The following is a 45,968-nucleotide window of genomic DNA, read 5'->3' as shown; positions in this document are numbered from 1 at the left end:
CCCCTTTGGGGAGGTCGGAATTGCCTTTTCGCAATTCCGGGAGGGGCAAAATATAATCCCGAAAGCTTTCGGGACGGCGAAATACCTCTATGTCCCGATAGCTATCGGGACTGCCTCGAGGACAGTCGGTTTCAAGAATTTTTTTAATGTTCTTGTAAATAATTCTTCATTTATTTCACATTTCCCAAACAAATCGATATCAATTGAAAAGTGTGTCCATTTTGTAATGCCAATAAGATTCCTCCAACCAATAAAAAATCGTCAAATTGAGATAATTTCATTATTTTTTCCAAGAGTTCCAAGAGTTCCAAGAGTTCTGGACTAACTGTCTGTTTTTGTAGCCTCTAAATTCTTTTTTATCAACTGAAAACAAAGCTGCCAAATATGAAAGTGTTATAGCGTCTAAACTTCTTAAATTAAGCGATATTTCTTTAATTGTTTCTAAACCATATAGCTTTTTTATTAAATTCCAATCACTCCAATTTCCATATTCCAATACTTTTGCAATCATTCGAACTTTATTTCAGTACATGACAAAAATGAAAATGAAAAGTTCAAAACATTAAAAATAAGCCACTTAATAATTCCTCCCCTTTTTTCAAGGGGTAGAGCCTGTACCGATTTTTCGATATGCCGAATGGCGGAGGGGTCAATGATATTGCTTTTTAAATTATATGAGATATTTTTGTCATGTACTGAAAAACTTTATATTTATCCAAATCGAAAGTGGTTTTATCAACATCCCAAAAAAGATGTTGCGAAAAATTGTTTATTGTAATTTCTTTATTCATATGTAGATAATATTTGTTTTTTTAATGACCATATGGAATCGCTTTATCTTCATCGGTGTTTGCTTGCGCAAACTTGTTGTTAATGGCGATTTCATAATAACAAAGACAACTATATTGAAAATGTTTTACCCTATTGTTTTCACCCTAACATTCAGTACGTTTAACCGTTCACATACTCCGAGGGTGTCATGTTAAACTGTTTTTGAAAATTGCGACCAAAACTGGTTGCGGATTTGTAGCCAACCATTTCAGCAATCTCATAGATTTTATAATCGCCCGATTTTAGGAGTTCCGCAGCTTTTTTCAGTCTGGCAATGTTTACAAGTTCATTCGGGTTTAAATTCGACATATCTTTTATTTTTCTGTAAAAAGTAGAACGGCTCATGTTCATGGCTTCAGCAAGAGCTTCAACGTTTAAGTCGGGGTCCGAAATATTCGAATATATAAATTCATCCAATTTCTTGATAAAGGTTTCATCTGTTTTGGTATGTGCAATGCTCCTGATGTGTGCCAACGGAGAACTGGAATAGTATGCCATGATATGCTTTCTGTTGTCAATTAAATTGGCAACCTGAACTTTTAGGTACTCCATGGAAAAGGGTTTCTCAATATAGGCATCGGCGCCAACTTCCAATCCCTCAATTTTTGCTGTCAAAGCTGTTTGTGCCGTTAAAAGTATAATGGGCAAATGGCTCGACTCCAAATCGGTCTTTATTTTTTCACATAAAGTAAAGCCGTCCATGCCGGGCATCATCACATCGCTAATAACCAACTGTATGTTCTCGTCTTTAATAAGTTTCAAAGCAGCTTCCGCATGGGTCGCTTTTAGCACCAAGTAATCTTCCATTAAATCTTTTGCAACAAAATCCAATAAGTCCTCATTATCTTCCACCAATAAAATCACAGGTTTATAGTCGTCCGTTTTTGGATAGATTGATGGTTGGTCGTCATGTTTTGCTTTTTGCCGTTCTTTGGAATCGTATAAATCAAATTCCTTTTCTTGGTGTATAGGTAGGTTAAACACAAATACGTTCATGCTGGCATCGCCTACATCCAATCTTAAATTTCCATTATGGAGTTCTGTTAAGGAGTATGCCAAAGAAAGCCCTATGCCCGTACCTGGCAGCCCTTGGTTTTTAGTGCCTGACATTCTGAAAAACGGTTCAAATATTTTATTTTTTAAATGGGAAGGGATAAGGGTTCCATCGTTTTTTACTTTTAGTTCGAGAAAATCCTCTTTTTGTTCCAAAGTCACTATTACCTGTTTTTCGGCATATTTTATAGCATTGTTAAAAAGGTTACTGAGTATTTTCTTGATGGCCTCGGTATCTACATAAGCGAATACATCTTCTGTTTCCAATATAAGCTTAAAGTCAATGCTTTTATCCTTAATGGCATGACTGAAACGTGCATAGGTGTCTCTTAAAAGACCAGAAATATTGGTTTCAACAAAAGTAAGGGTCATGTAGTCCAATTCTGTTTTTCTAAAATCAAGCAATTGGTTGGTCAAATCCAACAGGCGAGACGTATTTTTATCCATAATGGACAGGTTCTCCACCATTTCCAGATCTTTGTTCTCTTTTTTAAGCAATTTTTCCAAGGGGCTTTTAATAAGGGTCAATGGTGTACGGATTTCATGCGAAATGTTAGTAAAAAACTCTATTCGGGCCTTATATATCTCTTTTTCCTTTTTATTGTTCAATTTTTCAATCAATTGATGGTTTTTTGCTTTGATTCTTGAATGGTAAAATCTGAACCCGAAAAAAACCGTTAATGCCGTCAATAGGGTATAAAGGGCATAGGCCATGTTGCTTTTCCAAAACGTAGGTAACACTGCAATTTTTAAAGTAGAAGCTTCCTCGCTCCAGATGCCGTTGCTGTTAAGCGATTTTACCTTAAAACTGTAATTGCCCGAGGGCAACTTGTTGAAGTTGACCCTGCGGTTTTTCTTCAAATAAACCCAATCATTGTTAAGCCCTTCCAATTTGTACCAATAGTTAGTGATGCGCGGCGCGGTATAGCTTAAGGCAGCAAAGTCTATACTGAACGACGATTGATTTGGTTTTAATTGTAATTTGTCGGTAAAGGTGATTGATTTTTTAAGAGGAGAATCCCCATTGTTAACCGGCACTTCCTTATTGTTTATTTGCAGTCCCGTAATTAAAATAGGAGGCCGGTAATTATTCTTGGTAAATTCGGACGGGTTAAAGCTGATTAAGCCATCCACACTTCCAAAATACATAGTGCCCGCTTTATTTTTATAGGCCGAATTATAATTGAACTGATCGCTCAACAGCCCATTTTCCGTGGTGTAAACAGTCATATCATTCGTCAATGGGTCAAAAGTGACCAACCCTTTGGAGGTACTTATCCAAAGCTGTTTTTTATCGTCTTCAATAATGGAATAGAACACATTGCTTGGGAAACCATCTTTTTTGCTGTAGGTTTTAAAATCATGGGTATGGTCCCGATATAAATTAAGCCCGTTTTCGGTAGTTATCCATAGATTTTTTTTACTGTCCTGGAAAATCCCGTTTATAGCGTTGCTGCTAATGCTATTAGGGTTCGTGTTGTCGTGTTTAAAAACGCCTTTAATTTTTGTTTTAGGGTCAAAATACAATAACCCGTCCCAATAGGAGCCTGCCCATAATAAACCGTTATGGTCTTGAAGTAGGGCAGTAAAAAAAATACCTTCCGGAAAAGCTTCTACCGTTGAGAACCGATCGTTTTCGGCATGGTATGATTGTATGCCCGATTTTGATATGGCAAAAACCTGTTTGGCTTTGTCTTCGTACAGACCGTAGATGAAATTGCTCGAAAGTCCATTGCCTTCACCCGTTTTGTATTTTTTTATAATTCTTCCGGTTTGGGTATCCAAAATATCCAAACCGTGCTCAAAAGTGCCTATCCAAAGTTTATCGCCCCTGGGCAAAATAGCATGGATGTTGTAATGCGATAAGGTATGGCGCTCTCCCGATGGTTTGTAGTTGGTAAAAATACCTGTGCTGGGGTTGAATTTATTTAGGCCGGCATCTTCTGTGCCTATCCATAAATTTCCATAAGCATCTTCACGTATTTCTCGCACGGCGTTTCCGCTGATGGAGTTTTCTCCAATTTTTGGGAAATATTTATTAAAATAGGCATATTGTTTTGGGTAATAATTAACGCCACCAAAATAAGTTCCTATCCAAATGCCTCCTTCCTTATCCTTGGAGAGCGCATAAACAGCATTATCAGATAATGCATAGGGATTATTATAGCTTTTTTTTAGGGCATTATAAGTTTTGCTCTTTAAATTATAGATGTAAATACCCGATTCCGTTGCAATCCACAACTCATCATTTCCATTTATAATAAAGTCCCTTACATATAAGGGCTCTTCTGTTTTTGGCAATAATTCCTTGGCCTTCTCTTCTTTAATGTTAAAAGATAGTGCCCCATGATTTTCCGTGCCAATAAGCAAGGTATGGTTATCTATGGCGAATAATTTATTCACCCTGTATGGGAGCTTGGGCTTTAGTGCCGTGGTTATTTCTATTCTTTTAAAAGAATCGGTGCCCTTTTCGTAATGATAGAGATAATTCCCATAGCTGGTCCAAATGTTGCCGTCCGGTGTGCTGGTTAAATCTTCGTTATGAAAAAAAGTTTCGGCATCAAAAACAGTTGTTTTTTGTGTGCTAACCTGGTATTTAAATAAAGAGGTGCCCGCAATGTACCACAGGTTGCCGTCATGATCATGATCAATATCTAAAATAGGGAGGTTTAAGGTGGTTTCCAACAGTTCAAATTCTTCATTTTTTTCATTATAACGAAATAATCCGTCACCTGTGCCAATCCATAAACTATCATTATATTCGTGTAGGCACTCTATAAAGTTGCTCCCTAAACTTTTTGGGTCGTCAGGGTTATTCTGAAAAATTTTAAAATTATAACCATCGAACCGGTTTAGGCCGTCTTTAGTGCCAAACCAAATAAAGCCTGTTTTGTCCTGGAGAATGCAATGTACCGTATTGTGCGACAAACCATCTTCTGCCCTGTAGTGTTTAAAAAAATATTCTTGGCAAAACAACATCTGTGCCGATGGCAAGGACAGTATTAAAAATGATATAATTACTTTTAGCATTGCTGATTGTTGATTTTTGAAAAAACTTAAACGAGTTCATAAAGATACATTACAAATTTAACCATACCGATACCCTCTACCTCAAAATATACCCTTTATTCAATGTTGATAACAAATTTGAACAGTATTATGGTATAATGGGACAAAATGAAGGTTTTGTCACAATTATTTTCTTTTATTAAGTACATGACAAAAATTGATAATGTATTGGTTGTCAGTCTGAGCGCTCCCGATCTATGGGGACGAAGACATTGGGATGGCCTATATACTGCCCCAACCGACGAAGCCTTGTAATATGACATTGTTAAAACCAAAGAATTAGGCTTTAGCATGATACGAAAACATGTTAAGGTAGAACCTGCCCGTTGGTACACCCATTGCGATGAATTGGGTATTTTGGTTTGGCAAGATATGCCCAGTGGCGGCCCTGAAAAACAATGGGAACGCAAAAACTATTTTTAAGGAAATGAATCAAAAAGAACATTAGCCTCTAAAAGTACCTAGTAAAAAGAGTTTAATTAATCAGTACGATTTCTACAGGGCGAACTATACATCAAGCTCATATTGATATGCAATTTATAGTCATTGAACTATGGTTCTCCGGTTGTTATTAATCCAGAAGCGTAAATTTTATGGCAGTGCCTCCACCGGGCGCCAAGTTTAAATTTAATACCGTTTTACTGGTTACAACTTGTTCAGAAACAGTAACAGGATAGGGGTTTGTTTTGTAATGGGCATCCTCTCCATCGGTATAAATTTTGGCAGTATAATTTTTGTCTTTGTCCAAAAATGATAACGATACTTTTAGGTTACGGGCTTCTCTATTGGTAATGCTTCCCAAATACCAATTTTGTTCCTCCCAATCCTTGCGCACCATGGTGGTGTATTCGCCTATTTTTGAGTCTAAAACTTTTGTTTCAGACCAAATTGAAGGCACTTCTTTTACAAATTCAAATTCAGGTTTGCCTTGGTAGTTTTCTGGCAGATCGGAAGCCATTTGCAAAGGGCTGAAAATAACCACATACAAGGCCAATTGTTTTGCTAAAGTGGTTTGAACCATGGCTTTGTTGGGCGTCTCATAATCAAAATTAAAGGTTCCAGGAGTAAAGTCAAAAGGCCCGGACAGCATTCTGGTAAAAGGCATAATGGTGGTGTGCTCTGGTGTATTTCCACCATCGGCAGACCACGCATCGTATTCTTGTCCGCGGCCGCCTTCTTGGGTCATTAAATTGGGATAGGTACGTTGTAGCCCCGTGCCTTTTACAGGCTCATGGTTATCAATCATGATATGGTATTTAACAGCGGTTTCAATCACTTTTCTGTAATGCCTAACCCCATATTGGCTATCATGCCATTCTTTTTTGTCTAAATATTTATTGACGTACCCTGTTTTTACGGCATTAATGCCCATTTTATTATACAGCGCAAAGGCATCTTCCAACTGGTTTTCATAATTTTTAGCTGCGCCAGCCGTTTCATGATGCCCTATTAAGCGTACATTGTTTTTAGCGGCGTATTTACTTATTTCTTCCAAATCAAAATCCGGATAAGGTTCTGTAAAACTAAAAGCCGAACCATCAGCAGTCCATTCGCCATCCCAACCTATGTTCCAGCCTTCTACAAGAACACCGTCCAATCCATTTTGGGCTGCAAAATCGATGTATCGTTTTGTGTTTTCAGTAGTGGCACCGTGTTTTTCGCCTTGCCCCCACGTGTATTTTTCTAAATGCATGCCCCACCAAATGCCTATGTATTTTGAAGGTCCAATCCAAGAAACATCGTCAATTTTTGAAGGCTCATTTAGGTTTAGCATGAGTGTTGAAGTAACCAAATCGCCAGGCGTATCACCTACGATAATGGTTCTCCAAGGGGTGTTGAAAGGTGTTTCTGCATATACTTTTACGCCATCTGCCCAAGGCACTAAATCGCTTTTATATTGATTGCCATTGGTTTTTAACAAGGTCATGGAAGCAAAGTCTGTTAAATTGGCTTCGTGTATCGCCACATATAAACTGTCTTTTGTTTCAAAAGTAGCAGGCGTGTTGATAGTGTCCGTTTTGCTGATGGGCGTTTTTCTGTAAAAACTTTCATAATAACTGTTTTCCGAATGCACAGGAATCCACCAAACATCATGATCAAACGGAAACGTAAACTGGGTTATTTCATTTGAAATTTCTACCTTGTTGAGGTTTGCCTGCTTTGGAAATTCATATCTAAAACCCAATCCGTCATTAAAAACCCTAAAAACAATATCAACAAAGCGTTCATTGCCTTTAGATTCTTTTAAGTGAACAGTGAGTCCACTATGGTTATCCGTCATTTTTTTAAACTCTCCCCAAGGTTGCTCCCAAATATTGTTAACTGTATTTTCTTCAATAGTTACCACTTCAAATCCTGAAGTCATCTTTTCAAGAGTTTCAAATTCAAAACCCAGCAATGAAGGTTCAACAACCGCTTTGTTGTTATGTGATAAGGCATATTGTGGTTCGCCTTTTTCAGTTAAACTAAAAGTTAAAACGTTGTTGTGGTTAGGAGATGCTATTTGATATGTTTTTTTTACCGAATGGCATGAAAGCAAGGCAATACTTATTAAAAAGGCAATATAGATTTTGAAAGGTGAATTTTTCATTATGCTGTTGTAATGATAAGGTTTATGTTTTATAAGGTTTCCAATATAGCGGTCGCTTTATGGGTTTGTAAAGACACGAAATAATAGAATGCTTGGTCTAGTTTTTTCTGAACAGTGGCATTGCCGCTAAATTCTTTTCTTAAATTATAGAGGGAACTAATGCTGCTAAACACATTGCCAGTATTTTGTACGCCTGCAAATGTTTTTACTTTTTCTATGTATGAATAGCCAAACTCTTTAGTGGGCTCGAACATGGTGCCTTCTCCAAAGTCATTCCAAGTGATGAGTTGTAAATATTTTAGGTTGGCATTTTTTGCCATGGCAAGGGTTTCATCCAAGGTTGCTCCGTTATTGTGCTCGATGGTCCAACCGATGGCCGTTGAGGTGCCTCCTTCTTTATAAAAATCCTTAAACCCAGGATATGCACTTCCTATGCCCACTTGAAGGTTTGGAAGCGTATTGGTATAAAAATTAGAAAGATAGGTGCTGTTTTTATACACCCAAGCATATTCGCCTTGGGCATTGTCTGCAGCTTCTGAAGATTTATTCCATAGGGTTAAAAATGTGGGTTTCGGACTTAAAGCACTAAATACTTGAGTCCATTCTTCTGGTGTGCTTAATGTAATGGGCCCAAAATTTAAGAGTAAAGGTTTGTTGTTTGTTTTTATATAATTGGCATCTTTAAAATAAGTGTTTTGCATGTATGCCATATCCTTTTTTGCGGCGCTCACAACGGTTGGAGCCAATTGCGCATTCACAATATCGTTTAAAAACCAGTCTTCATATACAATGGCATATTCTAAGCCCGCATCGTCTAACATGGCAATGAGCTGTTCTGAGTTTTCCTTTACTATTTTATAATCATTCAGATCAAAGGTGCCATACCAATCAATTAAAATGCCATCAATTCCGGCATATTTCATCAATAATAAATGGTTTTCAATAACATCTTTATCGCCGGAATGGTAAGGCCCTATTAACGGATAGTAATGGGAGGCGATTTCTCTTTTCCCTGAGGCATCCTTATTATCTGGATTTTTATTGTTCATGGTCCAGTGATAGCCCCATTGGTTATTTGGGCTGCTCTCTTTGGTTTCAAACCAAGGCATATAATGCACGAAAACTTTAGTACTGTTTGTTTTGCTTATTGCAACGGCACCAAAAACCTCCAGTTTAAATGGTGGTTGGTTTTCATCTTTAGGAGTGTCGGAACTGGAATCGCAACTTCCCAGTAGCAAACAAAACAGCATGATATTGATATTCAAAGTAAACTTAGTCATTGGTTTTAAGGTATATTGATGATTATTGTTGTTCGGTAAAGAATCAAGACCGCTACGCTGATAGTCCCGATAGCTATCGGGAAAAGAATAAAGATTTGATTGTAACTAACTGATGAACAGTTTGATTTTTTTTATAAATTTTTATAAATATTTAAAGCTAGCCTAAAGTAAAATAAAAAGAGCGAAATGCTCTAAAAATCGATTCTTCGACAGTGAACTCATCTTGACTTTTTCTGTTTCCTAAAAAACGGCTAAAATTCGTCCATATTTCGTTACCTTTTTTATGCGTAGCGATGCTATGCCTTTCAAAAAGTGCCTCATCTGAACAAATTTTATCCCGTTTTCGGTCAAAAACAAAAAGTCAAGATGAGTTCAGTCTATAAAATTTTAATCGGACAATAATGATTAATAATTATGATTTAAAAAAATGTTAGCCCTCTAAAAACTAACTCAAAAAAATTAGAAGGCTAACACAAAACAAACTAAATTAATTAGTGTACCCCGGATTCTGTTTAAGGTTGGTGTTGGTACTTAACACCGATGTTGGGATTGGGAATATGGCTCTGTAAGCTGCTGTGGTTCCTTTTTCCCACCAAGGTTGAAAAAATATTCCGAACCGGATATTGTCCGTCCTGCGTCGCCCTTCAAAAATAAATTCATGAAGTAGTTCTTTGTTAATGTAGGCCAAATCAATGGTAGCAGGCGTTTCTATACCGGCCCTTTTATTAATTTGGTCCAGGAATGGCCGTGCTAAGTCTGGAGCATTTAATCGTACATAACATTCGGCCTGCATCATTAAAATTTCGGCATATCTTATCAATACAAAATCGTTATCGCGTTCCCATTTGTCTCCGGCATTAATTTGGTATTTGTTTAAGCGCACCCCTTCATTTTGTTTGGCGTCTTCAAAATTAGAGATGTCCTCTGTATAAGTTAATGGTTGTCCGCTATCCATAATGATTACCGAACCGGTGGCCAAGTTTATTTGATCACCTTCTAGCAGAGCTCCTTTACGACGGTCTAAATCATCAAAAGATGAATACACCCCTGGTTGTGCGCACATACCATTTGCAGACCATTGGTAATTACCTGTTGGCGACACGGCAAATTTTTGTAAGTAATGATAGGACATGGAACTCATATAGTTGCCTACGGTACCCGCATCGGAATCATAAGGGATGGCGAATATGGTTTCGGTCGATTTTTCATTTTGGGTTGCAAAATTCGCAAAATAATCAGGTTCCAAGGTATATCCAGAAATATTTTGGCACATATCAATACAATCTTGCCAACGTGGTTTGCTTACAAAAGCTTCCGAATTTAAATACAATCTTGCTAATAATGAATACGCCACATTTTTGGTGAATTTTGAATAAGCAATGTTTGACGGCAAGTAGGGTAATGCATCCAACAATTCGCTTTCTACAAAATTATATACTTGTTGTCTAGATGAGTTGGCAGGCAAACCCAAATCTTCAAAATTCGTTACAATAGGCACATTGCCAAATAGATCTAAAAGCATGTAATAGTAATAGGCCCGTACCGATTTCAGTTCGGCGAAGATGGGTTTTTTATCGGTTTCAGATAAACCGGACTTATTGATTTGATAAATAATGGAATTTATTTTGGCAATGCCCGCATAACAATATCTCCAAGCGGATAATATCATGCCATTTTGTGCGGTCCAAGTATGACGTTGTGCATTTTGATATTGCCCACCATCATACCAATCGGTGCCCCGGGTTGGGATGGTAGCTTCATCTGAAACCACTTCATTTAAGAAAAACACATATTCCGAAGCGGGAAAGGAATTGGAGATCCCATCCTTAAAGCCTCTTAACGAGGAATAGGCACCGCCTGCTAGGGCTTCAATTTCTTTGGGCGTTTTACCAAAATTCTCATCTTTAACGCGATCAAATAACTCTTCATCCAAATTTGTACATGCAAATACCGATAGTGCCGTACATACTATTAAGGTTATATTTTTTAGTTTCATTATAATTCGTTTTATCGTTATTATTTATTAATACCCTAAATTTAGATTCAGCCCTAAAGACACCGTGGTTGGCCTTGGGTAATTGTTAAATCTATCCATACCAGGGTTTGACAAACCTGTTAAGTTTACTTCAGGATCTACACCTTTATAATTTGTAAATACCGCTAAATTTTCTCCTAAAACATACAATCTAAGTTTTGAGGTTGAATTTTTAAACGGAATGGTATAACCGAAAGACACGGTTTGCAATCTTAAAAAAGAAGCATCTTCTATCCAATAGCTTGAGAAAGTTGGTGCTGATGTTATGCCACTTTTTAGAAAGTCGTCAGGTACATTATTAGCCGGCAACCTGTTGGGGTCGTAAAGCATCATGTTGGTGGCGTTCAATACCTGTTGCCCAAAGCTTCCGTAGGTTGTAAACCCTAAATCAAAATTATTATAGGTAAAATCCATGCCAAAACCGAGAGTGAAATCGGGTTGCACGTTGCCAATGGCCGTTTTCTCATCACTTAATATAAAGGCGCCGTTTTCATCCAAACCAGAGCTTTCATAGCCCCAAAAGGTGCCTACGGGATACCCTTCCTTAATGATTTGTGAAAACTGGTTGGACATGCCCGACAAACCATGCAATGAACCACTATAAATAATATCCGTTTCGTAAACCTGATTGGATAACTTTTCAATTTTCTGGGTGTTTTTCGCAAAGGTAAGATTGGCGTTCCAGTTGATTTTATCATTTTGAATGATATTGGCGTTTAAGGTTACTTCCAATCCTTTATTGGTCAATTCGCCCACATTTGCAAGAATGGTTCCTACTAAATAGGGTGGTTGTGGCACTTCATAGGTATATAATAAATCGTTGGTTCTTTTGTTGTACCATTCCACCGATCCTGTTATTTTATTGAATAAACTGAAATCGACACCAATATTTAGTTGCGCCGTGGATTCCCATTTTAAATCGGGATTCGGGTTTTGTGCCGGAGAATATGCCAAACTCCAAGTGCCAGTTGCTGGGTCGTAATAACTATCACCGCCAACACCTAAAATAGAGAGCGATTTATACTCACCAATACCATCTTGATTACCGGTAACACCATAACCTGCACGGAATTTTAAATTTGTAAGCCAATTTTCGGTGGATTGCATAAAGTCTTCTCCGGTAACTTTCCAAGCTACGGAAGCCGATGGGAATACGCCCCATTTATTGTTGGCTCCAAAACGACTGGAACCATCTTTTCTTATGGTGGCGGTAACCATATATTTACTGACATAAGCGTAGTTTGCTCTAGCAAAAAGGGACGCTAAGGTAGATTTCCCTTTATACGAATACACATCGCCCAAACGGTAATCTTGCCCTGCCGCCAAATTGTTGTATTCAAATAAATCGGTAACAAAACCACTGCGTTGCGCACCAAAACCTTCGTAGCTATTATCTAAATACGAATAACCCACCATGCCATTCACATTACTTTTTCCTAAAGATTTTGTGTAATTTACATAAGCTTCAACCTGCATGGTAGTGTATTCGCCATAGGTTTTTTGTCCGTAGCCATTTTCACTTCTACCTTCCAAAACAGCATACGTGGGCTTATAAGTGTTTCCTGTGGTGGCATTATGTTCTAAAGATAGATTTAAAACCGCTTGAAAATCATTTAAGAAATTGGCCTCCGTTTTAAAATAGCCTAAAAGTCTGTTGCGTTTGTTGTCGGCATTTCTATTGGTCAATATTTCAACAGGGTTTTCATAAAGCGTGCCCCCAACCGATGTAAATTCACCATTAGCGTTATACACAGGAATGGTTGGGTTTAAGTTAAAGGAACGTTCAAAAATCCGATAGTCCAAGGGGTGCCATTTGTCAATATTGGCAAATAAACCGGCATCAATTTTAACAGCTTTATCCAACACATATTGGTAGGTGTTTAAACTGGCACTTAGGCGTTCCAACTGCGTGGTTTTAACTGTGCCTTCATTCTTTAGATAAGAAATAGATGCGCGCAACCCGCCGTTTTCACTTCCAGATGCCATGTTAATGGTGTGCGATTGGGTTAAGGCGGTGGTTAGTTCCAATTCTTTTTGCCAGTTGGTATTGGTGCCAAAATCAATGGCATCGGTTAAATTATTCTCCCTAACATAGCCTCTCCATTGGTTTGCGGAAAGCATATCCAAATGATTGGAAGCATAACTGATCCCCGTAAAACCATTATAATTGAATGATGCGCCTTTTTTGGTACTTTTTGTGGTAATGATGATAACCCCATTGGCACCACGAGAACCATATATGGCGGTAGCGGAAGCATCTTTTAAAATATCTATGGATTTAATGTCTGCCGGTTGCACCACATTAATGTCAACCCCAGCAATACCGTCCACTACAATCAATGGGCTGTTGCTTGCTGTAAGCGACGTGCCTCCCCTTAATCGTAAAGAGGAACCACTACTTGGGTCGCCCGTATCTTGGGTAACCACTAAACCTGCAATTTTTCCTTGTAGTACTTGCTCGGTTGAGGTTATGGTGCCTTTTACCAAATCTTCAGAAGAAATGGATGAAATGGCGCCTGTTAAATCGGATTTTCGCATCGTGCCATATCCAATGGCAACAATTTCCACGGCATCAAGCGCAAAAGTATCTTCCTGCAAAGTGATTTCCAGGGGCGATTTTGTTGATGCGGTTATCTGTAATTTTTCAGAAGTAAAACCAATATAGGAAACTTCAATGGTGCTACCTAAAGCAGCATCTATTTTAAATTTACCATCAAAATCGGTTGTAGTGCCATTATTTGTTTTAGCTTCCAGAATGGTGGCTCCTACTAATGCAACACCCGTATTGTCCACTACGGTACCGCTAACTGTTCTTTTCTCTTGCGCATGTATTGTTAATGTTAGAAAAAACAACACAACAATTAAAACAAAATACGTCCTTGTCTTTCCTTTCGGAAAGTTTATTTGTGAATACTTATTATCCATTAGATTTGATTTTTTTGGTTATATGTTAGTCTAAAGTTTTTAGAGGCATGGTAGTGTCTGAAATGGTTCTATCCGTATTATCTTTTACCAATACATGAATTTCATTGATGTTACTGATGTCTTGAAGTGCGGTAGGCAAATCAATAAACCCTTTAATTTCACTTACGTTTCCACTAAATTCTCCAGTTAATACCGTATTTCCAGCATTAATGGTATAAATCAATTTGTTAATTCCAACTTCGTTATTGATTCTTGTGATTCCTAAAAAGTCTTTTTTGCTTATTTGCAATGGAAAAAACCGAAATACTGGTGGTGGTGGCGGAATAAATTCGGCGGCATTAATGACCTGGTCGCCAGAATTGACAAACCAATCTTTGGCAACCATTAAAAACGTGATGTTTTCCATAACAAAACCATCGGGGATGTTGTTGTAATATTTTGACGGAATCAAGTCCATTTTATAAATACCGTTCCCCAAATTTTTAAGTTTTGTTTTTTCTGAAATTTCAGGGAGCCAAGCTTGGTATTCCTGCAAAATGGCCCAATTGTTCATGCCGCTATGAAAATGCACACTTTCTACGTTTTCAAATCCAGGTACCAAATTGGAGTTGAACAGAATACTTAAACCACCGTTTAACGTTGGTGCTTCTGGGTAAGCTCGTATTAATTCGTTGGCTGTGTAAAAGGAAGAAAATGCGGTGTAAGGTACATTGGTAACATCGCTTTGTTTAGATCCGGTCTTGTCTTTAAGGCGAAACCAAAAACCTGCACTAGCTGCAATTTCCGCCACGGTTTTGGAAAAATAGGTGGTTGGCGTTAAAGTAAAACTCCATATCATATTGCCTTCATTGGTTAAACGGGCAAATTCCGATGAGTTTCCCCAATTTCCGGCATCGGGTTCTGAAGGTGACCAAATCCATAGATAAACCTCTTCATCCGCAGCAAATGTGGTGGTGGATAAATCAAAATACCAAGTAACTTGCTCATCATAATTGTAAACTACTGGGTAAGACCAAATTTTATTTGGGCCTCCAACTTCTTGTTGTGCATGTACGAAGTTGGCGGCTACAAATAACGCTATTAAAATAGTATATAAAATTTTTTTCATGAGTTTGAATTTATTGTTTTTTATTGGACACATGTCGCTTCCATATAATCATTTCCGCGAGAATCGAAGACGCGTTGTGGAAGGTTCATCTTGTGCTTTTTTACTTATTTGAAGTTAGACTAAATACATAAGAAACAAATGGCGTGCCTCCAGAGGTTCTTACCAATTGTACTTCCATTTCTTCATTGCTTCCAGGAACCGATGTTAACAGTAACGTATCTGTTCTATTGGTTTTTTGCGCATCACTGTATAGATTAATTTGAATAGCTCCAGAGTTTGTTGGCTGGAAACCGGTATTCAAACCCCAATAACCACTCAATTGGAATATGGGAGGCACATTTCCAGAAACCTGATAACTTGTTGGCAGCATGTTTGCATCCACATTAAATGCTATTTTAAAAACATCATAATTGAATAAGGCGCTTAAATTCTGTTCGCTGGGTTGAATACCGTTGGTCTTGGCAAATTGGTCAACCATTCTCAGGTTCATTAAATTCCAATTACCTTGCATTTTTTCATAAACAGTTATGGGTTCTACATAAGAACCATCGTCTGTTTTGCTACAGCCTAAGACGAGTAAACAAAAAAAAACGAACACGAGTACTTTAATGGATTTCATAGATTAAATTAGTTTAGTTAAAAATTATTTTTTCCTTGAGTTGATAGGATTTAGCCAAATTATAAATTAGAAATCCCTTAAAAAAATCATGGAGTAAAAATCGAGATGTTTTTACAGTGCATTTTATTTTAAAATACTGATAATAAGCTGTTTATTGTTTTTTTTAGGAATTAAGAATCGAGAAATAATTTAGAAAATTGGCAGGTAATTTTTAACGTTTTCATAACATTTTGCTAATTAAATACTGCGGTTTTTGCCTAAACCGCATATTGTGTTGTTGTTTTTTGCGTATTAAGTAGTATTTTGCTTTTATTTTATAAGATTCTTAAATTTGGATAAAAAAATATGTTTTCATAATTATGGGTAAGCTATTACCGTAATTTGTTAAATTTGAAACACACTATTTATATTAAAAAAGAATGCGTAACCTATTAAGTATACTGTTTGTTTTTTCTTCCTTATTTATTTCTGCTCAAAATATAAACCGCATTCTTGACAGTTTGGACAGAGAGTTGGGGAACAAAAAACGTTACCTATCGATTAAATATGACTCCATAAAGGAACTAAAAAATAATGTCCAGAAGTTTACTTTAAGCAAAGATGATAAGAACCTTTATAACCATTATTTGTTGCTATTTGATGCCTATAGATCGTTTAAATATGATTCTGCTTATTATTATTTAGAATTGGCAAAGAAAAAAACGAATGTGCTAAAAGACCCTGATTTGCTTTCCAGAACAAAAACCAAGGAAGGGTTTGTATTGCTTTCATCAGGATTGTTCAAAGAAGCACTCGATACCTTAAACAGTATAAATATTGATGCCCTAAACAGTAAAACAAAATTTGAATATTATACCATACTGGCCAGAACCTATTATGATTTGGCCGATTATAATAAGGACCAACGCTTTAATATCCAATACATCCAAAAAGGAACTGTTTATCTTGAAAAAGCTTTGGAATTTGTTGCCCCGGATTCCAATGAATATTGGGCAACCGAAAGTTTAAAAAGAATGAAACAGCAAGACTGGAAGGGTGCAGAGTTTGCTTTTAGGTATTGGATCAACAATTATGATTTGCCCCAAGAATATTATGGTATTGCCACATCAAGTCTTGGCTATTTGTACTCACAAAGAGGATTTGACGAAAAAGCGATTGAATACCTTGCCTATGCCGCCATTGCAGACGTAAGAAACGCTACCAAGGAAACGGTGGCATTGCGCAATCTTGCCAATGAAATATATAAATTGGGCTATTTGGATAAAGCGAACACATACGTAGGTTTGGCCATGGACGATGCCACATTTTATAATGCACGCCATAGGAAAATAGAAATATCGTCCATATTGCCCATTATAGAACAAGCACAGCTAAAAAAAGTAGAAAGCCAAAATAACCGATTGGAAAAAATTATCATCCTTTTGGGGTTCTTAGCCGTGGTTTTTATCGTTTTCCTTGTCATTATTTTCAAACAGTTAAAAACGAGAAATGCTGCAAGAAAGGAAATGGCAGTTTCTTATTTAAAGCTTCAGGAGATGAATAAAAAATTAAGTGAGGCTGATACCATAAAGCAAGAGTACATCACCTATTTTATCAAAGCAACCTCTGAATTAATCAATAAAATGGACCAATTCCAAAAAAATGCCATCCAGAAAACGGTAGCCAAAAGATATGATGATCTCATCACAAATTTAAAACGCTATAACGTTAAAAAAGAACGTGAAGAATTATTCTTGCAGTTTGATACCATATTTTTACGATTGTTTCCAACGTTCATCAAGGAATTCAATGCGCTTTTTCCTGAAGACCAACAAACAGATTTGAAAAAAGGAGAACTGTTAAATACAGAATTAAGGCTTTTTGCTTTATATCGCCTAGGAATTCAGGACAGCAATCAAATTGCCGCTTTTTTAGAACTTTCTGTGGCCACTGTTTATACTTATAAGACAAAAGCAAAGAGCAAATCAAATTTCAAAGATTCCTTTGAAGAAAAAATAATGGACATTCAATCTATTTAATAGTCTATAGGTATTGGGTGATTTTTGTTTATGGAATTGTATTCTTCAACAGTCAATTTTAAGTTAAGATGGCCACAAAAGCGTTTTTGACCTACTTCATGTTATCAAGTACATTACCAAGTTTATAACCAATTTGGGGCAATTTCGTATTTAAATAAGCAACACGGTGGTATGTAAGATCTTCATTTGCTGTGATCAGTTTCGGTTTTCCAAACCTGAAATCTCCATCAACTGAATTTTGGACACCTTCCATTTCCTAAACAGGCATTCCAATAGTTTTTTGATGGGTTTTAATTGCAAACCCTTTAAAATTCTATATTATAATTAGGCATAAGGTTGTAAAATCCTATTATTAGCCTTATATTATAAAAAAATCAGCAAGTTTAAAAAATGACAGAAAAATTGACTAAATCACAGGAACTCCTAAATCGAAGAAAAGAGGCTGTGGCGAACGGAGTTGGTGTGTTCAATACCGCTACGGTAAAGGAAGCAAAAGGAGCGATAATTATAGATGCTGATGGGCGGGAACTTATTGATTTTGCTGGGGGCATTGGGGTTGTAAACGCAGGACACTGCCCAGAACCCGTAGTTGAAGCCATAAGGGAGCAAGCGGGAAAGTATCTGCATACCAGTTTTAATGTGGTTACTTACGAGCCCTATATTGAATTATGTGAGGAATTAGCTGAAATTTTGCCACACGGAGAAAAAACCAAGGCCATGTTGGTAAGTACAGGGGCTGAAGCAGTGGAGAATGCCATAAAAATAGCCAGACAAGCAACCAAAAGACCTGCCGTTATATGTTACACAGGTGCCTATCATGGGCGTACCATGATGGCGATGACATTGACAAGTAAAATAAGCTATAAATATGATTGTGGTCCTTTTGCTCCAGAAGTGTATCGGCTTCCTTTTCCAAACGTTTACCGTTATAGAGGTACTAGGGGAGAAGCCGGTTTTGTAAAGGATGAACTTAAAAGATTGCGTGAAAGCGCTCTAAATTTGGTCGATGTAAAAAACGTCGCAGCTATTATTTTAGAACCCATACAAGGTGAAGGTGGGTTTAACCCCATGCCACAAAAATATTTGGAAGGTCTCCGAGCCTTTTGTGACGAGCATGGTATCATGCTAATTATGGATGAGGTACAAAGTGGTTTTTGTAGAACCGGGCATTGGGCTAGTTGGCAACATTATGGTGTGCAGCCGGATATAAGTACTTATGCTAAATCCATGGGGTCGGGTCTTCCCATTGCGGCAGTCGTAGGTCGTGCGGAGATAATGGATGCTGCCGCTCCAGGCTCTATTGGTGGCACTTATATTGGGAGCCCTGTTTGTTGTGCTGCCGCTTTGGCAACCATCAAATACATGAAGAAGATTAATCTGAATCAAAAAGCCAAAGTTTTAGGGTCTGTTATCAAGAAGCGTTTGAAAAATTTGAAAAAAGTCTGTCCCGAAATTGGCGATGTTAGAGGTATTGGCGCCATGATTGGAATAGAGTTTGTAAAAAATAATGACCCTCATCAACCAGACGCTGATTTATGCTCAAAAATCGTGCAGGGATGTTCAGAAAATGGCTTAATCATGTTAAGTGCTGGAACCCACAGAAATATTATCAGAATACTTTCACCTTTAGTAATAACCCAAGAAGAGTTGGAAAAGGGGATGTCGATTTTGGAAAACGAAATTAAAAAAGCAACAAAAAAATAATCACGAAACGAGTATGCTAAAAGTATTATCGCCCAAGGGAATGATTAATAGCAAACACGTGACAATTAAAAAACAATATATATAAATACATGAGACCATTCGCAATTGCAGGAATACAAATGAAAGTATCGGCCGTCGCTTCCAACATGGAAATGATGAAGCTGAAAATTGATATTACCATGAATCTCTATCCATGGATTGAGATGATTATGTTTAGTGAACTTTGTGCATTCGGGCCATTGACCCACACCGCACAACCAATTCCTAACAACTTTGAAGCAGAAATGCAGGCCAAAGCCAAACAATATGGAATATGGTTACTCCCTGGCTCCATATTCGAAAAAAGTGAAGGTAAAATTTTCAATACGGCAACCGTTATCAATCCCAAAGGAGAAATAGTAACCCGATACCGAAAAATGTTTCCTTTTTATCCTTATGAAACAGGAGTAACACCCGGACAGGATTTTTGTGTATTCGATGTGCCTAAAGTTGCAAGATTTGGGGTATCGATTTGTTACGATATGTGGTTTCCTGAAACCATTCGAACTTTAACCACTATGGGCGCCGAAGTTATTATGCACCCTACCATGTCTGGAACCATTGATCGCGATATTGAACTGTCTATTGTTAGAGCCATGGCATCTGTAAACCAATGCTATTTTTTTGATGTGAATGGTTTGGATACCGGGGGCTGTGGGCGTTCCATAGTCTGTGGTCCAGATGGTCGTATCTTGCACCAATCAGAAGGCACCGAAGAAATCATACCGCTTGAATTGAATATTGAAAGAGCAAAAAGAAGTCGCGAATTGGGCATTCTTCGCCTTGGCCAACCTCTTAAAAGTTTTCGAGACCATATACACACCAATCAATTTGGTATTTACCAACCCAATATACCTACACCCTATCTGGACTCCTTAGGGCCACTAATCAAACCTTCACGACTTGATAAAATCACGGAATTAAAAATCAAAGAAAATACTTTAGAGCAACAAAGCTCGCCCGTTCACTATAAAGGGGATGGTATCATTTAAAATAAAAAAAGATGGGTGGAATTCCAATGAATAAAAAGAATAAAGCAATAGCTATAAAGGATTATGTGAGCTGGTTTGAAATCCCTGCGATTGATTTTCAACAAGCGGTTCATTTCTATAACCACATATTTGGTATTGAAATGGTACAAAACATTACGGATGTAAATGCCATGGCCTTTTTTCCTGTAACATCGGGCATTGGTGGTGCGGTAATAGCGGGCCCTAATTCAATACCCTCAGATAAAGGCCCATTGATATATTTAAATGGAGGAAACAATCTCAGCAATGTACTAAACAAAGTGGAAGCCGCAGGCGGACGCATTGTAATGCCAAAGACCCTTATTAGTGAGGATTCTGGTTATTTTGCCATTTTTATCGATTCACAAGGAAACAAATTAGCATTACATTCAAAAAACTAAAACGTGATTAAAAATAAAACAAAAAGTGCACCTTATTATAATATCGGACAGCTTCGGGTTGATTTTTGGAACCGACTGAAAATCCAAACATCCGAATTGAGACGTTGCCATAAAGGCTCTGAAAATGAAAAAACACATAAACAGCATGTCAAGGAGTTGATCAAAGACCTCATGGTTGTGGAATGCTTTTTCGCATTCCCGGGAAAAGAGCGCTTACAAAAATTTGAAAACGCTTTTTCCAGTCATGAATTTACCTCGCTATCCCATTTGGTTGCTGAAACTGCAAGGCAATTGTTAGGCGATAGTTATAAAAGCAATCTGGACTTCATTAATTTTGATGAACACAGCATGGAGTCTGCCGAGGAACATGACCAAAATAGCAGTATCAGAAAAAATCATTTCGAGGTGTTGTTTGTTGATAATATTTCTGAACTGGAAGAAAATAAATTGAAGCATAGTTTAAGAATCCTTCAGACTCCAAATGATAAGTTCAGTTATGGTGTTGTGGTGCAACGCTCCTTTCAAGATGCCATGATTACGTTGCTTTTCAATCATAACATACAAGCTGTTGTAGTACGTTATGCCCCGCCTTATCACTCCAAGTTGGTCACGCCTCTTATAAAACCATATATTGAAGAAGCTGTAAAACATGATTTTTCATCCAAACCAGAAACCGATCTTGGCCCTATCATTGGAGATTTAATTAAACAACTAAGGCCAGAGTTGGACACCTATTATGTAACCGATTCTTCGCTTGGGCATTTAAAAGACAATACCATTAAAGGTTTCAAACGTATCTTTTACCAATCAGAAGATATACAGGAAATGCATCTAACTATCATGCGTGGTATCGAAGAGCGTTATAACACGCCTTTCTTTTCTGCCTTAGTAGAATATAGCCAAAAGCCAACAGGAGTATTTCATGCCATGCCAATTTCCCGTGGTAATTCAGTGTTCAAATCAAGATGGATCCATGATTTTGGCGATTTTTACGGGCGTAATATGTTTTTGGCTGAAACATCGGCAACAACAGGTGGCCTTGATTCCCTGTTACAGCCAACAGGCCCCATTAAAAAAGCCCAAGAGATGGCACGGGATGCCTATGGTTCACAATACACCTATTTCGTGACCAATGGAACATCCACCGCAAATAAAATAGTGATGCAGGGCTTGGTTAAGCCCCAAGATGTGGTGCTTATTGATAGGGATTGCCACAAGTCGCACCATTACGGATTGGTTTTGGCGGGTGCTTATCCCGTTTATTTGGATTCCTACCCCATTGAAGAATACTCTATGTACGGAGCGGTGCCTTTGGAACAAATTAAAACCAAATTGTTGCAGTTAAAGGAAGCAGGAAGACTGGACAATGTTAAAATGTTACTATTGACCAATTGTACTTTTGATGGGCTTGTGTATAATGTAGAACGCGTTATGGAGGAAGTGCTTGCCATTAAACCCGATATGGTTTTTTTATGGGATGAAGCTTGGTTTGCCTTTGCGGGTTTTGCCTATAACTACAAGCAGCGTACTGGCATGTTCACAGCAAAAAAGCTTTATGAAAAATATAATAGCCCAAATTACAGGAAAGAGTACAATGAGCATATAAAAGGATTGAAAAATGGCGACCAATCATTATTGCCCAATCCTGATACCGTTAAAATCCGTGTTTATGCCACACAAAGTACCCACAAAACGTTGAGTAGCTTCAGACAAGGCTCTATGATCCATATTTGGGATGAGGATTTCCGTAGAAAAACGGAAAACACCTTTTTGGAAGCCTACATGACGCATACTTCTACCTCGCCAAACTATCAAATGTTGGCATCACTGGATGTGGGCAGACGGCAAGTGCAATTGGAAGGATTTGAATTGGTTGAAAAGAGTATTGAAATGGCTATGGTACTTCGTGCCAAGATAAACGATAACCCCCAATTGAGTAAATACTTTGATGTTTTGACTGTGAAAGATTTTATTCCAGATAAATTTCGTCAAACGGGCCTCAAGGAATATTATACCAAAAATGAAGGTTGGAATCGGATGGACAAGGCATGGGCAAATGATGAATTTGTACTGGATCCAACAAAAATAACCTTATATATTGGGAAGACCGGGGTTGATGGCGACACGTTCAAAAACAAATATTTAATGGATAAATTTAATATCCAAATTAATAAAACGTCTCGAAATACGGTGCTGTTCATGACGAATATAGGAACTACTAGAGGTAGTGTAACCTATCTTATCAATGCGCTTTTAAAAATTGCGGATGAATTGGATGATGAACTAAAAGCACTGAACGACAAGGAAAGGGAAATACGGGATAAAAGAATACACTCGTTAACAAAAGAAGTGCCACCCTTACCGGATTTTAGCTATTTCCATCATTCCTTTCAGGCAGTTCCTGGAATTCCTGGAGGTAATTTAAGAGAGGCTTATTTCTTGGCTTATGATGAGGAAAATTATGAATATGTACCCTTAAATGACTGTTTGTCGGTTATGGGCACCGGAAGAAAATTGGTTGCTTCCACCTTCGTAATTCCGTATCCACCTGGCTTTCCAGTATTAGTGCCGGGGCAAGTGGTGAGCGAAGAAATCATTAATTTCATGACGGTGTTGGATGTAAGTGAAATACACGGCTACCGTTCCGATCTGGGTCTTAGGGTATTCAAGGAAAAGATACTGGACAGACATAAAATTACGACTTCAATGGGCGGTATGTCCATTGGAAAAACGAAAAAACAATTAATTTAATCATTGAAAAACAGTTATATGACTACTAAAAAAATAACAGACACAAAAAAACTAGCCAAACCAATTAGAAAAAAAACAATACCCGTAAAGAAGGAATCTAAAGCCGAAGTGCTTAATGGCGTAGCCGATATAAGACGCTTCTTTTATAAAAACGAAATACCTCTTTATTTTATAAGTGCTACTAATTTCAATATGCTTGGTGCCGATGAATGGATAAAGGGTTTTAAATTTATTTGCCATATCGAGTGCTTTGATGGCCTGCATCCCAATGTGTTTTCCCCAAAAGAGGAAATTCCGCATAACGAATTCACCAGTATTGAAGACATCAACAATTATCTTTTACAACATCCAGAAGTCCAGGCTTATTTAAACCATAGAAAAAAAGGAAAATCGGCTGGAAAAGCTATGTTTTTAATGTTTGATGAAACGACTGAGAAACTCGCCAAAAAATTAGGACTGGAAATCATGTTCCCGCCTGCAAAGATGCGGACTTTAATGGACAACAAAGTAAACACCAATCGCATTGCCGAAAAAGCAGGTGTGCCTTGTGTGCCCTATGTACTTTCCCCGGTTTCGGATTATCCACATTTGAATAAAGTTTCAAAGGTTCTTGGTACAGATTTGGTAATCCAAACACCATTTGGTGATTCGGGCCATACGACGTTTTTTATTACCAATGAAGAAGAATTCAAAAAGTATGAAGAGGAGATTGTTAAGGAAAAAGAAGTGAAAATAATGAAACGCATCAATTGTAAAGGGTCGGCAATTGAAGCCTGTGTTACTAGACACGGCACTATTGTTGCGCCTTTAATGACCGAACTTGTTGGGTTCAAGGAATTGACCCCTTACAAAGGTGGTTGGTGTGGAAACGAAATTTATCCAAATGCGTTTACTCCAGAAATTCGTGAAAAAGCAACAAAATACACGCAGTTATTTGGAAATCAATTGAGAAAGGAAGGCTACAAAGGCTATTTTGAACTCGATTTTTTGATTGATCAGGACAATGGAGAGGTTTACCTAGGTGAATTAAACCCAAGGGTTACGGGTGCAAGTTCCATTACAAACCATGCCGTTTTTGCATTGGCTGATGCGCCGCTTTTTGTATTCCATATTTTGGAATGGATGGATGTGGAATATAAGTTAAACATCAACGAGATGAATGAACGATGGGCACGACAAGAAAACATAGACGGTTGGAGCCAATTGATCATCAAGCATACCGAGGACACTATCGAGTATGTTTCTGAAGCCCCGAAATCAGGGATTTATAAAATGTTCGATAATGGCCATATCCAATTTGACAGGATGGATACCCACAGAAGAGCGGTAGAAACTGAAAGCGAAGCGTTTTTCCTCCATATTTCCAAAGAAGGGGATTATTTGTATGAAGGGGCCGATATGGGCATTTTAGTATCAAGAGGCCGTATGATGACCGATGATTTTAAAATCAACGCACGTGCAAAAAATTGGATAAAAGCCATCCGAGGAAAATATGTTTCCCAGGTTATTGAAGACAAACGAGAAAATGTAGTACTTAGTGGCAGTCTAACAAAATAATATGGAATTTAAAAGTATTAACCCTTATAATGGAGAGCAAGTGGGATTACATACTGCTCTTACTGAGGAGGCTTTAGTTGAAAAACTGAACAGAAGTCAAGTGGCTTTTGAATCTTGGCGAAAAGTACCTCTTGCGGAACGCTGCAGGTTACTAAAAAAAGCAGGACAAGTGTTGCGCGATCATGTAGAGGCCTATGCCAAAATGATTACCTTGGAAATGGGGAAACCCATTTTGGAGTCGAGGTCAGAAGTAAATAAATGTGCTTGGGTGTGCGATTATTATGCGGAAAATGCTCCAGGATTCCTTGCAGACGAATCCATTACTACCGATGCCGACAAAAGTTTTGTACGGCATGATCCCATTGGAAGTGTTTTGGCAATCATGCCTTGGAATTTTCCTTTTTGGCAAGTTTTTAGATATGCTGCACCGACCTTAACAGCGGGTAATACGGGTTTATTGAAACACGCCGCGAACGTATTCGGTTGTGCCCAACAAATTGAGGATGTATTTGCCAAAGCAGGGTATCCACCCTATGTTTTTCAAAATTTGATTGTCGATCACGATCAAACCGAAGTCATCATTTCGCACAATGCAGTTAAAGCAATCACGCTAACAGGCAGTGAAAGGGCAGGTTCTTCGGTTGCTGAAATTGCAGGACGTCATATAAAAAAATCAGTTTTAGAACTCGGAGGAAACAATGCTTTTATTGTTTGGGAAGACGCAGATATTGATAAAAGCGTTAAAATAGCACTGACTGCCAGAATGCTCAATGGTGGGCAAAGTTGCATTGCAGCAAAGCGCTTTATTTTAATGGAAGGTATCTATGATGAATTTGTTCAGAAATTCACGAAAGCAGTAAAGGACTTGAAACCGGGAGATCCATTGGATGAAAACACAACTATAGGCCCACTCGCAAGACTTGATCTTGCCAACCAATTGAACAAACAAGTACAAGAGTCTGTTGCAAAAGGCGCAAAATTATTGCTAGGAGGGGATCAAAAAGGGTGTTACCACGAACCTACCATTTTGGGTGATGTAAAACCTGGTATGGCGGCATTCTATCAGGAAACTTTTGGGCCCTTAGCAGCTATGGTTAAAGCCAAGGATATAGACCATGCTTTTCAACTCTCGGAAAATTCCAATTATGGCCTTGGGATAACGGTATGTACCAAAAATACGGAGAAGGCACTAAAATATGCAAGCAGCCTTAGCGATGGTGCCTATTTTATTAACGAATTGGTCAAATCCGATCCAAGGTTACCTTTTGGAGGCACCAAGAATTCGGGATACGGACGTGAATTGGCAAAAGATGGGATGATGGAGTTCGTAAATCGAAAAGCGGTGTATGTGAAGCATTGATTGGAAACATAAAAAAAAACGACTTTGCTTAATGGGTGTTAATTCACTATTGCAAACCTATTGCTCTCAAAACAAAATCAAAATATGATATTTACTGTACAATAATCAAAATTGGAATGGAAGAATTGAATCAAATTTTAGAATCTGAAATCGTCACTTTTGGCACTTATACATTAAGGATATCTCAAATAGTCACCATTTTAATTGTTGTTTTGATTGCCAAAATAGTATTATGGCTCATCAAGAAAGCCCTTTTCCGCAATTATAAATTCAGCACCATCGATACAGGAACCACCTACGCCTTATTCCAAATTATTAAATATGTGATTTGGGTTATGGTGATAGCATTGGTGTTGGAATCTCTAGGCATCAAAGTAACATTATTATTAGCAGGTTCGGCAGCATTGTTGGTGGGTATCGGTTTAGGATTGCAGCAAACATTTAACGATGTGATATCTGGTCTCATCTTGCTTTCAGAGCGTTCTATAAAAATTGGAGATGTTTTAGAGATTGATGATGACGTGGTAAAAATTGAAAGTATAGGTTTAAGGACTTCAAAAGCATTGAATAGGGATGACATTTCCATTATCATTCCAAATTCCTTGATAACTACTAGTAAGGTAATTAATTGGAGTCACCAATCGCAACAAACCCGGTTTAAAATTGATGTTGGTGTAGCCTATGGCAGTGATGTTGATCTTGTAATTAAAATTTTAGAAGAAAGTGCGTTTGAACATTCTGAAATACATGACAGGAAATTAATTGAAGCTAGATTGTTGAACTTTGGTAGTTCATCTTTGGATTTTCAGCTTTTATTCTTTAGTGCTAATATTTTTAGAATTGGAAAAGTAAAAAGTGATATTCGAAGACTAATCAATAAAAATTTTACAGGCAACAATATAGTCATTGCCTTTCCTCAAATGGATCTGCATCTTAAGACCGGTAACATGGAAAAACCAAACAGATTTAATGTTTAAATTTGGCTGAATAATAATTTTTTATTGGTTCCTGTTTGGTTGCCAAACATACAAATAAACTGTAACTTTTTTGATTTTTAAAAATATACAGGGTTTGGCGAACCAAGTTTTAAAAAGAATCAAAACACTGTTAATTGTATGGTTATCAGTGTTTTTTTTATATGGTTTTCAATTGAAATCAACTAATAATGCGAATCAAGTGTTTAAAAGATTAAACCCCATTACGTTTTATAAGACAATATTAGGGGCGTTAGCCCTAAAATCGTCGTAGATACAAACGTTAATTAAATAAAAAGGGGCGTAGCCCTGTTATCTTCGTAAAATAACACGATAATGAACAAAAAAGATATAGCCCTGAAATTTAATAAACATTGGCAAACACGTACACAATTATTTTATCAAAGATGTCAGGGCTAAAGCCCCTAATCCATCATCATGGCTCATTTTGCTGCTAAGACTACAGGGCTAACGCCCCTAATGCGCACTCCAATTTTCACTCGGCTGAATGGTTACGATATTTTAACCCTTGATTCGCATTAATAACTACTAATAAGTTTAAACAAAAAACCTCGCAATTTGCGAGGTTTTTTGTTTTTATAGACTTCCAAAATTCAGCTATAAAATTAATGATAAACTCAAAATAAGCTGTTCGGGTCTGGTATCCAATCTGCTAGAGCCTCCTAAAAAAGTAGCTTCATTATTGTTAAAACCTCTTTCGTACCTAAGGTCTATACCAAATCTGTTCATGTTAAGGCCAATACCAAAATTAAGTCCTACCGAAACATCGTTCTCAACATCATTTATAGTAATGCCATCAAATTCCGTATCCAAAATATATTGAAGCGAAGGGCCTCCAAAAACACTGAGAGGACCAAGAACTTTGATGCCAACCAATAAAGGTAAATCCAGTTTTTGCATTTTAAAACTATCGTCGTTGTAATCGCTTTTTGTGCTTGAATAAACGAGCTCTGGTCTAAAATAAACTTTGTTTCCAATTTTGCCAAACACCCCAACATGGTACCCAACGTTTCTGTCCGGATGTTGTGCATTGGCACCAATCGATTCAAAGTAATCGCCATTGCCGTTGTAATTCAATCCTCCTTTCAAACCAAAGCCAGTAGCGGTTTGAGCCATGAGTGCAGTAGGGATCAGGGCCATTAATAATAAAGTGAAGAATACGTTTTTGTGCTTGTTTTTAGAACTTTTCATAATAGTCGTTTTAAGATTTGGATTAATAATATCAAAAACGTTGCCAAAAAAGATTTATTATCATTGTTACAAAAAAGAATCACGGTTGCTCTATAAAATATGTGTAGTCCGTCAATATGCACATTTTTAGGCGTTTCTTATTATTATCAGACTTTTGTGCCGGCTTTTTAAACCACTACAAAAAATAGAGTTATAAAAGATTTAAAAAAAATCAAATTGTTTATCAATGAGTTACAATCTAATCTATCTTCTTTTCCCGATAGCTATCGGGACTATCAGCGAAGCGGTCTTGATTCTCAGGGCAAACGCCTTTAAAAAATGTTCTTATATGACCCATGATAAACTCCTTTATGTAATGGTTTTTTGCTTTGTGCATCTCAGTGCAATAGCTGTAACACAAAGGCATACAAAATATTACACGTTCCGATGGCTCCTATCGGGACCACAAAGATTATTAAGTCCATAAAAGCGTTTGCCCTGTCCCGTTAGGGACTTCATTTGGGTAGTGGCATGTTAATACGCTGGTTTTCTGTGTCTTTAGGTACAGGATGGGAAAGCGGATTTTAAAACAATGCCATACATGAAACCAGATTGCAAATATCCTTCTTTAAATGCTGCCCTATGTCGTACCTAAAGGCACGAATCCACTCCTCGATATAATTGCCGCTACCCAAATGAAGTCCCTAAAGGGACATGGATGATGGAAAAAGCAACATAGTTATGGTTTTAATGTAAAAATAAGTTCCTTTCCAGATGCCAAAGTTGTTTTTCAGTTTTCTTTCACTGAACAACCTGAATTTGACATAAAACAACCGAATATCAACTACATGCGTTATTGTGGGGAGGCTCTTCCGATGGATCTATCGGGCCCACAAAGATTATTAAGTTCCTAAAAGCATTTGCCCTGTCTTGACTCTTTAGCGGACAATAATGAAAAAAAATACCATTTTTTATATGTACTTAAATAACAATATTAGCCTTATAAAATACTATTAAATCCATTTTAAAATTAAAAAAATATGTAGGTTTGCCAACTGAAACTTTTTTAGTTAAATGATCCTTCCATAACTAAATTTAGAGGCTAGAGGAAATGTTTATATGGAAGTCCCCATAGCTATCGGGATGAGCATTAAAAACAATAGAAACAACACATGACATTTGAATTAAACGCCAAAGACCCTCAAAGTAAGGCAAGAGCGGGTAAAATAACGACCGATCATGGAGTGATAGAAACGCCCATTTTTATGCCAGTAGGTACTGTGGGCACCATAAAAGGGGTGCATCAACGGGAGTTGAAAAACGATATAAACCCAGATATTATTCTTGGGAATACCTATCATTTATATTTGCGCCCTCAAACTGGTATTATAGAACAAGCGGGAGGACTCCACAAATTCATGAATTGGGATCGGAATATTTTAACCGATTCTGGTGGGTATCAAGTATATTCTTTGTCTGCTAACCGAAAAATTAAGGAAGAAGGGGTTAAATTTAAATCGCATATAGATGGAAGCTACCATACATTCACTCCCGAAAATGTGATGGAAATTCAGCGCAGCATTGGTGCCGATATTATTATGGCGTTCGATGAATGTACACCCTATCCTTGTGATTATAAATATGCTAAACGCTCCATGCACATGACGCATCGTTGGCTGGATAGGTGCATCAACCATTTAGAGAAAACACCCTTAAAATACAATTACAACCAAGCTTTTTTTCCTATAGTCCAGGGGAGTACTTATAAAGATTTAAGACAGCAATCCGCAGAATACATTGCCAATGCTGGAGCCGTTGGAAATGCCATTGGCGGCCTTTCGGTAGGTGAACCCGCCGAGGAAATGTATGCCATGACAGAAGTGGTAACCGAAATTTTACCCGAAGATAAACCTCGTTATTTAATGGGCGTTGGTACCCCAATCAATATTTTGGAAAACATAGCGTTAGGTATTGATATGTTCGATTGTGTGATGCCCACGCGAAATGCCCGAAATGGCATGCTGTTTACCGCACATGGCACCATTAATATTAAGAATTTAAAATGGGCCAATGATTTTTCGCCTGTGGACGACATGGGAATTACCTTTGTGGACACCGAATATACCAAAGCCTATTTGCGGCATTTGTTTACTGTAAATGAATTGTTGGGAAAACAAATTGCAACCATCCATAACCTGGGTTTTTATTTGTGGTTGGTTCGCGAAGCAAGAAAACATATATTAGCAGGAGATTTTAGGACTTGGAAGGATATGATGGTGAAGCAGATGGATAATCGGCTTTAAAGAACAAAGAAAATTTTGATATCAGAAGTTAGATATTAAAAGTTACAGTTAGGATATCGAGAATATTCTCAATTTTACCAATAACCAATAACCAAAACTCCTCTCCTTTGGAGAGGTTGGGAGAGGATGAAAATACTAGACTGGTACATATTAAAACGTTATTTGTTTACATTTTTTATGATGTTGCTTCTGTTTATTCCCATAGGGATAACGGTGCATCTTGCCGAAAAAATTGGTAGGATTCTTGAAAATGAAGTGCCTATGGGCGAGGTGCTTATCTATTTTTATAATTTTACCATCTATTTTGCGCACTTACTGTTTCCGCTGTTTTTGTTTTTATCGGTCATCTGGTTTACCTCTAAATTGGCGAATAATACTGAAGTAATTGCCTTTTTAAGTTCCGGGGTTTCGTTTACCAGATTTTTAAGACCGTACCTGATTGGTGCAACCATAGTTGGCATATTAGCCATTATATTAGGATTGTTTTTAGCGCCAAAAGCAAGCGAGGGCTTTAATGATTTTACCTATAAATATTTGAAAAAGGGAAAAACGGCCTTTGAGGAAACGGACCAAAATGTTTTTAGACAGATCAACGACAAGGAAATTATTTATGTAAGCAGTTTTGATGTTGCCAAAAAAAACGGAAACAATTTTACTTTAGAACATTTTGATGGCAATAAACTTAAATACAAAATTACGGCAACCAATATCCGATATATTGAGGAAGATACCACGTATAGGTTAACAAACTATGTAAAACGCACCATCGGTAAAGCTGAAGATTCCTTACAAATTGAATCCACCAAAGACACACTTTTCGCTTTCGATGCCGATGATTTGATTCCCGTTATTTATGCTGCCGAGACTAAAATGTATGGCGATTTAAAACGGTTTATTGCTAAGGAAGAAGCGCGTGGATCTTCAAATGTGGGACGTTTTAAATTGGTTTTGTACCGAAAATGGAGCTTGCCGGTATCGGTATTTATTCTAACAATCATTGCGGTGGCTGTGTCCTCTAAAAAGCGTCGTGGTGGCATGGGAGTCAATTTGGCTGTAGGTATTTGCATTGCCATGATATTCGTTTTTTTCGATAAAATTTTTGGGGTTATGGCAGAGCAATCTGATTTTTCACCGTTAATTGCGGTTTGGTTTCCTAATGTCATTTTTGGTATATTGGCCATTTTCCTTCTCCGCAATGCTAAACGTTAAGCTAAAAAACCATCTGCACCTTCATTTTTTGGTTTTTATAGCTGGATTTACGGCTATTTTGGGCGAACTAATAACCATAACGGCCATTCCCTTGGTGTGGTTCAGAATGGTCATGGCTTCTATTTTAATATTTGTGTATGTTAAAGTAGCGAAGGTCAATATGAGCATCAAACCCAAATCTTTACTGAGGCTCTCTATAGCAGGCATCATCATCGCCTTGCACTGGATTACGTTTTTTGGAGCTATTGATGTATCAAACGTATCCATAACGCTCGCCATGTTTTCTACGGGTGCTTTTTTTGCATCATTAATTGAACCCATAATTTATAAACGGCGTATTATTTGGTACGAAATTTTGTTTGGAGTTATTGTGGTATTGGGGGTTTTAGTGATTACGCAAAGCGAAATGAAACATATAAACGGTATCATTTTGGGTATTTCTTCTGCCTTTTTATCGTCACTTTTTGCGGTGCTCAACGGCACATTTTTAAAACAGCATACGGCTACTGTTATTTCGTTTTACGAATTTTTAAGTGGTGTTTTGTTCATCTCTATTTACATACTGATTTTTGGCGGAGGTTTTTCAGTGGAATTCTTCAATTTAAGCCTTTCAGATTTTGGTTATCTATTCATTTTGGCATCTATCTGTACAGCCTATGCTTTTATTGCGGCAGTGCATGTTATGAAGGTTATCAGTCCGTACACCGTAGTTTTAAGCTATAATCTAGAACCTGTTTATGGTATTTTTATTGCGGTATTACTGTTTCCTGAGAAGGAAATCATGAGCTTGTATTTTTATTATGGAGCCATCATAATTTTCACGACTATTCTGTTAAATGCCATCTTGAAAAATTTAAGATATTTAAAAAGAAAACGTATTTAACCCTCCATCCTCATAGTGTAGAATCATACCTTATTAAAAACGCCACGAATACACAAATTTTTCTTAATAATAGATTGAGAAGAAAAAAATCACACAAATTTTAAAAATTCTATAGATTTTTTATTGGTGCCTATTATTTTTTTTACCAATTTTTAGTTTAGTTCGTGTATTAGTGGCAAAACAACTTTAAATAAATTACGCGTTTCCATGCGCAACATCATTTAAGTTTTTATATTCTCTTTAAGATTGCTTACTTTTGTAAATAGGTTTAATTGAACCAACATTTTTAGATTTTCATCCGAGTCTGTTTAAGAATTTGTGATTAGAATTTTTACAGGTTATTTTTCAGGAAGTATGAGGCAGAATTTTTAAGCATAGCCATAGCTATGGTTCAAAATTATAACGAAACAATGCCCAAAAAAGAGGCATAAAAAAATAATTGACAAATTCTTAAACAGACTCTTATTTAAAATGAAAAAATATGTAGGTTTGTAGACTAACCAATTCATTAATAGCAAAACAAAAAATTCTTATGGAATACTTAGAATTTGAACTCCCCATAAAAGAACTTGAAGACCAATTGCAAAAATGTAAAGTCATTGGTGAAGAGAGCGAAGTAGATGTTACTGAAACCTGTTCGAATATCGAGAAAAAGCTGGCGGCTACACAAAAAGAAGTTTATAAAAACCTAACGCCATGGCAGCGTGTGCAGTTATCCCGTCATCCGGATAGACCCTATACTTTGGACCATATTCGAGCCATTTGCGGCTCCACTTTTTTGGAATTGCATGGCGATAGAGGGTTTAAGGATGATAAAGCCATGATAGGTGGTTTAGGTAAAATTGGCGACCAGAGTTTTATGTTCATTGGGCAACAAAAAGGCTATAACACCAAAACGCGCCAGTACAGAAATTTTGGTATGGCAAACCCGGAAGGCTATAGAAAAGCGCTTCGATTAATGAAATCTGCCGAAAAATTTGGTATTCCAGTGGTAACACTTCTGGATACACCAGGCGCTTACCCAGGACTTGAAGCTGAAGAACGCGGACAAGGCGAAGCCATTGCTAGGAATATTATTGAAATGACCCGGCTAAAAGTGCCAATTATTACCGTTATTGTAGGTGAAGGCGCATCGGGAGGTGCTTTGGGAATTGGTGTTGGCGATGTGGTTTTAATGCTTGAAAATACGTGGTATTCCGTAATTTCCCCAGAATCTTGCTCATCCATATTATGGCGCAGTTGGGAGTTTAAAGAACAAGCTGCCGAAGCATTGAAATTAACAGCTATCGATATGAAAAAACTAAAACTAGTGGATGAAATCATTAAAGAGCCACTTGGGGGCGCCCACAGAGATAGAGAGAAAACTTTTATATCGGTTAGTAATGCCATTGTTAAATCTTATGAAAAACTTAAAAACTTATCACCAACAGACTTAGTGGCAAAACGGATGGATAAATATTTGCAAATGGGCGTCTATAAGGACTAACCTGTTTAAAACCATAACAAAGTAAAATCTGAAGTTGGCCGCTTCAGATTTTTTTTGCGATGTTGACAATATTTTTAAGTTATTAACAGTTAAATTGTTAACGACCAGTTAACAATCAAAAGCTTTTTTTTCATCCAATGCACGTTCATTTTAGTTACTTTCGTAGTTATGAAACAACCCGACCAAATTAGAGGATATAAAGTTGACAAGAGTACATTAATCAGTCTTGAGAAAGGAAAAATACCACCACAAGCACTTGATTTAGAAGAAGTTGTGCTTGGAGCGATGATGATTGACAAAAAAGGGGTTGACGAAGTTATCGATATTTTAAGTCCGGATGCGTTTTATCTTCCTGCGCACCAACACATATTTGAGGCTATTTTTCATCTATTTGAAAATAGCGAACCGGTGGACTTATTAACCGTTTCATCACAGTTAAAGAAAAACTCAAAATTAGAAGTCGCCGGGGGCGATTTTTACTTGATTTCCCTAACCCAAAAAGTATCCTCATCGGCACATATTGAGTTTCATGCGCGTATTATTTTGCAGAAATTTATTCAGCGAAGTTTGATTAAAATTTCCAATGAAATTATTGAGGATTCGTATGATGAAACCAAGGATGTTTTCGATTTATTGGACAAAGCTGAGTCAAAATTATATGAGGTTACCCAAGGGAATATTAAAAAATCCAGTGAAACCGCTCAAGATTTAGTCATTCAAGCCAAAAAGAAAATTGAAGAAATTTCAAATAAAGAAGGTTTAAGTGGTATTCCAACCGGATTTAACAAACTGGATAAATTAACATCAGGTTGGCAACCCTCCGATTTAATTATTGTGGCGGCACGTCCAGGTATGGGTAAAACGGCATTAACATTATCTATGGCACGATATATTGCGGTAGAAAAAAATATACCCGTAGCATTTTTCTCTTTGGAGATGGCATCGGTACAGTTAATAACCCGTTTAATTTCCAGCGAAACCGGATTGTCCTCGGAAAAATTGCGTACTGGTAAATTAGAAAAGCACGAGTGGGAACAGTTAAACGTAAGAGTAAAAGGACTTGAAAAAGCCCCTTTGTTCATTGACGATACGCCGTCGCTTTCCATTTTTGATTTACGGGCAAAGGCACGTCGTTTATCATCACAACACGGTATCAAATTAATTATGATTGATTACTTGCAGTTAATGACTGGTGGTAGTAGCCATGGTGGAAACCGTGAGCAAGAGATTTCCATGATTTCCAGAAACTTGAAAGCCTTGGCAAAAGAGTTGAATGTGCCTGTTATTGCCTTATCGCAATTATCGCGTGCTGTGGAGACCCGTGGCGGAAGCAAACGTCCGTTACTTTCAGATTTACGGGAATCTGGGGCCATTGAGCAGGATGCGGATATTGTTAGCTTTATTTACCGTCCGGAATATTATAAAATTGACGAATGGGATGATGAGGAACGTACTCCAACCGAAGGTCAAGCGGAATTTATAGTAGCAAAACACCGTAATGGCGGATTGGATAACATCCGTTTAAAATTTATCGGTCATCTAGGTAAATTCGATAATTTGGATGATTTTGATTCACCTTTCGAGTTTCATTCTAAAATGAATGCTGCCGCCAACGACGATACCTTTAAATCCGATACCTTTAAAGTGAGTCCAGACCAAGCTTTTGGAAGTTCGTTTAATGATGATGAGGATAACGAAGTCCCGTTTTAATGGCTAAATTCCTGTGAAAACAGGAATCTTACTTTAACTCAAAATTCTTCCCTTTCTACCACTAATTTTAATAAAAAGGAAAGACTGACTAATAAAATGTCAGGACAAAATCACACTTTTTATTTGCCACGAATGCACGAATAAAGCTAAAAATCGATGTAAAGACAATTGTTACGAATAAAAAATCTATAGATTTTTTAAAACTGGTGTAGATTCTTGTTGTATTCATTTATAATAATAACCCACCCCTAGCCCCTCCCAAGAGGGGAACGGTTCCGGTGCGCATCCATATTTTCAGGTAATTTGGATGCTGGTTAAGGTAAAATATCAAATTAGACTACAGTTTTGGCAGTTTCATCTCCGCATGTATCGAAACATGAACTTTCACTTAAAACTAGAATCTGAAAACGAGAGCTATTCCCCTCCTTGGAGGGGTTAGGGGTGGGTTTTCAAACTTTATTAGAACAAAGTGTTAAATCATTTTTCAAAAAAGAAAATTTGAGTATCTTTCAACGTAATTACGGTTGTTTAGTCATTCCTATTCAATAGAAGAACGACTGGGAAATCACATAAAGTTCATCCTGTCATTGATCTGATACTTTACTTGTTCGTCTGATAGATCATAAAAACGATGGAGTATCAAAATATTGAATAGCATCACATGGTCGTAGAGGCGTCTTCAACCTTTGCCCTTTGCCAATGGCATCAGGTTGCTTTCCAATAATCCCCTGAATATTTCGAAATCGACCCCCTCGGTCCAGCCTTTCTAATGGATCTCCCAATTTGCCCAACTTGCTCAACCGTATATCTTGGTCGAAAAACCCGTAATCCCTATGCCTTTTAAATTTCTTCATAATAACTGCAATACAATGATAATCAAATTATTACACAAATTTATCTTAACCTATTTTTAATGGGTGAGTTTTTAGAGGTTGCCTTCATTAACAGAATGATGGAAAATTTATATTAAGTCATTTTTAACTCCTTTCAAAATACGCTGTTTGGAAATGTAACAAGGCTTTCAAAGCCATTTTCTCCAACCGAAGAAATTCCGAAAAAGTAGTTATCAATAACAATACCATTTAAAGTGAATTCGGTAACATCGCCAACATATCGGCTGTAATCCCAAGTAGGAGAGGTAGTGTCCCGCCAATAAATTTTATAGCCTTTTGCGCCTACTACTTTGTCCCATTTTAGTTTAGCCGCTGCTTCTACCATGCCGCCAATAGCAACCGTTTTTGGAGCAGGTGGCGCCCAAGCTAAACTAGCTAAATTTATAGCGTTTACGGCAGTTAGTTTTTTAGCATAACCAAAATTTACATGCGCTATGACGTCGCCATATTTTACACCGTTTTCTTCCCGGATGTCTTGATGCTGTTGGGTGTAGTTTTCATGGGCTTCCATAATCCGGATGCCTGCAAACCCTAAATCGTTAAAGGGACGATGATGGCCACCTCGCCCGAATCTATCCAGTCTATAAACCATCATGGGGTTCATTTCGGGCATATAAGTTTTTACGTTTTTATGGATGTAACGGGCTAATTGGCGCGAAATACCATCAACCTCACCACCATAAAACCGGCGAGCATTCCGTTCTTTTTCTGTTTCGGTAGGCGGTACAGGTTCAGAAAAAATCCTAAAGGTTCTGTTGTCAATCACACCATCAACACCTTCAATATTCCCTATCATATCATTATTCAATACACCAATAACATCCCAACCTTTTTCTTTGGCATAAGCCGCAAGTCCGGCACCACCAAAAAGCCCTTGTTCTTCACCGGATAAACCCACATATACAATACTGTTTTCAAATGTATATTTTGAAAGCACCCTGGCAGCTTCCATGGTACCCGCCATTCCGGAAGCATTATCGTTGGCACCTGGAGCGTCGGTTGTAAAATCCATCGTGTCGCTAGCGCGCGAGTCAATATCGCCACTCATTATGATATATCGATTTGGATATTTAGTGCCTTTTTGGACAGCAACCACATTGACCACCCATGCATCATGAGGCACCCGATTGTTGCCTTTTTTTGTCACAAAATCTTTTTGGTAAAATACTTTTAAGCAATTATTGCAACCTTTGGAAATTGTTTCAAATTCAGATTTTATCCACCGTCTGGCGGCACCAATGCCACGAGTATTGGATAAGGTGTCGCTAAAGGTGTTGCGTGTACCGAAGTTTACAAGGGTTTCAATATCTTTTTGGATTCTTTCTGAAGAAACATTATCTACAATTTGGTAGATTTTTTCATTGGTTTGTGCAAAAATGAATTCAAAAGAAAACAAGAGGATAATTAAAATAGACTTTTTCATAAAGGAATATTTTTCTTCTAAAATAATGAAAATAAAAACGCCTCGAAAATTAAATTCGAAGCGTTTTTAGATAATTGAGTTAGTCACTGTAATGTATTGCTTAAAAGCAATATTTATTTTCTTTTATAACTTTTGAAGCAATGATGTTTCTTAATTCTATAATATTTGGCATGTTCACATACTTAATATAACGTTTTAGGCCCATGAGCATCATACGTTGTTCATCGCCTTTAGAAAACGAAATGATAGAATGTTTACCTGCGGTTTCAATAACGTCAATGGCATGGAACAGATTTAATTTAGCCATGGCTATTTGTTCTTTAACAGCTTCTTCGCCATCTTTTTTCGCCATTTTTTCAGCACGTAAAATAGCCGATTCTGCCAAATATATTTGAATCAAAATATCGGAAGCCGCTAACATAAGCTGTTGGTGCTTTTCGATTTCTTCACCATATTTTTGCAATGCAGCACCTGCCACCATTAAAAATAATTTTTTAAGATTGGCTATGATACTTTTTTCTTCGGAGAATAATTCTGAAAAATCAGGCACATCAAATGAAGGAATCCCGGTTAATTCATTGGCGACTGCGGTGGCAGGACCTAATAGATCGACATGGCCTTTCATCGCTTTTTTAATTAGCATGCCAATACTTAACATACGGTTTATTTCGTTGGTGCCTTCATAAATTCGGGCAATACGCGCATCTCTCCAAGCCGATTCTATCGGAGTATCTTCAGAGAATCCCATACCACCAAAAATCTGGATACCTTCATCCGTACATTTTTGGGTATATTCCGAAACGGCCACTTTTAAAATAGAACATTCTATAGCATACTCTTCCACACCTTTTAATTCAGCTTCTTGGTGGGTGTCCTTTCCGTTATTCTGACGAAGTACAATACGGTCCTCAATATTTTTTGCGGCACGGTAACAGGCCGTTTCACCAACCCAACAATTGGTTGCCATTTCTGCTATTTTTTGACGAATGGCGCCAAAACTGGAAATTGGCGTATTGAATTGAATGCGCTCATTGGCATAGTTTACAGAAACTGAAATAACACGGCGTTGCGCATCCAAACAGGCAGCAGCCAATTTAATTCTACCAACATTTAAGGCATTCATGGCAATTTTGAAACCGTTGCCTCTGGTAGAAAGCATGTTTTCTACGGGGACTTTCGTGTCGTTATAAAAAACCTGTCTGGTGGAGGAGGAGCGAATGCCCAATTTATGCTCTTCTTCGCCCATTGTAATACCGTTTGTATTTTTTGGGTCGTATTCAACTATAAAACCCGTAATATTTTTATCGTCTTCAATACGAGCAAATACAATCATTAAGCTGCAAAACCCCGCATTGGAGATCCACATTTTTTGACCAGTAATGCTATAATATTTTCCATCGGGAGATAAAACGGCTTTGGTTTTCCCAGAATTGGCGTCACTACCTGCGCTTGGTTCTGTTAAGCAATACGAACCAAACCATTCACCGGACGCCAATTTTGGCACATATTTTTGTTTTTGTTCTTCCGTGCCGTAAAGTGTAATGGGCAAAGTGCCAATACCGGTATGCGCTCCAAAGGCGGTACTAAAAGAACCCGTGGCACCAGAAATGTAATCGCATACTATCATGGTGGATACAAAACCCATTCCCAATCCGCCGTATGCTTCTGGAACTGAAACCCCTAAAAAACCGAGTTCTGCGGCTTTACGCATACACGATTCTGTTAAGGCATAATCCTTCTTTTCAAACTGTGCTTTTTTTGGCCAAATTTCCCGGTCAACAAATTCGGTAACCGCTTCCTTCATCATCGCTTGTTCCTCAGAAAAATCCTCAGGAGTGAATATATCTTCACATTTTGTTTCTTTTACCAAGAATTGACCGCCTCTTAGAATTTCTTTTTCTTCCATAGTTTTTTGTTTTAGAAAAGAGAATAAAGAATAAAGAAAATAGACTTGTTGGCTACCATCATTTAAACCATTTGGGAAACCATGGCTATTCTTTGGAACTCTTTTATTTTGTTTTCAAGTGTTTTTTTTAAGAAAAGAGAGAAAAGAATATAGATAATAGACTGTTAGCTATTACCGTTTAGACCATTTTGGAAACCCATGGTCATTCTTTGAAACTCTTCTATTTTGTTTTTAATTTTTTTTGTTTTCAATCGTTCCTCCCCTTTGGGGAGGTTAGGTGGGGCTTTTAGTTCAGAAACTCAAAAATCCCACAAGCACCCTGGCCAGTGCCTACGCACATGGTAACGGCACCATATTTGCCTTTCATGGTACGTTTACGCATTTCATCAAATAACTGAACCGAAAGTTTTGCTCCTGTGCAACCTAACGGATGCCCCAAAGCAATGGCGCCACCGTTTACGTTTACAATATCTGGATTAAGACTTAACTCGCGTATAACCGCTATCGATTGTGATGCAAATGCTTCATTCAATTCAATCAATTCTAAATCTTTTTGCTGTAATCCTGCTTGTTTTAATGCTTTCGGAATGGCCTTAACAGGACCAATACCCATAATTCGTGGTTCAACACCTGAAGCTGCATAACTTACCAAGCGGGCTATAGGCTCAAGTTTTAATTCTTTTACCATAGCTTCGCTCATTACCATTACAAAAGCAGCACCATCACTCATTTGCGATGAGTTTCCAGCAGTTACGCTTCCACCAGCAGCAAAAACCGGACGCAGTTTTGCTAAAGCTTCAAGACTGGTTCCTGCACGAGGGCCTTCATCTTTTGTTACGGTATATTTTTTAGTGGCTTTCTTACCGTTTTCATCTATAAATATTTGCTCCACTTCAATAGGAGCTATCTGATCCTGAAAACGATTTTCCGCAAGTGCTTTCAAAGCTTTCATATGTGAATTATAGGCAAATTCATCTTGGTCTTCACGAGACACTTTAAATTGGTTGGCGACCGCCTCGGCAGTATTTCCCATGCCCCAATAATAATCTTCATGGCCCGCTTTAATCGTGTCGTAATTCAATTCTGGTTTAAATCCTGTCATAGGCACCGAGCTCATACTTTCTGAACCGCCTGCAATAATACAGTCTGCCATTCCTGCTTGGATTTTTGCGGTTGCAATACCAATGGTTTCAATTCCTGAAGAACAAAAACGATTGATGGTTACACCGGGAACATCCACGCTATTCAGTCCTATTAACGAAATAAATCGTGCCATATTAAGTCCTTGTGCGCCTTCCGGCATCGCATTACCAACCATCACGTCGTCAATACGTTTTACGTCCAAATTTGGTAATTCTTTCATCATGTATTGGATGGTTTCAGCACCCAATTCGTCTGCTCTTTTAAATCTGAACACACCTTTTGGCGCTTTGCCAACGGCGGTTCTGTATGCTTTTACTATATATGCGGTCTTCATATTGTATTAAGATTTTAGTATTTAGTATTAAGATTTTGTCAGCGTTTTTTGTAGAGAATAGTTCATTTTACAAACGTCGATAATCTCATTTACTATGGGTTTTATTGTTTCTTTTGAAACTAAATTTAATCGTTCGGAAAGATATAGTTGTGTTAATAATTCATACGAAGAACCATTGGCTATACCTAAAAATTGTTTGAATTCACCATTGGAATTTCTTCCCGCACCTTCTGCTATATTTGAAGGAATTGAAACGGCACTTCTTCTAATTTGTGATGTGAGGTTATATTTTTCCTCAGATGGAAAACCAGCAGAAACACGATAACAGTTTTCAGTAATATCCATAGCTTTTTGCCATATTTTTAAATCTTCAAACCTATGCATAATTGTTATTATTAGTTTAATTCTTAATACTTTGTACTTAATACTTTGTACTTAATTCTATGTACTTAATTCTATGTACTTAATTCTATGTACTTAATTCTATGTACTTAATACTTTGTACTTAATACTTTGTACTTAATACTTTGTACTTAATACTTTGTACTTAATACTTTGTACTTAATTCTTTGTACTTAATTCTATGTACTTAATTCTATGTACTTAATACTTTGTACTTAATTCTTTGTACTTAATACTATGTACTAAACACTCAATTACGTAACGGTTTCCCTGTCTTCAACATGTGCTGAATGCGTTCCAAAGTTTTGCGTTCGGTACATAAACTTAAAAAAGCTTCGCGTTCTAGGTCCAATAAGTATTGTTCGCTTACCAATGTAGGTTCAGATAAATCGCCACCTGCCATCACATAAGCCAGTTTATTGGCAATTTTATGGTCGTGCTCACTTATAAAGTTGGCTGCTTCCATAGAACCCGTTCCTACTAAAAACATGCCTAATGCTTGTTTACCAAGAACTTTTACATCGTTACGTTTTACGGGTTGTGTATAACCAGCTTCTGCCATTAATTTAGCGTGGGCTTTTGCGGTGGCTATTTGGCGGTCTTTGTTCACAATAACGATATCTTTTCCTTTTTGAAGCAGACCCAAATCGAAAGCTTCATAAGCAGATGTTGCTACTTTGGCCATACCAATGGTTAAAAAATATTCTTGCAAGCTGTTCAATTCTACATCTCCTTTTTTGAAAGAATCAGAAGCTCTTAAAGTCATTTCTTTAGAACCTCCACCTCCTGGGATGACGCCGACACCAAATTCTACCAAACCAATATAGGTTTCGGCAGCTGCCACCACTTTATCGGCATGCAGGGATAATTCGCAACCTCCGCCCAATGTCATGCCATGGGGTGCGGACACCGTTGGAATCGCTGAATAACGCATACGCATCATGGTATCTTGAAAATGTTTAATGGCTGCGTTAAGTTCATCATATTCCTGTTCCACGGCCATCATAAAAATCATGCCTATGTTGGCACCAACCGAGAAATTTGCCCCTTGATTTCCAATAACCAACCCAGCAAAATTCTTTTCAGCAATATCAATGGCTTTATTCAACCCTGCCAACACATCGCCTCCAATGGTATTCATTTTAGACTGAAATTCGCAGTTTAAAATACCATCGCCCAAATCTTCAATGACAACGCCCGTATTTTTAAATACTTCTTTGGATTTTCGAATGTTATCTAAAATGATAAAAGCATCTTGACCGGGTATTTTTTCTTGATTTTTAGTAGGAATGTCATAAAAATAGGTGGCGCCATCTTTAACGGAATAAAACGATTTACTGCCAGAAGCCAACATGTGATTTACCCAAGCGGCGGGTTCCAAACCTTCGGCTCTCATGATTTCAATACCTTTTTCAACACCAATGGTATCCCAAATTTGGAAAGGGCCATGTTCCCAACCAAACCCTGCTTTCATCGCATCATCTATTTTATATAATTCATCGGTAATTTCAGGAATTCTGTTTGAAACATAGGCAAATAGAGAGGCGAAATTTTTTCTATAAAAATCACCTGCTTTATCCTTTCCTGAAACCAGAATTTTAAATCGGTCGATAACTTTATCGATGGTTTTGGTTGATTCTAAAGTTGCAAAGTTTGTTTTTTTACTGGGTTTATATTCAAAAGTATTTAAATCCAAAGCTAAAATGTCTTTGCCTTCTTTCTTATAAAAACCTTGTCCGGTTTTGCTTCCAAACCATTTGTTCTCCATCATTTTGTTGATGAAATCCGGTAACTTAAATAGTTCGTGAACTTCATCATTGGGGCAATTTTCATAAATCCCGTTGGCAACATGTACCAAGGTGTCCAATCCAACCACATCAACGGTTCTAAAAGTTGCCGATTTTGGACGCCCAATAACAGGGCCTGTTAGTTTATCGATTTCTTCAACCGTTAATCCCAATGATTTTACTTGATGGAATAAACTTTGAATACCAAAAATCCCAATGCGGTTTCCAATAAAGGCAGGTGTGTCTTTAGCGATTACCGACGTTTTTCCAAGGAATTTTTCCCCATAAATATTCAAGAAATCCAAAACATCTTGCGACGTTTTAGGACCAGGAATGATTTCAAATAATTTTAGATAACGCGCAGGGTTAAAAAAATGGGTACCGCAGAAATGCTTTTGAAAATCTTCAGAGCGCCCTTCACTCATAAAATGAATGGGAATTCCCGATGTGTTCGAGGTAATCAACGTACCGGGCGTTCTGTGTTTTTCCAATTTTTCGAAGACGCTTTTTTTAATATCCAAGCGTTCAACCACCACTTCCATGATCCAATCCACTTGGGCCACTTTGGCAATATCATCTTCTAAATTTCCAGTGGTAATCCTATCGGCAAAACTGGGATGGTAAATAGGTGAGGGTTTCGATTTTAATGAAGCTGCCAGTGCATCGTTTACCAATCGGTTTCTTACTACTTTGTCTTCAAGTGTTAAGCCTTTTGCTTTTTCGGCATTGTTTAATTCCCGTGGAACAATATCAAGCAATAGCACGTCCACGCCAATATTGGCGAAATGGCATGCAATACCGCTTCCCATAATTCCCGAACCAATAATGGCTACTTTTTTAATTCTTCGTTTGCTCATTTTATATTACTTGTCGTTTTGATCGTATATTTTTTTGTTGCATATCATGTCGCTAATCACATCGGCAACTTCATAAAAGGTGTTTAATTTTTCTTCCGAAACATTTTTTCTTATAGAATCATTAAAGGTCAATACCTTTTCTTTTGAATAAGCTCTTTTTTCCCTTCCAAACTCGGTAAGATGGATAATAACACCTCGTCCATCATCTGGGTTTGGGTGACGTTCAATTAATCCTTTAGCTTCCATTGTTTTTAATATTCTGGATAAGCTGGTTGCTTCCATGCCCATTTTAGGTCCCAAAGCTGTTGAAGGAGTTCCTTGTTCGGGGTCAATGCTTAGTAATGTAAAACCAGTTGCCATCGTGCTTTCAAATTTTGCGGCTTCTTCGTTATACATTTTTTGAACTGCCAGCCATGTAGTTCGCAGTATATAGTCAATAGTTCTTTCCTTCATGTGTTTTGGTAGCTAACTCCAAATATATAAAAATATATTATGCATGCATAATATATTTGACAAAAATTTTAAATAAAAAAACACCTCAGTGAAGGAGGTGTTTGTATTAATTATTGAAGAGCAAATAAGTTTTACCCCATTTTGCCATTAACCACAGCAATAACAGCACCAATAGTGCTGGTCATTACAATGGAGATTACCACATTTAAAGCCGCCAATTGGATATCCGTTTATGAGTTCATGGCCAAATTGAAAAAATTGTAAAACAGCCCAATGAACACACCAATAATGGCACCTGCTTTTGCACCTGTACCAACTGTTTAAATTTGTGCCCATTGTGTGTAAATGTAGGAAACAAACAATCCGAATGTTATGCATCCTAAAAAGATGAATAACATGGTTTGTGAGCTTTCTTCTGGTTTTGGAAAGGTGTCTATGAATATTTTAGTACATGACAAAAAAAAGATATTTCATTAAAAAATATTTAAGTCGACCCCACCGCCTATCGGCATACCGAAAATTCGGCACAAACTCTCCCCTTGAAAAAAGGGAGGAATTATTTAAGGAGTTTTTTTTAATAATATGATGATAAGTACATGACAAAAATTGAAACATACATTTTAAATGACTGATTGTCAATAGCTCTATAATATTTGGCGTTTCA

At 37.5% G+C, this 45,968-nt stretch carries 30 protein-coding genes; 14 read left to right on the top strand and 16 right to left on the bottom strand.

Annotated features, from left to right (window positions below; genetic code table 11):
* Positions 1 to 280 precede the first annotated feature (280 nt).
* Positions 281 to 511, bottom strand: a complete 231-nt coding sequence (locus ACU1LP_RS12790) for a DUF6922 domain-containing protein (protein ID WP_445730907.1) — start codon at positions 509 to 511, stop codon at positions 281 to 283.
* A 440-nt stretch (positions 512 to 951) separates the two neighbouring features.
* On the bottom strand, positions 952 to 4,914 hold the full coding sequence (locus ACU1LP_RS12785) for a hybrid sensor histidine kinase/response regulator transcription factor (RefSeq protein ID WP_445736441.1): 3,963 nt from the start codon (positions 4,912 to 4,914) through the stop codon (positions 952 to 954).
* A gap of 330 nt (positions 4,915 to 5,244) precedes the next feature.
* Here ACU1LP_RS12785 and ACU1LP_RS12780 point away from each other — a divergent pair, with 330 nt between their 5' ends.
* Positions 5,245 to 5,376 carry a hypothetical protein gene (locus tag ACU1LP_RS12780; RefSeq protein ID WP_445730905.1) on the top strand — a complete coding sequence of 44 codons (132 nt, stop codon included), beginning with the start codon at positions 5,245 to 5,247 and terminating at the stop codon, positions 5,374 to 5,376.
* Between the two features lie 148 nt (positions 5,377 to 5,524).
* On the opposite strand, the gene ACU1LP_RS12775 is transcribed toward ACU1LP_RS12780, so the two are convergent.
* The 6 genes from ACU1LP_RS12775 to ACU1LP_RS12750 all read right to left on the bottom strand — a co-directional run bounded on the left by ACU1LP_RS12775 (position 5,525) and on the right by ACU1LP_RS12750 (position 15,510).
* A complete protein-coding gene (locus ACU1LP_RS12775) occupies positions 5,525 to 7,543 on the bottom strand; it encodes a glycoside hydrolase family 97 protein (RefSeq protein WP_445734640.1) in 2,019 nt (672 codons plus the stop codon).
* 29 nt (positions 7,544 to 7,572) lie between these two features.
* Positions 7,573 to 8,823 (bottom strand): glycoside hydrolase family 71/99-like protein, encoded by a 1,251-nt coding sequence (locus ACU1LP_RS12770; RefSeq protein ID WP_445734641.1) that lies wholly within the window; start codon positions 8,821 to 8,823, stop codon positions 7,573 to 7,575.
* Between the two features lie 487 nt (positions 8,824 to 9,310).
* On the bottom strand, positions 9,311 to 10,819 hold the full coding sequence (locus ACU1LP_RS12765; RefSeq protein ID WP_445736440.1) for a RagB/SusD family nutrient uptake outer membrane protein: 1,509 nt from the start codon (positions 10,817 to 10,819) through the stop codon (positions 9,311 to 9,313).
* Positions 10,820 to 10,846: 27 nt separating this feature from the next.
* Entirely contained in the window at positions 10,847 to 13,783 is a 2,937-nt protein-coding gene (locus ACU1LP_RS12760) for a SusC/RagA family TonB-linked outer membrane protein (RefSeq protein WP_445733580.1), read from the bottom strand.
* 25 nt (positions 13,784 to 13,808) lie between these two features.
* A complete protein-coding gene (locus ACU1LP_RS12755; RefSeq protein WP_445730900.1) occupies positions 13,809 to 14,891 on the bottom strand; it encodes a hypothetical protein in 1,083 nt (360 codons plus the stop codon).
* Positions 14,892 to 14,991: 100 nt separating this feature from the next.
* Entirely contained in the window at positions 14,992 to 15,510 is a 519-nt protein-coding gene (locus ACU1LP_RS12750; RefSeq protein ID WP_445730899.1) for a DUF5004 domain-containing protein, read from the bottom strand.
* Positions 15,511 to 15,929: 419 nt separating this feature from the next.
* Here ACU1LP_RS12750 and ACU1LP_RS12745 point away from each other — a divergent pair, with 419 nt between their 5' ends.
* The 8 genes from ACU1LP_RS12745 (at position 15,930) to ACU1LP_RS12710 (ending at position 27,327) form a co-directional block, all read left to right on the top strand.
* Positions 15,930 to 17,528: a DUF6377 domain-containing protein gene (locus ACU1LP_RS12745; protein ID WP_445736439.1), complete on the top strand. Its 1,599-nt coding sequence runs from the start codon at positions 15,930 to 15,932 to the stop codon at positions 17,526 to 17,528.
* Between the two features lie 390 nt (positions 17,529 to 17,918).
* Positions 17,919 to 19,232 carry an aspartate aminotransferase family protein gene (locus tag ACU1LP_RS12740; RefSeq protein WP_445731698.1) on the top strand — a complete coding sequence of 438 codons (1,314 nt, stop codon included), beginning with the start codon at positions 17,919 to 17,921 and terminating at the stop codon, positions 19,230 to 19,232.
* 89 nt (positions 19,233 to 19,321) lie between these two features.
* Positions 19,322 to 20,263, top strand: coding sequence for a carbon-nitrogen hydrolase family protein (locus tag ACU1LP_RS12735; RefSeq protein WP_445733578.1), 942 nt, complete (start codon positions 19,322 to 19,324; stop codon positions 20,261 to 20,263).
* An 11-nt stretch (positions 20,264 to 20,274) separates the two neighbouring features.
* Positions 20,275 to 20,682 carry a VOC family protein gene (locus ACU1LP_RS12730; protein WP_445731700.1) on the top strand — a complete coding sequence of 136 codons (408 nt, stop codon included), beginning with the start codon at positions 20,275 to 20,277 and terminating at the stop codon, positions 20,680 to 20,682.
* Positions 20,683 to 20,685: 3 nt separating this feature from the next.
* Entirely contained in the window at positions 20,686 to 23,433 is a 2,748-nt protein-coding gene (locus ACU1LP_RS12725; RefSeq protein ID WP_445733577.1) for an aminotransferase class I/II-fold pyridoxal phosphate-dependent enzyme, read from the top strand.
* 18 nt (positions 23,434 to 23,451) lie between these two features.
* A complete protein-coding gene (locus ACU1LP_RS12720) occupies positions 23,452 to 24,990 on the top strand; it encodes a biotin carboxylase (protein WP_445733576.1) in 1,539 nt (512 codons plus the stop codon).
* Between the two features lies 1 nt (position 24,991).
* Positions 24,992 to 26,350: an NAD-dependent succinate-semialdehyde dehydrogenase gene (locus ACU1LP_RS12715; RefSeq protein ID WP_445733575.1), complete on the top strand. Its 1,359-nt coding sequence runs from the start codon at positions 24,992 to 24,994 to the stop codon at positions 26,348 to 26,350.
* A gap of 116 nt (positions 26,351 to 26,466) precedes the next feature.
* A complete protein-coding gene (locus ACU1LP_RS12710; protein ID WP_445733574.1) occupies positions 26,467 to 27,327 on the top strand; it encodes a mechanosensitive ion channel family protein in 861 nt (286 codons plus the stop codon).
* Positions 27,328 to 27,942: 615 nt separating this feature from the next.
* Here the strand turns inward: ACU1LP_RS12710 and ACU1LP_RS12705 are convergent.
* A complete protein-coding gene (locus ACU1LP_RS12705; RefSeq protein WP_445732978.1) occupies positions 27,943 to 28,536 on the bottom strand; it encodes a porin family protein in 594 nt (197 codons plus the stop codon).
* A gap of 1,151 nt (positions 28,537 to 29,687) precedes the next feature.
* Here ACU1LP_RS12705 and tgt point away from each other — a divergent pair.
* The 5 genes from tgt (at position 29,688) to dnaB (ending at position 36,106) form a co-directional block, all read left to right on the top strand.
* Positions 29,688 to 30,818, top strand: coding sequence for a tRNA guanosine(34) transglycosylase Tgt (tgt, locus tag ACU1LP_RS12700; protein WP_445733625.1), 1,131 nt, complete (start codon positions 29,688 to 29,690; stop codon positions 30,816 to 30,818).
* 126 nt (positions 30,819 to 30,944) lie between these two features.
* The gene (locus ACU1LP_RS12695; protein ID WP_445735125.1) at positions 30,945 to 32,027 is read left to right on the top strand and encodes an LptF/LptG family permease; all 1,083 of its coding nucleotides are present in this window, start codon (positions 30,945 to 30,947) and stop codon (positions 32,025 to 32,027) included.
* Positions 32,014 to 32,910: a DMT family transporter gene (locus ACU1LP_RS12690; RefSeq protein WP_445736438.1), complete on the top strand. Its 897-nt coding sequence runs from the start codon at positions 32,014 to 32,016 to the stop codon at positions 32,908 to 32,910. Before ACU1LP_RS12695 ends, ACU1LP_RS12690 begins: the two co-directional genes overlap by 14 nt.
* Before the next feature lie 532 nt (positions 32,911 to 33,442).
* A complete protein-coding gene (locus ACU1LP_RS12685; protein ID WP_445736437.1) occupies positions 33,443 to 34,396 on the top strand; it encodes an acetyl-CoA carboxylase carboxyltransferase subunit alpha in 954 nt (317 codons plus the stop codon).
* 168 nt (positions 34,397 to 34,564) lie between these two features.
* On the top strand, positions 34,565 to 36,106 hold the full coding sequence (gene dnaB / locus ACU1LP_RS12680; protein WP_445736436.1) for a replicative DNA helicase: 1,542 nt from the start codon (positions 34,565 to 34,567) through the stop codon (positions 36,104 to 36,106).
* 565 nt (positions 36,107 to 36,671) lie between these two features.
* Here dnaB and ACU1LP_RS12675 read toward each other — a convergent pair.
* The 7 genes from ACU1LP_RS12675 to ACU1LP_RS12645 form a co-directional block, all read right to left on the bottom strand.
* Entirely contained in the window at positions 36,672 to 36,764 is a 93-nt protein-coding gene (locus tag ACU1LP_RS12675) for a transposase (RefSeq protein WP_445734500.1), read from the bottom strand.
* A gap of 329 nt (positions 36,765 to 37,093) precedes the next feature.
* Positions 37,094 to 38,422 carry a M28 family peptidase gene (locus tag ACU1LP_RS12670; protein ID WP_445736435.1) on the bottom strand — a complete coding sequence of 443 codons (1,329 nt, stop codon included), beginning with the start codon at positions 38,420 to 38,422 and terminating at the stop codon, positions 37,094 to 37,096.
* A 100-nt stretch (positions 38,423 to 38,522) separates the two neighbouring features.
* Positions 38,523 to 40,328 carry an acyl-CoA dehydrogenase family protein gene (locus ACU1LP_RS12665; protein ID WP_445733087.1) on the bottom strand — a complete coding sequence of 602 codons (1,806 nt, stop codon included), beginning with the start codon at positions 40,326 to 40,328 and terminating at the stop codon, positions 38,523 to 38,525.
* 286 nt (positions 40,329 to 40,614) lie between these two features.
* Entirely contained in the window at positions 40,615 to 41,805 is a 1,191-nt protein-coding gene (locus ACU1LP_RS12660) for an acetyl-CoA C-acyltransferase (protein WP_445736434.1), read from the bottom strand.
* A gap of 27 nt (positions 41,806 to 41,832) precedes the next feature.
* Positions 41,833 to 42,189, bottom strand: a complete 357-nt coding sequence (locus ACU1LP_RS12655) for a four helix bundle protein (RefSeq protein ID WP_445732081.1) — start codon at positions 42,187 to 42,189, stop codon at positions 41,833 to 41,835.
* Positions 42,190 to 42,457: 268 nt separating this feature from the next.
* Complete coding sequence (locus ACU1LP_RS12650; protein ID WP_445736433.1) at positions 42,458 to 44,851, bottom strand: 3-hydroxyacyl-CoA dehydrogenase NAD-binding domain-containing protein; 2,394 nt, start codon at positions 44,849 to 44,851, stop codon at positions 42,458 to 42,460.
* 6 nt (positions 44,852 to 44,857) lie between these two features.
* A complete protein-coding gene (locus tag ACU1LP_RS12645; protein ID WP_445732079.1) occupies positions 44,858 to 45,304 on the bottom strand; it encodes a MarR family winged helix-turn-helix transcriptional regulator in 447 nt (148 codons plus the stop codon).
* Between the last annotated feature and the right edge of the window lie 664 nt (positions 45,305 to 45,968).

This window comes from Mariniflexile sp. (assembly GCF_052728615.1).
This window is presented reverse-complemented; position numbering and strand designations above follow the sequence as displayed.

Coding starts and splice junctions, on each gene's coding strand:
- ACU1LP_RS12790 (WP_445730907.1), bottom strand. CDS start 511: ATGATTGCAAAAGTATTGGAATATGGAAATTGGAGTGATTGGAATTTA.
- ACU1LP_RS12785 (WP_445736441.1), bottom strand. CDS start 4,914: ATGCTAAAAGTAATTATATCATTTTTAATACTGTCCTTGCCATCGGCA.
- ACU1LP_RS12780 (WP_445730905.1), top strand. CDS start 5,245: ATGATACGAAAACATGTTAAGGTAGAACCTGCCCGTTGGTACACCCAT.
- ACU1LP_RS12775 (WP_445734640.1), bottom strand. CDS start 7,543: ATGAAAAATTCACCTTTCAAAATCTATATTGCCTTTTTAATAAGTATT.
- ACU1LP_RS12770 (WP_445734641.1), bottom strand. CDS start 8,823: ATGACTAAGTTTACTTTGAATATCAATATCATGCTGTTTTGTTTGCTA.
- ACU1LP_RS12765 (WP_445736440.1), bottom strand. CDS start 10,819: ATGAAACTAAAAAATATAACCTTAATAGTATGTACGGCACTATCGGTA.
- ACU1LP_RS12760 (WP_445733580.1), bottom strand. CDS start 13,783: ATGGATAATAAGTATTCACAAATAAACTTTCCGAAAGGAAAGACAAGG.
- ACU1LP_RS12755 (WP_445730900.1), bottom strand. CDS start 14,891: ATGAAAAAAATTTTATATACTATTTTAATAGCGTTATTTGTAGCCGCC.
- ACU1LP_RS12750 (WP_445730899.1), bottom strand. CDS start 15,510: ATGAAATCCATTAAAGTACTCGTGTTCGTTTTTTTTTGTTTACTCGTC.
- ACU1LP_RS12745 (WP_445736439.1), top strand. CDS start 15,930: ATGCGTAACCTATTAAGTATACTGTTTGTTTTTTCTTCCTTATTTATT.
- ACU1LP_RS12740 (WP_445731698.1), top strand. CDS start 17,919: ATGACAGAAAAATTGACTAAATCACAGGAACTCCTAAATCGAAGAAAA.
- ACU1LP_RS12735 (WP_445733578.1), top strand. CDS start 19,322: ATGAGACCATTCGCAATTGCAGGAATACAAATGAAAGTATCGGCCGTC.
- ACU1LP_RS12730 (WP_445731700.1), top strand. CDS start 20,275: ATGGGTGGAATTCCAATGAATAAAAAGAATAAAGCAATAGCTATAAAG.
- ACU1LP_RS12720 (WP_445733576.1), top strand. CDS start 23,452: ATGACTACTAAAAAAATAACAGACACAAAAAAACTAGCCAAACCAATT.
- ACU1LP_RS12715 (WP_445733575.1), top strand. CDS start 24,992: ATGGAATTTAAAAGTATTAACCCTTATAATGGAGAGCAAGTGGGATTA.
- ACU1LP_RS12710 (WP_445733574.1), top strand. CDS start 26,467: ATGGAAGAATTGAATCAAATTTTAGAATCTGAAATCGTCACTTTTGGC.
- ACU1LP_RS12705 (WP_445732978.1), bottom strand. CDS start 28,536: ATGAAAAGTTCTAAAAACAAGCACAAAAACGTATTCTTCACTTTATTA.
- tgt (WP_445733625.1), top strand. CDS start 29,688: ATGACATTTGAATTAAACGCCAAAGACCCTCAAAGTAAGGCAAGAGCG.
- ACU1LP_RS12695 (WP_445735125.1), top strand. CDS start 30,945: ATGAAAATACTAGACTGGTACATATTAAAACGTTATTTGTTTACATTT.
- ACU1LP_RS12690 (WP_445736438.1), top strand. CDS start 32,014: ATGCTAAACGTTAAGCTAAAAAACCATCTGCACCTTCATTTTTTGGTT.
- ACU1LP_RS12685 (WP_445736437.1), top strand. CDS start 33,443: ATGGAATACTTAGAATTTGAACTCCCCATAAAAGAACTTGAAGACCAA.
- dnaB (WP_445736436.1), top strand. CDS start 34,565: ATGAAACAACCCGACCAAATTAGAGGATATAAAGTTGACAAGAGTACA.
- ACU1LP_RS12675 (WP_445734500.1), bottom strand. CDS start 36,764: ATGCTATTCAATATTTTGATACTCCATCGTTTTTATGATCTATCAGAC.
- ACU1LP_RS12670 (WP_445736435.1), bottom strand. CDS start 38,422: ATGAAAAAGTCTATTTTAATTATCCTCTTGTTTTCTTTTGAATTCATT.
- ACU1LP_RS12665 (WP_445733087.1), bottom strand. CDS start 40,328: ATGGAAGAAAAAGAAATTCTAAGAGGCGGTCAATTCTTGGTAAAAGAA.
- ACU1LP_RS12660 (WP_445736434.1), bottom strand. CDS start 41,805: ATGAAGACCGCATATATAGTAAAAGCATACAGAACCGCCGTTGGCAAA.
- ACU1LP_RS12655 (WP_445732081.1), bottom strand. CDS start 42,189: ATGCATAGGTTTGAAGATTTAAAAATATGGCAAAAAGCTATGGATATT.
- ACU1LP_RS12650 (WP_445736433.1), bottom strand. CDS start 44,851: ATGAGCAAACGAAGAATTAAAAAAGTAGCCATTATTGGTTCGGGAATT.
- ACU1LP_RS12645 (WP_445732079.1), bottom strand. CDS start 45,304: ATGAAGGAAAGAACTATTGACTATATACTGCGAACTACATGGCTGGCA.